This is a genomic window from Acidiphilium sp. AL (assembly GCF_025499445.1).
GTDB classification, from domain to species: Bacteria; Pseudomonadota; Alphaproteobacteria; order Acetobacterales; family Acetobacteraceae; genus Acidiphilium; species Acidiphilium iwatense.
Genome location: NZ_JAIMBZ010000005.1, coordinates 54,873 through 110,805 on the forward strand (window position 1 = coordinate 54,873; position 55,933 = coordinate 110,805).

Below are 55,933 nucleotides of genomic sequence, written 5' to 3' on the forward strand. Positions count from 1 at the left end.
GCGCCCATGTAAAACCTGGACCATAATGCCTCCTTCCACTCCCGTGAGAAGATCGCACCATCAAAATCCGGGATCAAACACCTACCTTGCTCTAGCGATTCCGCGCGCGACGCGGCAGCCGGCTCAGCCGGTCATCGTCGTCCAGTCCACGCCGCTCTCGAAGGCGCCCGCCGCCCGGTAGATCGTTTCCTCATCGTGCGATCGGCCGATCAGCATCATGCCGACCGGCAACCCGTCCACCTTGCCGCAGGGAATGCTCATCGCCGGATGATGGGTGCAGTCGAACGGCGCCGTGTTCGGTATCATCTCGAAGCCGCGCTGAAGAATCTCCGAGACCGGCGCATCCGGCGCCGGCAGCTTGGTCGCGACCATCGGTAGGGTGGGCATCAGCAGCAGGTCGTACCGCGCGAGCGCGGCATCGTAGGCCGCGCGCAGGCGCCGCACCAGATTCTGGGCCTTGGCGTAGTAATGTCCGCGATGCCGGGTCACCATGTAATGCCCGAGCAGCATGGTATTCTTGAGCGTGTCCGACAGTTCGTCCGCCCGGTCGCGCCAGGAGGCGTGCCGGTCGAGCAGCGAGGTGACGTAAAGCCCCTGCCAGTTGAAGCCGAACCCGTTGCCCAGCATCATCTGCATCGTCGCCCCCTCGGCCGCGACCGGCAGCCAGATCGCCGGGCCGAGACTGTGCATCGGGATGGAAACGGCCTCGACGGCCGCGCCGAATCCCTTGAACCGCTCCGCCGCCGCGCGCACCACGGCATCGCTCGCCGCCTGCGATTGCGGATGGCCGAAGCCTTCCTGCACCATGCCGATCCGCAATCCCTGAACGCCGCGCCCGATCGCCTCGTGCCAGGGCTTGGACTGCCCGCCATACTGGCGCGGATCGAGCCCGTCCGGCCCGGCAAGCACCTCGAGCAGAAGCGCATTGTCCTCGACCGTCGCGGTGATCGGACCGACATGGTCCAGCGTCGTCTCGATCGGCATGATCCCCGTATACGGCACGAGCCCATAGGTCGGCTTCATCCCGTATGTGCCGCAGAAAGCCGACGGAATCCTGATCGATCCGCCCTGATCGCCGCCGAGCGCCATCGGCACCTCGCCGGCCGCGACCAGCGCGGCGCTGCCCGACGACGATCCGCCCGCCGAATAGCCGTGCCGGTGCGGATTATGCACCGGCCCGCTCGCGCTGGTATGGCTGCCGCCCGAGAAGCAGAAATACTCGCAGACCGACTTGCCGACGATCGTTCCCCCCGCGTCGAGAATCCTTGTCGCAACCGTCGCGTCGACATCCGGCACATAGCCGTCGAGGGTCGAGGCGCCGTTGGCCATCGGCACGCCGGCGAGACAGATATTGTCTTTCAGCACGATGGTCTTGCCCTTGAGCGGGCCGGATGCCGCTCCCTCGATGGTTGTCTGGACCGCCCAGGCGCCGTAGGGGTTCGCCTCCGCCGCCGGCCGCGTGCCGGGCGTGCGCGGATAGCGGACTTCCGGCAATTCGTCGGGCATCCGGTCGATCAGGTCGTAGGCGGCGACGCTCGCGGCGAGTGCCGCGTGATGATCGGCGAGGTCGGTATCGCCGATCGTCATGCCCAGTTCGGCCGCGACCTCGCGCAGCGCGTCCATCGATGGCGGCTTTACGGTTCCGAGAGACATCGGCTTCCTCCTGCTGAATGCCGGGCAGCATAGGCATCGCGGCCCATCGGAGGAAGATCGGCGTCCAGACCGAGGAACTCTGCGGTGCCGCCTATGGCGAACGGGCCGCCGAGTGGCGCAAGAAATTGATTCGGCTGGATAAAATGCCTTGGCCTGCGCGAAGGAGCGAGCTGGGCATTGCGACTTTCAAAACTCCGCCGTCATAATGGATTTCGCGCCATGGTTCCGGCGCAAGGATGGCACCGCACTGTGACGAGCAAACCTGGTCCGATAGCGACGCCCGATCGGTGGAGTATCGCTTCGTTGACGGGACGGACGAGCGAGGACGGTGAACGCCGGCTCGGGAAACGGCATGGGCCGCATGCTGTGCCGGTCCTGTTCGCGCGCCCTGTTCGGGCCAAACGTCCGGTCTTTGCATCCGGCATCCCGATCGATACCGCGCTGCGCGACATCGGCCGCAGCGGGCTCGCGCATTTCATCGGAAACATGCAAGCGGTTTCAGCCGAAACGCCCGAGGCCGTGCATCAGATGCGGGTTGCGCTGAGACGATTGCGTTCGATCCTGGCGGCGTTCAAGCCGAATATCGCGACCGCGCAATACCGGCTGGCCAACAATCAGTTGAAACTGCTTTCCGGCACGCTTGAAACTCCGCGCAACTGGGACGTCATCGCCGAGGAAATCCTGCTTCCCGTCTGCAATGCCGTGCCGGGTGACGAAAACCTGCGGCGTCTCGTCGCCATGGTCGAATCCGAGCGTCAGGCGGCCTATCGCAAGCTCGGGGAAGATATCGGTACATCCGCGTGCCGCGCGACGGTCCTGAGCCTCGGGCACTGGTTCGAAACCCATGCCTGGCGTGAATCCGGATCGGCGGAGCAGGCGGCATGGTTCGCCCGTCCGGTCGGGGAGGTGGCACGAATTCTCGTCGCGCGGAGCCATCGGAAGGCGAAGCAGCGAAGCCGCAATTTTGGAACCCTCTCGCCGCCCGAGCGGCACGAATTGCGCATCGCATTGAAAAGACTGCGCTATACGATCGAATGTCTGGCCAGCCAGTTCGATGTGGGAGCAGCCGATTTCTATCTGAAGAGACTCAGGTTGCTGCTGAACGATCTCGGTTATGCCAACGACGTTCGTACGGCCCGGATTGTTCTGAGAGAACTCGCCGATTCCACGGATGACGGCGCGATTCGCCGGGCGGTCACGCTTGTGCTCGACTGGCATAAGCACAATCGCGCCAGCCGAGAGACGGGATCGTACAAGCATATGCGCCGCTTTCGCCAGGCAAAAATCTTCTGGTGACGGCAATGACGATCGAGATGGAGCGCGAATAGGGGCTGAGATTGGTCTTGACCGCGATGCGCTCGGTCCTGTCCGGGCGACTCGCCGATCTTCCATGAGTTTACGCGCGTTGCCTGGATTATTTCAAGAGACCCATTCCCGAGCGGTGGCAATAAGCCTCGACCGATGCGCATCAGGACATTGTTTCGGTATGGAAGATATTCGTCAGGACATGGCCGGGTCGGAACTGGCGCGATAATCCGCATCCCACAGCCGGGAATGGTGGAGCGCTCTGGGGCAGTGGATGAAAGCGGACCGTATCGTCACCACGATCGCCAGCTTGCCGGAATCATGCACATGGTCCCCGGTCGAATCCTGCGGATCGCGTTCGAGACGCGTCACCCCCTTGATTCTGAGTATTGTTGCGACGCCTGGGATAAGAAACAGCACTCCAACCCGGCGATCGGCAAGGAGATTGCTCATCGTGTCGAGCCGGTTGTTGCCGGCCCGGTCGGGTATGATCAACGTCTGGGCGTCAGGCACGCGCACAAACCCAGGCGGACCGCCCCGCGGACTCAGATCGATGCCCCGATCGGGCCGCGCCGATCCGATGATCAACAGCGGCGACCGTGCGATGAACTGCCGGCCCTTCGGGTCGAGCCGGTCCCATATCTGAAGGTATCGGGATGGCGGATAGAGCGCGCGAAGGGTCGTTTCGTTCTCGATGACGGTATCCGCCGCGCAGCCACCCATCGGAAATCTCCTTGCGTTATCCGTTGCAGGATTTCGTGACCTTGCATCAGAGACGTCCGGCGGGACGTCTCTATTCCGGGCCAAAGGCGAATGCTGCCGCAGCAATGCGAGTTCGCTGGAGTGGCGGTTCCGAAATTCCTAGAGCAATATGGCTTTAAGTGGAATCGCGCAGCGATCCGCAAAGCCATGAAATTGCTCGCCCCAACAAAGAGTAGAGCGTGATCGGCTGAAAGTCATCACGCTCTAAGTGCCCGTGGCGATGATTTTAAAAACTTCCGATCAGGGCACTAATGCCGGCCGCCGCCATGACCGCCGACGTGTCCACCGGAATGACCGCCGGCAGGGCCACCGACATGGCCGCCGGCAGGGCCACCGATATGACCGCCGGCAGGGCCACCGACATGACCGCCGGCAGGGCCAATAGCGTGAGCGGCAGCAAAACCTGCGATATGGCCGACGACATTTCCAGAGCCATGACTAACAAAATGATCGTTGTCATGATCGTTGGCGTGATCGAAATCATGGTCGCCGTCGCGGTCGAAATCGTGATCGCCGTCATGATCGAAGTCGCGATGGTGGATATCGTCGAAATCGCCGAACTCGTCGTCGCCGAAAAACCCCCCGCCAAACAGGTAGCCGGGCGAGCCGTAGGCGGGATATTCATATCCCGAATTATATCCGGCATAGTATCCGGGATAGGTCGCGCAGCCGGAAAGGCTGAGACCGGCAACGCCGAGCCCGAGCGGTATGAGCAGTTTCCAGAGATGGCGTGTGGGTGTGCGAATGTTCGTCATGGTCATCGCTCCTCCGGCGCGTTTTCTGCGTAAAAACCGCCGGAAAGCTGGGTATCAGTAGCAGGCGTTACCGCGCATGGTATAGGACTGCACCATTTTGTCCTTCAGCGTGAACGTCACGACGCAGGTGTCGGTATAGGCTCGTGCCGGGAAGCCGCCGCCGAAGGCGGGACCAAAGAAGGCATCATCGTCATCGTCGGCATCGAAGATCGGGCCCATGCCGAAGCCGTATGAGCCGGATGTATAGTGGAAATGCTGGTGGACATAGGCGAAATAGGTGACGCCCGCGACTCTGATGCGCCGGTTCGGCACGCCGAGTTGCTTCACCAGAATTGATTCAGGCCGTCCGACATAGGCCGACATCCGTTCCGACAGGCTTGGTCCCGTAGCGCAGCCGGCCAGCACCAGGGCCGCCAGGGGCATTGTTCTCAATATCGTGCGCATGATCTGTTCCCCAAAACAGGGTTCGTTTTCCCTCATGAGGATCGACGCCCCGCCGCGCGGCATATTCCGCGCGCTCCGGCATTCTTCGCGTAACGAAAAGTCACGCGCAGAATGATCGTTGCGGCGGAATGAATCCCGCCCTGGCGCGTCTTTCGACTAGCGGTTCGGATGCTTCCTGCTCGCCTGTGGCATGTCGAGAGGCCCAGTCGCAGCGATTCTTGGTCGAAACGTCGGGGACGAAAATGAAGCGGCACTATACCAATGCGGCTGTTGTTCTGGCTTTGCTGGCCGGCGTGCTATTGCCCTGCCCGAGTAGGGCCGCATCTCCTACGATCTATCCTCTCGACCAGCGATTCGCGACGATCGAGTTTCGCACCGGCGGAATTGGGACGGTCGGCACCCATGGCTATTTTACCCGGTTCAGTGGCCATCTGGGCCTGGATCCTGGCTCACTGGAAAAGAGCACCATTACGGTTGCGGTGGACGACAGCGCCATCGACATGGGCTGGGCGGAAGGCGCGACGCTGCTGCGCTCCAAGGCTTTTTTCGATGCGGTGCAATTCCCGATCATTGTCTTTCGGAGCACGTCCGTCGTGCCCCGATCCGCGGGCCGCTTCGCGATCCACGGCATTCTGACGATCCGCGGCATCGACCACGCGGAGACGTTCGACGCCGTGCTGACCAGGCACGCTCATCAATCGCCGGCGGGAGGCATCGTCGAGGATTTCGTCGCAACCGGTCAGGTAAGCCGGTCCGACTTTGGCATGACCGCCGACCGGACGCTGATTCCCGACGTCATATCGCTGATCATCCATGTCAGACTCCGCCTGGCAGCGCCGCCCGCTTCCTGAGCAGGCGCCGTGCCATGCGAAGCGTCAGGTCATCGCGGCCTTGACCCGATTGGGCCGGAACGGTGTCTGGCGCAGCCTCACCCCGGTTGCGTCGTAAACCGCGTTGCTGATCACCGCGGCGGTCGGGCAGGTCGAGGGTTCGCCCGCGCCGTAGGACGGGTATTCTGGACTGTTGTTGACCAGCACGATATCGATCCTGTCCGGCACCTCCTCGAACCGCAGGATCGGATAGCCGATCCAGTCGAGGCTGGTGACACGGGAATGATCGAATGTGACTTCTTCGTGCAGGGTGCGGCTGATCGACTGGATCACATTGCCCTCGATCTGGTTTTTCAGCCCGTCCGGGTTGACCACCAGGCCGCAATCGTGCGCGACCACCGCCCGCGTCACCCTGATCGCACCGCTCGCCGGGTCGACCGTGACATCGACGATGGTGGCCACCCGCACGTCGTCGCGGTTAGCCCAGGCGATGCCGCGCCCGTGCAGCGGCGCATTGCCGTCGCCGGATGCGGGCTTGCCGCGCGGCGGACGGGCCTGCCAGCCATAGGCTTTGGCGGCGGCTTGCAGCACATCGACCGCTCGCTTGTCGGTCAGGTGCTTGAGCCGGAGCGCCAGCGGGTCCTGGCCCGAGGCGGCGGCCAGCTCGTCGATGAAGGCTTCCATCGCGAAGGTGGTCTCGAACTGGGCCGGCGAGCGCAGCCAGGCGGTCAGCAGCCCGACCCGCCCCTCGCCATGCGAGGTCACGTCGGCATTGGGGAAATGATAGGCATAGGTGATGGCGGGAGAGCCGCGCCCGACGCTGCCGACGATGCGCGGCTTGCCGATCAGCTCGGCCGCGATCAGCTCGGTATCGGACGTGGTCGGAATCCACATGTGATGCCGCCAGGCGGTGACGTTGCCGTGGGCGTCGACCGCACCGGCCAGATCCTGCACGATCGGCGGCCCTTTCGGCTCCCAGCCGTTTTCGTCCCAGCGCATCCATTGCACGCGCACCGGCTTGCCCACCGCCTGCGACATCAGGGCGGCATCCGCATTGACGTGGTCGAACCCGTTGCGGCCATAGGCCCCGGAGCCTTCGAACCAGTTCAGCTCGATCCGGTCGGCGGGAATTCCGAGCAGCTTGGCCATGTCGTGCCGCGCTTCGTGCGGCATCTGGGTGGAGGACCAGAACGTGGCGCGATCCTTGCCGACCTCGGCGATCGCGCAGGACGGGCCGATCGAGGCGTGCATCTGAAACGGCGTGCGGTAGGTTGCTTTCAGCACCTTGGCGGCGCCGTGCAGCGCGGTGTCGACCGAGCCGGTTTTGGCGACCGTGGTGTCGGTGCCGGCGGTCTCGCGCACGGTGTGCCAGATCGCGTCCATCGCCGGCAGACCTTGCCAGTCCGACCATTTGACCGGCCCTGCCGCCGGGCCTTTTGCGTGCAGAACCGAGCCCAGTTTCTCCGCCGCTTGAATGGCACCCCATTCGGTTTCGGCGACCACGCCCAGGAAATTGTCGCGCCGCACCAGTCGGACGAAGCCGGGAATGTCCTTGAGCCCGCCGTCATCGACGCTGATCAGCGTCGATCGCACGCCATAGGGCCGCACCACCCGCCCGTGCAGCATGCCCGGTACCTTGACGTCCTGGATATAGGTGTAGGCCCCGGTGATCTTGGCCGGGATATCCTTGCGCATCACCGATTTGCCGACCACCGTGTAGGTCGCGGGGTTCTTGACGCGGGCATTCGGCGCGACCTTCATGCCGAAACCCTTGCCGGCCGCGCCGATCGTCATGTCCAGCCGCTTGCCGTCGACCAGCCTGCCGTAGCTGATCGCGCGATGGGCGTCCCCTTGCACCGAAATCCTGCCATCCTTCGCGACCAGCCGGTCCGCCTTGACCTTGAAATGCGCGGCGGCGAGGTCGAGCAGCGCCTGCCGCCCGGCGGCGGCGGCGTGGCGGATCTGCGGCCCGGCGTAGCGGATCGTCATGCTGCCATAGGTCGGGCCCTGGTTCACCGTCAGCGACGTGGTGCCCATGACCACGCCCATCCGGTCGATCGGAAAATCGAGTTCCTCCGCGGCGATCTGGGCGAGGGCGGTTTCGGCCCCGGTGCCGACCTCGACCTTGCCGGTGAACAGCGTCGCGGTGTCGTCGGGGTGCACCGCGAGCCAGGCGTAGAGCTTGGCGGCATCCGGCGGCACACCGTCCGGGGTCGGCGGCAGCGCCGCTGCCGCTTCGCCCGGCGCGAACAGGCTGAAGGCGATGACGAGGCCACTCGACGCCTTGAGCACCGAGCGGCGGCTCAGCGTGGGGGAGATGCTGTTCATCACTGTGCCTCCTGTGTCGCGCCATGGCCGGCTACGCGCTCGACCGCGCGGATGATGCGCATATGGGTGCCGCAGCGGCACAGATTCCCGTTCAGCGCCTGCTTGATCAGGTCGCGGTCCGGCTTCGGATGCTGGTCGAGAAACGCCTGCGCGGTCATGATCATGCCGTTGATGCAATAGCCGCATTGCGCCGCCTGCTCGTCGATGAAAGCCTGCTGCAGAGCGTTCGGCTTGCCGTCCTTGGCCAGCCCCTCCAGCGTGGTGATCTTCTGCCCCTTCGCGGCCGCCAGCGGCGTCACGCAGGAATGGATCGCGGCACCGTCCAGAATCACCGTGCAGGCGCCGCATTCCGACAGGCCGCAGCCGAATTTTGGGCCGTGCAGGCCGAGATTGTCGCGCAGCGCGTAGAGCAGCATGCTATCCGGCTCGGCCTCGACCGTGCGATCCTTGCCGTTGATATTGAGAATGATCTTCTGAGGCATTCCGAGCTCCTGTTTCAAGCCGGTCAGAACGTACCGATAGCCGAGCTTACGAGCGACCATCGGCCTCGTGAAGGGCGCCATCGTGCATACCACCCGGTTGGCGCTTCGAACCCGTGACGCTATATCGATCGAGCATGGCCAGTAAGTTCATTTCGTCATGATCCCGGCCGTACGCCTGCCGGACGGCACGATGGTTCCCGCATTGGGCCAGGGCACCTGGTATATGGGCGAGGCCCGCGCGAGCGAGGCGGACGAAGCGGCGGCATTGCGCGAGGGGATCGAGCGCGGCCTGACCCTGATCGACACCGCCGAAATGTACGGCGAGGGCGGCGCCGAGCGCGTGGTCGCACGGGCGATCGCCGGGCAGCGCGGGCGCGTGTTCGTGGTCAGCAAGGTCTACCCGCACAACGCCTCGGCTTCCGGCGTGGCGAAGGCCTGCGCGGCCAGCCTGAAACGCCTCGGTACCGACCGGATCGACCTCTATTTGCTGCATTGGCGCGGGCGCTACCCTCTGACCGAAACGGCGACGGCGTTCGAGCGGCTGCGCGAGGCCGGGCATATCCGCTTCTGGGGCGTCTCCAATTTCGATACGGATGACATGGCCGAGCTGGCCGCCCTGCCGGCCGGCGGTATCTGCGCGACCGATCAGGTGCTGTATCATCCCGATGCGCGCGGCATCGAATTCGACCTGCTGCCCTGGTGCCGCGCCCGCGGAATGCCGATCATGGCCTATTCGCCGCTCGGCCAGGGCGGCAAGCTGCTGCGCTCGCCCGCGCTCGCCGCGGTCGCACGCCGGCACGATGCGACGCCGGCGCAAATCGCCATCGCCTGGAGCCTGCGCGACGGCGCCACGGTCTCGATTCCCAAGGCGGCTTCCCCCGAGCATGTGCGGCAGAACGCGGCGGCGGCATCCATCCGACTCAGCGCCGAGGATCTCGCGGAAATCGACGCGGTCCACAAACCGCCCCGGCGCAAGCAGCCCTTTGCGATGATCTAGGGTGTGTACCCAATAGCGGCGGCCACACCGCTATTGGGTACACACCCTAACAATCCATATCAAGTTCGGCTTCGGTGACGATGACCATTACCCGGCTGTCGGGGGCGAGGTCCAGCGCGCGCGCGGCGACACCCGCCAGGCCCGCCGCGCCCGAAGGCGTGGTCGCCGGGCCGCCATGGTCGCGCAGCAGGCGCGGCGCTTCGGCCAGGGCGTCTTCCGAAACGGTCACGACGCGGGCGCCGTGCTTGCGCAGAACTTCCAGGGCAGGGGCGCTGGCCGTGCCGCAGGAGAGCATTTCGGCACTGGTCTCCAGCCTGCCCGGCACCTGCACGATATGGCCGGCGGCGAGCGCCGCGGCGACGCACGGCGCCTGTTCCGGCTCGACGACGATGACGCCGGCCGGCGCCGCCAGCCAATCCCTGAGCCCGTCCGCCAATGCGGCGGCGAGACCGCCCACGCCCGCCTGCACGAACAGATGGGTCGGACGCCGATGGCCGGCAGCCCCGACCTGACGGCGGAGTTCGGCGGCGATCACGCCATAGCCGGCCATCACGTCGTTCACCACCGGATCGGTCAGATCGCCCGCGACATCGGCCACCAGAATGTTGTCCCCACGCCGCGCCGCCTCGGCCGCCGCGTCCACCGCGTCGTCATAGGTGCCGGCAATCCACACGATTTCGGCACCCTGCGCTTCGATCCGGCGCGCCCGGAGCGCAGGAACGCCGCCATGCAGGAAAATCCGCGCCTTCGCGCCCGCGAATCGCGCGGCCGAGGCGACCGCGAGGCCGTGATTGCCGTCGCTGGCGCAGACCAGGGCCGGCAGACCGGCCGGGCGATTGCCCGGATCGAGAAGCCCCGCGACATCCCGCCCCGCCGCGCGGGCAAGCGCCCGCAGCCCGGCATAGGTGCCGCCGAGCGATTTGAAGCTGCCCAGCCGGCGCCGCCCTTCATCCTTGGCGAGTAGCTGCGCGACGCCGAGCCGCGCGGCGAGCGCGGGCAGGTCGTGCAGCGGCGTTGCCGCGTAATCCGGCGAAAGGCGGAGCAGTTCCGCCGCGATGTCGTCCGCATTCTGCGGAGAAAGAAAATCTATGTTCATGGCGGATAGTGTGCCCGATGCGCCGGATGGATGGCGCCGAATTCATGCTATTCTGCGCCGGTTTTCCGCTCATATCCGGTTTGCAATGCCTAAATCCGTCACTCTCGATCGCTTCGACCGCGCCCTGCTGGAGCAGGTGCAGAAAGACAACCAGCCCCCAGCCCGCATCCTCGCTGAGCGGGTCGGATTGTCGGAAAGTGCCGTGCTGCGCCGCCTGCGCCGGCTCCGGCGCGAGGGCGTGATCGCCGCCGATATTTCGGTCGTGCATCCCGCGGTGCTCGGCCTGCCGCTCACCATCCATGTGCTCGTCTCGCTGGAACGGGAGGGATCGGCGGAACTCGACGCCTTCGTCCGCAAGCTGCGCATCCGGCCCGAAATCCGGCAGGCCTGGTACGTCACCGGCGAGACCGATTTCATTCTCCTGCTCCGGCTGACGGACATGGCGGCATATGAAGCCTTCGCTCGCGAGGTGTTCCACGACGATCCGAATGTCCGGGCGTTCCGCACTCTCATCGCGATGCGCGAAATCATCGGCCCGGCCGACGCGAAACCGTACCCGCTCGCCGATCGCTGATCTGGGTTCGGCTACAGCGTCGCGAAACCGGCGCGCTCGACCTCGCTGCCTTTGTGGCGGAGATGGGTTTTCAGGATCATCGCGAGCATCGGGCCGTCGCGCCGTTCGAGTGCGTTCAGCATCGCCGCGTGTTCCTGAAGCGCCGATCGCCAATGCGGCTCGGTCATCGGCGCGACATACCGGGCGCGCCGGATGCGGGCGCTGACGCTCTCATAGATGCCGATCAGCACGGCATTGCCCGAGGCGCGCATGATCGCCTCGTGAATCGCGCGGTTGCAGGCGTAATAAGCCCGCATGTCGCGCGCCGTGTAATGCGCTTCCATCTCGGCGTGCCGGGCGGCGATGAACGCCAATTCGGCGTCGGTGATGCGCTGGCAGGCAAGCTCGCCGCCGGCTGATTCGAGCGCGGCGGAGACCTCGAACAGGTCGCGGACATCGGCGAGGGTGAGTTTCGCCGCGCGGGCGCCGCGATTGGGCAGAAGCACGACATGGCCTTCGGCGGCCAGAACCTTCAGCGCTTCGCGCAGCGGGGTGCGGGAGATATCCAGCGTCTGGCACAGCTCGCGCTCCGGGATGCGCGCGCCGGGCGCGATCCGCCCCTCGATCAATTGGTCACGGATTCGGGCGACGACCTCGTCATGCAGCATCCTCGCTGTTTACCCGCTTGCCGTTCGGCGCGGAATAGCAAAATTGCATTCAAAATTGGTTATCTGCGGTAGTTTCGCTTGACATGTCCGCTCATTCAGGCAGTTTTGCATTCATAATTGAGGAAAGCCGCATATGAAAAAAGCCGGATCGCGGCCAATGCCATCAAACTCCGGGCCGCTCGCCGGGCTGAAAGTGGTCGATCTTTCGCACGTCATGGCCGGGCCGGTCTGCGGCATGATGCTGGCGGATATGGGTGCCGAGGTCGTCAAGGTCGAAAAACTGCCGGGCGGCGACGATACGCGGCGCTCGGTGCCGCCTTCGGTCGCGGGCGAATCGGCCGCTTTCATGATGATGAACCGGAACAAGCGCGGCATCGCGCTGAATCTGAAATCGCCCCAGGGCCGCGATGCGCTGCTCAGGCTGCTCGACCGCAGCGACGTGCTGATCGAAAACTACCGCAAGGGCGCGCTCGACCGCATGGGGTTCGGGTTCGACGCACTGCACGCGCGCAATCGCGGACTGATCTATTGCAGCATTTCCGGTTTCGGCCGCACCGGCCCCTATGCGGATCGCGGCGGGTTCGACCTGATCGCCCAGGGCATGAGCGGGGTGATGAGCGTAACCGGCGAAACGCCGGGCCGCGCGCCGGTGAAGGTCGGGCCGCCGATCACCGATATCAGCGCCGGAATCATCGCGGCGATGGGGATTCTCGCGGCGCTCAATCACCGGCATGTCAGCGGCCGGGGCCAGATGGTCGATACCTCGCTGTTCGAAGCCGGTATCACCTATATGTACTGGCATGCGGCGATCAGCTTCGCGACCGGCACGGCACCAGGTCCGCTCGGTTCGGGACATCCGCTGATGGCGCCGTATCAGGCGTTTCGCACTCAGGACGACCCGATCACCGTCGGCGCCGCGAACGAGGGCAACTGGAAGCGGCTGCTGGCGGTCCTGCACGCCGACGATCTCGCAACCGACCCGCGCTTTGCCGACAATGCCGGCCGCATGGCGCATCTGCCGGAGCTGGCGGCACGGTTGGAGACGTTATTCGGGCAAAAACCCGCCGCGGCCTGGCTCGCGGAGCTCGATGCCGCCGGCGTGCCGGCCGGCCCGGTGCTGACGGTGCAGCAGGTGGCGCAGGATGCGCAGGCCAAGGCGCGCGATATGATCGTCGAGACCGATCATGCGGTTGCCGGGCGCACCCGCGCGCTCGGCCTGCCGGTGAAGTTTTCGGCAACGCCGGGCAGCGTGCGGCACCCCGCGCCGGTCTATGGCGAACATACCGGCGAGGTTCTGAACGAACTCGGTTTTTCGGATGCCGAGATCGCGGCGATGATCGCGGCGGGTGCCGCGCATCAGGCGGGACCGAAGGACCGGCGGGAGGCCGCCGAATGAGCGCGGCGACGGAGCAGGACGATGATCTGCTTTACGAGGTGCGCGGGCGGATCGGCTATGTCACCTTCAACCGCCCGGCCGCGCGCAACGCGCTGACCTTCGCAATGTACGAGCGGCTCGCCGCGATCTGTACCCACCTGAATGAAAGCGACGATATCCGGGCGCTGGTCCTGGCCGGCGCCGGCGACAAGGCGTTTGCCGCGGGCACCGACATCAACCAGTTCCGCGCCTTCAAAACCCCCGAGGACGCGATCGCCTACGAGCAGCGCATCGATGACGTGCTGAAAGCGCTCGAAGCGTGCCGGGTGCCGACGATCGCGGCGATCAGCGGCGCCTGCACCGGGGGAGGTGCGGCGATCGCTTCAGTGTGCGATCTGCGCATCGCGAGCGCGGATGCGCGGTTCGGCTTTCCGATCGCGCGCACGCTCGGCAATTGCCTGTCGATCGCGAATTACGCGCGGCTCGCGGCGCTGATCGGCCCGGCGCGCGTGAAGGATCTGATTTTCACCGCGCGCCTGATCGGCGCCGAGGAAGCTGGCCGGATCGGGCTCGTATCCGAAGTCCTGGAAAACCGGGAAAAGCTGCTCGAACGCGCAGCGGCCTTGGCCGAAACCGTCGCCGGCCACGCACCGCTGACATTGCGCGTCACCAAGGAAGCACTGGACAGGATCGGCCGTCTGTCGCGCATCGCGGCGGAGGATCTCATTCTGACCTGCTACATGAGCGAGGATTTTCGCGAAGGGATGGACGCGTTCCTGACCAAGCGACAGCCGGACTGGCGAGGCAGGTAACATCGTCGCAGCCCGTCCGGTCGACTGAACAAAAGAATAAAAGAACAATGGGAGTGAAACATGAATATCGCCCGTTTCCTGTTCAACAAGATGATGCCGGTCTGGCTCGTCGTCTGCGGCATTCTCGGCTATCTTGCACCGCATCTCTTCATCAGGCTGGCACCCTACACGATCTACGATCTGGCGGGCGTCATTCTGCTGATGAGCCTGACGCTGAGCGTGGAGTCGATCAAGCCGGTCTTCACCAGGCCGAAAACCCTGATCGCCGGTTTTCTGATCAAATGGATCACCGTGCCGCTGGCGGCGATCGTCGCTGCACACCTGGTCTATAGCAGCCAGCCGCAGCTCGCCGCCGGCACCATCCTGGACGGGGCGACGCCGGCGGGCGTCACCTCCAACCTGTTCACCTTTCTCTCGCATGGCGCGGTGCCTTTGGCGATCAGCCTGACCTTCATCCACACGCTGCTGTCGCCTTTGCTGACGCCCGCCTTCACCGCGGCCTTCGCGCATAAATACGTCCATGTCAGCTTTTTCGCATTGTTCCACCAGATGCTGGTAATCGTGCTGCTGCCGCTGATCGTGGGAATCGGCGCACGCGCCACGCTGGGGGCGCGGCGAATCCAGGCCGTGCAGCCGGTGCTGCCGATGCTTTCGGCGATCTTGCTCTATATCCTGGCGCTCGGCCTGGTCGCGGCAGCGGCTCCGGCGATCGCGAAGAATCTGTCCTGGATTCCGATCATCGCCGTCACGACCTCGATCATCTGCATGGTCAATCTCGCGGTGGCCTATGCGCTGGCGAAATTTCTGCGCATCGACGAAGCGCATTCCCGCGCGATCATGTTCGATGTCGGAATCTACAATTCCGGCCTCGGCGCGGTGCTGGCCAACATCAATTTCGGACCCTTCGCGGCATTGCCCTGTCTGATGAACGCGCTGCTGAACATGATCATCGGTTCGATTCTCGCGAGCTATCTCGGCGGCAAGCCGGTCGATGACGAATTCGCCAATGATGGACTTTCGATGAAACCGGCATCGCCGCAATTCGGCGCGGAGTAGATCACGAATGAACGAAGCCCCCGCAACCCTGCATACCGGACGGCATTTCCTGCAAATCCCCGGTCCCACCAACGTCCCGGACCGGGTTTTGCGGGCGATCGACATGCCGACGATCGACCATCGCGGCCCGGAATTCGCGCGGCTCGGCCTTGCGGTGATCGACGGGTGCAAGCGGGTGTTTCAGACCGCTCAACCGGTGGTGATCTATCCATCATCGGGAACCGGCGCATGGGAAGCGGCGATCCTCAACACGCTGTCGCCGGGCGACAGAGTGCTGATGGCGGAAACCGGCCATTTCGCCACGCTATGGCGCAAGATGGCGGAAAAACTGAAACTCGGTGTCGAGTTTCTGCCGGGAGATTGGCGCCACGGCGCCGACCCCGCCACGATCGGCGCAAGACTTGCCGACGATCGGGGGCACGCGATCAAGGCGGTCATGGTCGTTCATAACGAAACGTCAACTGGAGTAACCAGCCGGATTCCCGAAATCAGGCGTGCGATCGATCAGGCGAACCACCCGGCGCTGTTTCTGGTCGATACGATTTCCTCGCTGGGCTCGATCGACTACCGGCACGACGAATGGGGCGTCGATGTCACGGTCGCCGGCTCGCAGAAGGGGTTGATGCTGCCGCCGGGGCTCGGATTCAACGCGGTGTCCGACAAGGCGCTGGCGGCATCGCGCGCCAATGCCAGTCCGCGATCTTATTGGGACTGGCAGGAAATCATCGCGGCGAACCGAACCGGCTACTGGCCCTATACGCCGGCCACGAATCTGCTGTACGGCCTGCGCGAGGCGCTCGCCATGCTGGAAGAGGAAGGGCTGGCTAACGTATTTGCCCGGCACGACCGTCACGCGGCGGCGACGCGGGCGGCGGTGCGCGCCTGGGGCATGGACATTCTCTGCGCGGATCCTCGGGAATATTCGAGCGCGCTGACCGCCGTGATGATGCCGCAAGGATACGACGCCGACCATTACCGCGGCGTCGTGCTCGACCGATTCGACATGTCGCTGGGAACCGGCCTTGCCAAACTCAAAGGAACGGTCTTTCGGATCGGCCATCTCGGCCACTTCAACGATCTGACATTGATGGGCACGCTGGCCGGGGTCGAAATGGGGTTCGATGCCGCCGGTGTGCCGTACACGCCGGGCGGAGTGATCGCCGCGATGAATAGCCTCACCGGCCGGGCGGAAAATCTGTAGCCACAAACACCGAAGATGGGAGGAAACGCAATGTCCGGTTCACTAACGACCACGCAGGCGACCACGGCGACCCCCAGGATAAAATCGATCCAGCGCACCGCCCTGACCATGCTGGTGATTTCCGGTTGCGTGAACTACATCGACCGGGCGACGCTGGCGGTCGCCAATCCGCTGATCCGCAAGGATCTCGGCTTGTCGATCGCCGATATGGGCTATCTGCTTTCGGCGTTTCTGTGGTCCTACGCCTTCGCGCAATTGCCGATGGGCGCGATGGTGGACAAGTTCCGCCCGCGCCGGCTGCTCGCGATCGGCCTCGCTCTATGGTCGCTTGCCCAGGTGGTCAGCGGGCTCGTCCTGAATTTCGGCGAGTTCTATGTGGCGCGCATCGCGCTCGGCATCGGCGAGGCGCCGCAATTTCCCTCGGCAAGCCGGGTCACCCGCGACTGGTTCAATCCGCGCGATCGCGGCTTGTCCTCAGGGATTTGGAACACGGCGGGACCGTTGGGCACCGCGATCGGGGTGCCGATTTTGACCGCACTGATGCTGAGTTTCGGCTGGCGCTGGATGTTCATCCTGATGGGAATCGTCGGCCTGCTTCTCGCGGCGATCTGGTTCACGATCTACCGCAACCCGCGCGACATTCAACTAACGCCCGAAGAGATTGCCTACCGCACCGAGGGCGACCCGCCCAACCAGCGCACCCACATGACCTTCCGCGAATGGCGGATGCTGTTCCGCTTCCGCACCACCTGGGGCATGATTCTGGGCTTCTTCGGCTGCATCTACATGACCTGGATCTATTTCGCCTGGCTGCCGGGATATTTCGAAATCCAGCGGCACATGAGCGTGGAATATACCGGCATCGCCGCGGCGATTCCGTTCCTCTGGGGCGTTATCGGGTCGCTGTGCGGCGGTTACCTCGCCGATGTCCTGGTCCGTCGCGGCCTCACCGCGGTCAACAGCCGGAAATATCCCGCGGGCCTCGCCTTGATCGGCACGGCGGGGTTCACCGTGGCGGCCGCCTACGTCACCAGCAACAATCTCGCGATCGCTTTCATCTCGGCGGCGATCTTCCTGCTCTATATCACGAGCACCTGCTCATGGGCGCTGAGTTCGGTGGCGGTTCCGCAGAATCTCACCGCCTCGGTCGGTGCGATGCAGAATTTCGGCGGCTATCTCGGCGGCGCGCTGGCGCCGACGGTGACAGGGCTGATCGTCCAGGGCACCAAATCCTTCGTGCTCGCTTTGGTGGTCGGCGCCGTGGTCTGCATCGTCTCCGCCGCGTCCTATATTTTCATCGTCAAGGACACGATCACCACCGCCGATATCGACCGCCTCGGCCAGCCACCCGCTCATGGATAGGCTCGATGTTCGAACGGCGCGGACCCTGGCGACCGCCGCGATCGAGACGGCTCATGCCGAATACCGGCAGCGGCCGATCTGCGTTGCGGTCTGCGACGCCGATGGATTTCTCATCGCTTTCCTGCGTGCCGACGGCGCGCCGCTGCGCAGCATCGATATCGCCCAGGGCAAAGCCTATAGCGCCGCGCGCATGGGTGTGAGCACGGCGGCGTTTCTGGAGCGCATCCATCGCGAACACATCCAGCCCGGATATTTCTGCGATGCGCGCCTCACCGCTCTCCCCGGCGGCAATGTCATCAGGAATGCCAACGGAAACATCATCGGCGCCATCGGCATCAGCGGGCTCACGTCCAGGGAAGATCAGGCGATCGCCGATAGGCTCGCAGAAGCCATGACCACCGGATCTATTCGGGCGGACTGACGAAATCGAGCCCGTGCTCGGGCCGCCAGCCCAGCGCCTTCCGTGCGGCCGAGGCATCGCCGACCGCGCGGGGAATATCCACCGGGCGCAGCCGCGCGGGATCGACCTCGACGCGGATCGGCACCGAGGCGCGGGCGATCATCCCGGCCAGAATGTCACCGATCCGGCGCGGCGTCCCGGAAGCGAGATTGAACACCGAGCCGTTCGGCAAGTCGTCGAACCGCGCGAGGCCGAGCGCATAGGCGCGCACCACATCGGCCACGTGAAGGAAGTCGCGCTCCGGCTCCAGATTGCCGACCCGCACCACCGGTTCCTGCTCGCCCTGCTCGATGCGCCGGATCTGTGCTGCGAAAGCCGGGATCACGAAGGCTTCCGACTGCCCCGGCCCGGTATGGTTGAACGGCCGGAACCGGATCACCCGCAATCCCTGCTCCGCCGCCATCGCGCCGAGCGCGAGATCGGCCGCCGCCTTGCTCGCCGCATAGATGTTCTGCGGCGCGAGCGGCGCCGTCTCGTCGAGCGCCGCGCCCGCGCGGAAACTCGCGCCATAGCATTCGGCGCTGCTCACATAGATCAGCCGGCATTCCGGCACATCATCGAGAATCGCCCGCGCGAGGTTGAGCGTGCCGCCGAGATTGACCGCGAAGGTGCGGTCGGGGTCGCGCCGCGCGTCCGGCACGGCGGCGACTCCCGCCAGATGCACGCAGCCATCCGGCCTGAACGATGCAACCGCCTGCGCCACCGCCGCGCGATCGGCGACGTCGAATCGGTCGGCGCATAACGCGGCCTCGGGAAACCGCGCTTCCAGCTCCGCCGTGAGATATTGCCCGACGAAGCCGTCCGCCCCGGTGACCAGAATGCGCGCGGGCGACGCCATTAACGGCGCGCCTTCAGCCGCGCGATATCCGCCTCTACCATCTCGGCGGCAAGCTGTTCGAGCGTCACTTCCGCCTGCCAGCCCAGCGCCTCGCGCGCCTTGGATGGATCGCCCAGCAGCATCTCGACCTCGGCCGGGCGAAGCAGTGCCGCATCGGTGCGCACATGGTCCGCCGCACGCAGCCCGGCGGCCCCGAACGCCAGGTCGCAGAATTCGCGCACGCTCGCGGTCCGCCCGGTCGCGATCACGTAGTCGTCCGGCTGGTCCTGTTGCAACATCAGCCACATCGCGCGCACATAGTCGCGCGCATGGCCCCAGTCGCGCTTCGCGTCCAGATTGCCGAGGGTCAGATGATCGGTCAGCCCCAGCACGATCCGCGCGACGCCGTGGGTGATCCTGCGGGTGACGAATTCGATGCCGCGCAGCGGGCTTTCATGGTTGAACAATATGCCGGAGGAGGCGTGCATCCCGAAGCTCTCGCGGTAATTCACCGTCATCCAATGGGCGTAGAGCTTCGCCGCGGCATAGGGGCTGCGCGGATAGAACGGCGTCGTCTCCGATTGCGGGGTTGCCTGCACCTTGCCGTACATCTCGGACGACGACGCCTGATAGAACCGCGCGTCCGGCCGCGCGATCCGCACCGCCTCCAGCATGGTCACCGCCCCAAGGCCGGTCACCAGCCCGGTCAGCGCCGGCTGCTGCCACGATGTCGCGACGAAACTCTGCGCCGCGAGATGATACACCTCATCCGGCTCATGGGTCTGCACGATGCGGATCAGGCTGCCCAGATCGGTCAGGTTGCCTTCGACCAGGGTGATCCTGTCGAGCACGCCGAGCCAGCGCAGCCGCTCGCCGATCACGTCCGACGAGGCCGAGCGGCGCATCACGCCCACCACCCGATACCCCTGGTTCAGCAAGAATTCGCTGAGATACGCGCCGTCCTGCCCGGTCACGCCGGTAATCAACGCCGTCCGCATGAACCTTTTGCCCCCTGTTGCCGATACCGCGCCCATGCTTCCGACATCTCGTGCGGTTTCACAAGGTTTCTGGCCGCGCGCGACGCCCCGGCGACGACGGTTTCGCTGCCGAGCAGCAGGCTGCCGGTTGCGTGCCATCGAGAGAGATCTGGCGCGAGACACAAAAAACCCCGGCCGATCCGGCCGGGGTTTTGCCTTGAAACGGAATATCCGGCCCGAAAAACGGTTAGTCGGCGGCGAGCGCCATATGCTTGCGGGCGATCTCGCCGCTGACATAGGATTCGACCGCCGCGCCGATCGCGTCCGCGTGATGCGCGAACACGTGGTCGGCGCCCGCAAAAATCCGGTAATCGACCGAAACGCCCTTCTGGGTGTTGAGCTTGTCGACCAGCTTGCGCACCGAGGCTTCGGGCACCAGCTCGTCGGCGTCGCCATGGATCATCAGCCCGCCGCACGGGCAGGGGGCGAGAAAGCCGAAATCGTAATGCGCCGCCGGCGGCGCCACGCTGATCCAGCCGGAAACCTCGGGTCTGCGCATCAGCAATTGCATACCGACGAAGGCGCCGAAGGAATAGCCGGAAATCCACAGCCCGCCATGGCCGGGGTTGAGCGCCTGCATCCAGTCCAGCGCGGCGGCGGCGTCGTTGATCTCGCCCATGCCGCCGTCGTATTTGCCTTGGCTGCGCCCGACGCCGCGGAAATTGAACCGCATCACCGAAAAGCCGAGCCGCTGGAACACCTGATACATCGTATAGGTGACGCGGTTGTTCATCGTCCCGCCATGCAGCGGATGCGGGTGCAGCACCAGCGCAAGCGGCGCGCCGCGCTCCTTGGCATGGTGGTAGCGTCCTTCAAGTCGGCCATCCGGCCCGGCAAACATCACTTCAGGCATCGTCTTATTGAACTCTTTCTCACTCGCGACTGACGAAAATCGGCCAGGGCAACCACCCTGTCCCATGCTCCCGACATATCAGGATAGACAACGGCGGAAACGCCGGCCCGCGCCATCGACTCTCGTGGCGCATCCCCACCGGCCCGGCTTGCCGCCGATCATGTCCTCGATCACGGTTTCCTAGATCCCGTGCATCTCCGTGGCCGGTCTTTCGATTCGACATATAATCATCATCGACCCATTATTGACCGGCCTGGCCTGCATACCTACTCTCCTGTGATCCTATGCGTCTGGACCCGTATCGTTCGAACCAGTATCGTCAATCCGTCCAAAAAGGGCGCTGCCGAACCGCCATCGGGCGATCGATACGCCCGCCGCGCCCTCGGCGCGCAACTTTGTTCCGCTTCGCCGCCCTTGCCGGCCAACCAACGATAAGGTCACAAACTATACTGCATCGTCCTGAGTTTTCCTACGGAAATGTCGCATGACCCGCATGTTTTTGCGTGAGACCATCCAGACCTACCGCCAGCGCGACCCTGCCGCGCGTTCGGATATCGAGGTTCTGCTCTGCTATCCGGGGCTGCACGCGGTCATGTGGCACCGCCTGGCCCACGCGCTCTGGACCAGGCGGCTGCGCCTGCTCGGCCGCATGGTGTCGCATTTCAGCCGGATGGTGACGGGGATCGAGATCCATCCGGGGGCGGTGATCGGCCGGCGCTGCGTCATCGACCACGGCATGGGCGTGGTGATCGGCGAGACCGCCGAACTGGGCGACGATGTCTATCTGTACCATCAGGTCACCCTGGGCGGCACGTCGAGCGAAACCGGCAAGCGCCACCCCACGGTGGGCGACAACGTCATCATCGGCGCCGGCGCGAAGGTGCTGGGCGCGATCCGCATCGGCGACAACGCCCGGATCGGCGCCAATGCGGTGGTGGTGGCCGAGGTGCCGGCGAACACCACGGTGGTCGGCATCCCGGCGCGGCCGGTCGATCGCCCGATCGAGCGTGCGCCGGCCGGCCAGCGGCCGAAGGTGCGGTTCGACCCCTACGGCACGCCGTGCGACCCCTGCCTCGATCCGCTGCTGCACGAAATCGACACGCTGCGCTCTGAACTGACCGATCTGGAGGCACGGGTTGCCCGCGCGGAATCGCGCAAATCAGATAGAAGCGCGGAATCGCGCGAATCGAGCGCCGATGACGCCGTTCGCCGGGGCTGAGCCGCTCTATCTCGACGCCAACGCTACCGAGACGTTGCGCCCGGCGGCGCGCGCGGCGCTGATCGCCGCCCTCGTTCTCGTCGGCAACCCGGCCTCGGTCCACGCCGAAGGCCGCGCGGCGCGGAGTCTGCTGGAAAAGTCGCGCGCGGCGATCGCTCGGCATTTCGGCGCAAGGCCCCAGGATGTGGTGTTCTGCTCCGGGGCGACCGAGGCCGATGCCATGGCGATCCATGGATTAGGCTCAAATCGCCCGATCCTGATCGGCGCCACCGAGCACGACGCGGTGCGCGCCGCCGCGCCCAATGCAACGACAATCCCGGTCAACGCCGACGGCACGATCGACCTCGCCACGCTCGACCGCCTGCTTGCTCGGCAAAACGGCGCCCTGGTCTGCCTGATGGCGGCGAACAACGAGACCGGAGTGATCCACCCGATCGCCGAGGCCGCGTCACTCTGCGCCGCCCATGGCGCGATCCTGCATGTCGATGCGGTGCAGGCGGCTTGCCGGCTCGATTACGACTACCTCGCGTTGGGCGCCGCAAGTGTGGCGATCTCGGCGCATAAGCTCGGCGGCCCGAAAGGCGCGGGTGCCCTGCTGGTCGCCCCCGCCCATGCCGATGCGCTGGCGCCGCTGATCCGGGGCGGCGGGCAGGAGCGGGGCCGGCGCGGCGGTACCCAGAATCTGCCGGCGATCGCCGGTTTCGCCGCCGCCCTGGACACGGCCCAGCTCGGCAATGTCGCCCGGCTCGCCGCCTTGCGCGACGCGATCGAGGCGGGCGCGCGGGAGGCGGGCGCCATCGCGGTCGGCGCCGACGCGCCGCGCCTGCCCAACACGACCTGTCTTGCCCTGCCGGGGCTTTCCGCCGAAACCCAGGTGATCGCGCTCGACCTCGACGGAATCTGCGTCTCCGCCGGCTCGGCCTGTTCCTCGGGCAAGGTCGCGCGCAGCCATGTCCTGGACGCGATGGGGCTCGGCGCGCTGGCCGGCTGCGCGATCCGGGTTTCCCTGCCATGGAACGCGAGCGATACCGCCCCGGCGCGCTTCCTCGCCGCATATCGGCGCCTCGCCGCGCGCGCCTTGCGCAAGCGGGACGGTTTCTCTACGTCGCCCGAAGAACGGGCGGTCGCAGAGCCCGCCATCATTTAAGGATTGTCGATGCCGAGCATGAGTTTCATCGAGCGCGATGGCACGCGCCGCACCGTGGATGCGCCGATCGGGCTGTCGGTGCTGGAGATCGCGCATAAGCACGGCATCGACATCGAAGGCGCCTGCGAAGGCTCGCTCGCCTGCTCGACCTGCCACGTCATCGTCGATCCCGACTGGTACGCGAGGCTCGCGCAAGCGTCCGAGGACGAGGAGGACATGCTCGACCTCGCTTTCGGCCTGGAAAAGACCTCGCGCCTCGGCTGTCAGATCGTGATGTCCCCGGCGCTCGACGGGCTGGTCGTGCGGCTGCCCGCCGGCGTGCGCAACGCCCAGTTCGGCTGAACCATGCGTATCGTCGTCGCCATGTCGGGCGGGGTGGACAGCTCGGTGGTCGCCGGGCTGATGCACGAGGCCGGGCACGAGGTGATCGGCGTCACGCTCCAGCTCTACGACCACGGCGCCGCGTCGGGCCGCAAGGGCGCGTGCTGCGCCGGCCAGGACATCCACGACGCCCGCAACGTCGCCGACCGGCTCGGCATCGCCCATTACGTGATCGACGCCGAGGCCGCGTTCCGCGAACGGGTGATCGGCGATTTCGCCGAGTCCTACGCCGGCGGCAGAACCCCGGTGCCCTGCGTGCGCTGCAACCAGCACCTCAAATTCGGCGATCTTCTCGGCCTCGCGCGCGATCTCGGCGCCGAGGCGCTGGCGACCGGCCATTACGTCCGCCGCGAGGATGGCCGAAACGGCCCCGAACTGCACCGCGCCGCCGACGAAGCGCGCGATCAGTCCTGGTTTTTGTTTGCCACGACGCAAGCGCAGCTTGCGTTTGCCCGTTTCCCCCTGGGATCGATGCCGGACAAGGCGCGGGTCCGCGCCGAGGCCGCGCGGATGGGACTGCCAGTCGCCGAAAAGCCTGACAGCCAGGATATCTGCTTCGTCCCCTCCGGCTCCTATGCGGATATCGTCGGAAAATTGCGCCCCGAAGCAACGTTTCCCGGCGATATCGTCGACGGCCAGGGCACCGTCCTCGCCCGGCACGACGGCATCGCCCGCTACACGGTGGGGCAGGCGAAGCGCCTGGGCGCCGCATCCGGCCAGGTGGTCACGCATATCGACGCGGAGCGCCGGCGCATCGTGGTCGGTCCGCGCGATGCCGGGTCGCGCGCCGTCCGCTTCGCCGAGGCGAACTGGCTGATCGACCCGCCCGAGGCACCGATCCGCGCCGCGGTGAAGCTGCGCGCGCGCGAAACCCCGCGGCCGGCGACGATCGACGCGCTGAGCGGCGTGGCGACTCTCGACACTTCCGCGCTCGCCGCCCCCGGTCAGGCCTGCGTGGTCTATGACGGCACGCGTGTATTGGGCGGTGGATTTATCGTTTAGGTTGTTACAGCCTTGATTTTTTCTATTTCGTCTCTTTATAATCATTGACGGATCGTCGCGAGATCGTGATAATAACCGGCATAATCCGAGGAGACGGGCGATGTCGGGATCCACGATTACGCCGGGCGGTACCGTTACGCTGACCACGTCGCTGAGCGGGAATATCACCTTCACCAATCAGGGCACCGATAGCGGGGTTCTGCTGATCGAGCCGGGCGCCCTGCACTACGGCCCGTCGACCACGAATGTCGTCGCCACCTATCTCGGCGGCAATATCGACAATTTCGCGCCGGGCGACACGATCATCCTGGCCAATCTGGAACAGGATTACGTCAATTTCGACAAGGCGCCGAGTTCGGCGCAGAACAATGCGAGTTTCGATAGCGGTATTTCCTTCGCTGCTGCAGCCGGGGTGCAGCTTCTCGTCCTGCCAGGGAATACGCTCGAGGAAGTTGCATTCGGCATCACGTCGGCGCTTCCGGCATCGCTGGCGAGCGTCGCCGGCCCCTATCTTGAATCGATCGACGAGGCTTTGTTCGGCGTCAAATCGCTGAACGCCACCCTCACCATCACCCCCACCTTCGAAGCGGGCAGCACCACCGTTGTCGATGCCGTCATCACCGCCAGCGGCACGATCAACCCGCCCTGTTTCGCGGAAGGCACAAACATCGCGACCCCGCATGGCGAGATTCCGGTGGAGCACCTCGCCGCCGGCGATATCGTCCGCACCGCCTCTGGTGCTGAGAAAAAAATCGTCTGGATCGGCCATCGCAGCCTCGATTTCCGCAGGCATCCGAACCCCGAGCGCGCCCGGCCGATCCGCATCGCGGCCGGCGCCCTGGCGGACGGCGTGCCCGCGCGCGATCTCCTGGTCTCGCCCGACCACGCCTTGTTCCTCGACGGCGCCCTGGTCCAGGCGAAGGACATCGCCGATGGCGTGCTGATCGCCCAGGAGCACGACTGCGCGCGCGTCACCTATTACCATGTCGAACTCGACCGCCACGACATCCTGCTCGCCGAGGGTGCGGCCGCCGAAAGCTTTCTCGATACCGGCCATCGCGGCCTGTTCGAGAATTCCGCCGAACCCGTCACCCTGCACCCCGACCTGATGCAGATCGTCCGCGAAATTCAAGGTTGCGCTCCGCTGATCACCGGCGGCACGGCTCTCGCGCCGATCCGCGCGCGCCTCGCCGCGCGCAAGGCGGAACTCGGCTACGCCCTCGTCGAAACCACCCCCTGGCTGCGCGCCGATTCGATCATTCTCGCCCCGGCGGAGCGCAGAACCGGCACGCTGCGCTTCACCCTGCCGCGTCCGGTGCGCCGGGTCGAGCTGGTCACCGGCAGTTTCGTCCCGGCCGAGACCGATCCCGCCTCATCCGACCATCGCCGGCTCGGCATCGCGCTCACCGCCATCGTGCTGGACGGCAAATCCATCCCGATCGAACGGGCGATCGCCCCGGCGCAGCGCCATCCGCGCGCCGCGCACGACGCAGCGGTCTGGACGCGCGGCGATGCATGGATCACCCTGCCGCGCGCCGGGCGCGAACTGGTCCTGACCTATGCCGCGATCGCCAGCCACTGGCGCCGCGACGAGAGGGTCGCCGGGCGACAGCGCCGGCAACGCTGACGCAACTGTCGTCGTTCCGCCACGCCGCCAGGCTTTGTGCGCCACCCCGTGCCGCCGAGGCTGGTTTCGCCCGATCATCAGGCTATAATGGCGAAGCGCAGCCGCTTTCGTGCCACGCAAGCGGTTGCGCGAAACTCCCGGTGCCGAGGTTTCCGGCCTTGGCGCTGTCCAACGCAACCATCGTCCCCCGGCTTGCTCGGGCGACGACAAGAACATAAGGATTCCGACGTGGCCACCGAAAAATCTCAGAACGTGCAGGACGTTTTCCTCAACCACGTTCGCAAGAGCAAAACCCCCGTGACGGTGTTCCTGGTGAACGGCGTCAAGCTTCAGGGCGTCATCACCTGGTTCGACAATTTCTCCGTGCTGCTCCGGCGCGACGGGCATACCCAGCTCGTCTACAAGCACGCGATCTCCACCGTGATGCCGGGCGCACCGATCCAGTTGTTCGACGCGACCAAGGCCGAGACCGGAGCCGCCCCGGCGCAGAACCCCGCCACGCTCAGCCTGGCGCGCGGCGGCGACGCGGAGCGAGACGATGAGTAATCAGGCTTGACCGCGCCGACCGAGGCGGCGCCCCAGCGCGCCGCCATCCTGCTCCCCTGGGAGCATGGTTCGCGGCGCGACCGCCTGCGCGAGGCCGAGGCACGGCTCGCCGAAGCCATCGGCCTCGCCGCCTCGATCGGGCTGGTCATCGCCCACCGGGACATTCTGCAAATCCGCTCCCAACGGCCGGCCACCTTGTTCGGCGAGGGTCAGGTCGCGCGCATCGGCGCCGCCATCGCCGAGGCCGAGGTCGGCGTCGCCGTGGTCGATTCCGCGCTCAGCCCGGTGCAGCAGCGCAACCTGGAACGCGCCTGGAACTGCAAGGTGATCGACCGCACCGGTCTGATCCTGGATATTTTCGGCGAACGCGCCCGCACCGCCGAGGGCGTGCTGCAGGTCGAACTGGCGCATCTGGCCTATCAGCGCTCGCGCCTGGTCCGTTCCTGGACTCACCTTGAGCGCCAGCGCGGCGGCTTCGGCTTCCTCGGCGGCCCCGGCGAAACCCAGATCGAGGCGGACCGGCGGCTGATCACCGATCGCATCGCCCGGCTCAAGCGCGACCTCGACGATGTTCGCCGCACCCGCGCCCTGCATCGCGCCGCACGCAACCGCGTGCCCTATCCGGTGGTCGCCCTGGTCGGCTACACCAATGCCGGAAAATCCACTTTGTTCAACGCGCTCACCGGTGCCGCCGTGCAGGCCGAGGACCAGTTGTTCGCCACCCTCGATCCCACCATGCGGCTGATCGTCCTGCCGTCCGGCCGGCAGGCGATCCTGTCGGACACGGTGGGCTTCGTCTCCGATCTGCCGACCGAACTGGTCGCCGCCTTCCGCGCCACGCTGGAGGAAGTCGCCGCCGCCGACATCATTCTCCATGTCCGCGACGCCGCCCACCCGGACAGTGCCGCCCAGCGCGCCGATGTCATCGCCGTGCTCGACAACATGGCCGCGTCGGGGATGCTGGACGCCGGCTGGCAGAACCGCAGCTTCGAGGTTCTCAACAAGATCGACCTTCTGCCGCCGGACCATCGCGACCTGCCTGAAACCGACGCCATCGCCGTCTCTGCTTTGTCCGGCGAGAATCTGCCATCCCTGCGCGCGGCGATCGACGCGCGGCTCGCCCGCTCGATGCATCTGATGACCTATGCGCTGCCTTCGTCCAATGGCGCGATCCTCGCCTGGCTGTATCGCCACGGCGAAGTCACCGCGCGCGAAGACGATGGGGATCGCATCACCGTCTCGGTCCGGCTGCGGCCCGAGGACCGCGCCCGCTTCGAGAACGATTTCGCGCCCGCCATTCTGGCCCCCGCTTCGTGAGTCTCGGCGATGCCGACATCCGCGCCATCGCGGCGCTGATGCGCGACGTTGCATGTGCCGAAATCATGCCGCGCTTCGGCCGCATCGGTCCGGCCGATCTGCGGACCAAAGCCGGCCCGCTCGACCCGGTGACGATCGCCGACGAAGCCGCCGAACGCACGCTGATCGCGGGGCTCGAACGCCTGTTCCCCGGCGCCGCCATCATCGGCGAGGAAGCCGTTTCCGCCGATCCCGCCCTGATCGATCGCGTGCGGGAGCCAAAACCCGTCTTCGCGATCGACCCGATCGACGGCACCCAGAACTACGCCGCCGGTCTGCCTTTGTTCGGCGTGATGATCGCGCTGATCGAAAACGGCACGACCACCGCCGGACTGATCCACGACCCGCTGCGCGATGACACCGTGGTTGCCCGCGCCGGAGGCGGCGCGTTTCTGCTGCTCCGGGACGGCGCGACAACGCGCTTGCACGTCGCTGACCCTGTGCCGCTCGACCGGACGATCGCCTCGGTCTCCTGGCAATACATGTCAGAACCCGAGCGCTCGCGCGTGCTGCGCAACCTGGCCAGACTGGGCCAGATTCCCAATCTGCGCTGCGCCGCCGCCACCTACCGCGCCATCGCGATGGGCCATATCCATGCCACGCTGTCGCGCCGCACCCTGCCATGGGACCACGCCGCCGGCGCCCTGATCGTCGCCGAAGCCGGCGGCCATGTCCGCAAACCTGACGGCGAACCCTGGCGTCCCGCCGAGCTTGACGGCGGCATCCTCGCCGCCCAAGACGAGGAAAGCTGGCACCTGCTCCGCGAGGCGCTGTTCGACAGCGAAGCGGCTTAATCTTTTCGATTTTGCAACATCGGCTTGACGTTCTTGTATCTCAACGTTCTGAACTCTACCGTTGAACTTGAGTTAGGCCGCATGGACAAACCGAATCCAGAGTTTGATGGATGAGAGCAAGGCGAAGCCGAGGAAACTACTTGATGTTTGATCGTAGCGGGTTGCGATGCGGCGATTATTTTTCAATTTGTTGAAGCATCGCTCGATCCGGTCGCGATCCTGCGCAACTGGGAGCAGAACCGGGTGCAGATGGACCGCGCGGCGATCACGCTGATACGCATCCTCGCCCGCGAACCGAAAGCCGCTCTTCGCGCCCTGCGCCGCGACGACGCCTGACCCACAAACCCCATCACCGCCCGTCCGCGAATTTTTATTGACGGGAATCGCTCCTCTTGGCACAATTATTTCGCGAGTTGCGGCAATTTCTGCTTTCCAGGTGCCAGATGATCGGATGCAGGCTGCATGAACGACCGATCGCGCCCCCGGTGCATGACCGGAGGGGCGAATTGCTGATCCTCTGCGCCCGGATCGGCTACAGCCCGCACCAATCCTGACCGACCGTCAAACGACCCGCACGGGTCGATGGAATCTTCAGTCAGGAGGCACATCGTCATGAGTGAGCAGGCAACATCCGCGCCGGCGCAATCCCTGAAAAAGGGCTCCCTCAACCTCGTCGAACTCACCGGCCTGTCGCTCGCCAACATGGCGCCGGCTTACAGCGCCTTCACCACGATCGGCCTCATCGTCGCGACCGTCGGCCTCGGCGCGCCGCTGCTGTTCGTGATCGCCGGCGTCGCGACGATCTTTCACGTCAACAGCACCGCCGAATATTCGCGCAAATGCCCCAGCGCCGGCTCCTACACCTGCTTCGTGTCGCGCACCTTCGGCGATTACGTCGGCGCCTCGATCGGTGTCTTCTTCGCGTTTTCCTGGATCGTCTCGCTCGCCTCGGTCTATGTCGTCATCGGCAACTGGACCATGATCATGCTCGACAAGTTCATGGGCATCAAAGTGAATTTCGTCGTACTGACCCTGATCTTCGCCGCGCTGACCATCCTGTTCTGCATAAGGGGCGTGGTGATTTCATCTAAAATGGCGATCTCGCTGTTCATCTTCGAACTCGTGATCCTGTTCGGTTCCGGCGCCGCGCTGGTGATCCTCAATCCGCATTTCGTGAATTTCCGTCCGTTCTCGTTCTCCTCCTTCAGTTCGGGACTCAAGGGCATCGGCCTCGCCTTTCCGCTCGCCGTCTATCCGTTCATCGGCGCGAGCAATGCGGCGGCAATGGCCGAGGAAGCTCAGCGCCCGCATGCGACCATCCGAAAGGCCGTGTTCGCCGCGGCGATTTTCGCAACCTTCGCCTATGTCTTCTGCGCCTGGTCAACCGTCGTCGGATTCCGGTTCGACACGAAAGCCCTCGCCCATACCGACTTCCCGATGATCTCGGCGGTCGGGCTGAATTTCGGCGGCTTCGTGTTCGTCATGTATCTCGCCGGTCTGACCAGCACGCTCGCCCTTCTGCTCGCCTCGACCAATGCCGGCGCACGGATTTTCTTCAATCTCGGCCGCGAGGGCCTGTTCCCGGACTGGATGGCCCGGATTCACCCCCGTCATCGGACACCCTCGGCCGCGATCCTGTTCGTCGGCATCGGCTGTACCATCGTCGCCGTCGTTCTCGGCGGCGTCTACGGCCCGATCAACGCCTTCAACTGGCTCGGCACCATCGGCACCATCCCGCTCATCCTGGTCTATATCCTGGTGAATATCGGCCTGCCGATCTACTTCAAGCGGGAATATCCCGCCGAATTCTCGGTCTTTACCCACGTGGTTCTGCCGGTTCTCGGCATCCTGGCCTATATCATCCCGCTCTGGTCGATCGTCGAGCCGGGCCAGCCCGCCCCCTATAACAGCTTCGGCTGGCTCACCCTGCTTGGCCTGATCCTCGCGATATTTTACGGAATCTACGTCAACAAAACCCAGTCCCACCGGCTCAATCTCGGCATTTACGTCAAGGAGTAGCGCTTCGGCGAAAGCACCCCGCCGCGTGGTCGTCAACGATCCCCACCGCCTGCATCCACGCATAGACGATCACCGGCCCGCAAAACTTGAAGCCGCGCGCCTTCAGCGCCGCCGAAATCGCGTGCGATAACGGCGTGTTTGTCGGCGCCGTGACCCCGTCGCCCCTTATCGGCGCGCCGCCCGCCATGCCCCAGACGAATTCCGCGAAATCCTCGCCGGAATCCCGCATCGCCAGATAGGCTTTTGCCCCGCCGATCGTCGCCTCGATCTTCGCCCGCGCGCGGATGATCCGCGCATCGCCCATCAACCGCTCCACATCGTCCGGTCCGAACCGAGCGACGATCTCCGGCTCGAACCCCGCGAACGCCGCGCGAAACCCCTCCCGCCGGTGCAAAATCGTCCGCCACGACAGCCCGGCCTGAAACCCTTCCAGCATGAGCATTTCCCACAGCGCGCGGCCGTCGCGCACCGGAATACCCCATTCGCGGTCGTGATAGGCTTCCATCACCGCATCGCCCTCGGCCCAGCCGCAGCGCGCCAGCTTGCCCATCATTCCGCCGCCTTCACCGTCCGCCACAACCCCTCCATCTCATCGAGACCGGCCTGATCCGGCGTTCGCCCTTGCGCCGCCAAGGCCGCTTCGACCCCGCGAAACCGCCGCTCGAATTTCGCGTTGGCCCGCGCCAGCGCCGCCTCGCCATCCACCCCGAGCTTGCGCGCCAGATTGACCATCACGAAGAACAGATCGCCCAGTTCGTCCTCGATCCGGTCCGCATCGCCGCCCGGCAGTTCGACGCGCAGTTCCGCGATCTCCTCGTCGAGCTTGTCGAGCACCGCCTCGGCATCCGGCCAGTCGAACCCGACCCGTGCCGCCCGCGCCGTCAGTTTCTTCGCCCGCAGCAGCGCGGGAATCGTGGTCGCGATGCCGTCCAGAACGCCGGGCAAGGCGCGCAGAGAGCGTTCCCGCGCCTTGTCCGCCTCCCACGCGCTGGTCTGCGCCGCCGCGTCCCGCGCATCGGCATCGCCGAACACATGCGGATGCCGGCGGATCATTTTCCCGACAATCCCTGCCGCCACACGCTCGAAATCGAACCAGCCGCGCTCCTCGGCGAGCCGCGCGTGATACACCACCTGGAACAGCAGGTCGCCCAACTCGTCGCGCAGCGCGGATGGATCGTTTTTCACGATCGCATCTGCAACCTCATAGGCCTCCTCGACCGTATAGGGGGCGATGGATGCGAAATCCTGCTCCCGATCCCACGGACAGCCAGCGACAGGGTCGCGCAGCATCGCCATGACATCGATAAGCCTTGCGATTGAAGGAGCGGTCATGCGGCCTCGTTCAGGATCAATTGACATCGGCGCGAGAACACGCCGGCGTGATGCGCGGGCATCGCGGAATAGACTAAAGTAACCGCCAAGGAGAACAACCATGCACCTGATCCGCAAACGCGACTGGGATCTGCCCGAAGCGGCGGCAACCCCGGAAGCCTTCGCCCTGAACCGCCGCGCGGCGATCGCGGTCATGGGTGGTGCCGCGCTCGGTTTCGGCGGCATCGGCGATGCGCTCGCCGCCGATGTACCACCGCCCCAGGGCTATTCGCCCTCAGCGCTGCGCTTCGACCCCGGCCGCGCGCTCACGCCGAAAAAAAACGTCGAAACCTACAATAATTTCTACGAATTCGGCCTCTCGAAAGACATCTGGCGCGCCGCGCAGAAACTGCCCACCGAACCCTGGACCGTCAAAATCGACGGCCTGGTGGAAAAACCCTTCACAATCTCGTTCGACGACCTGATGAAAAAGGTCAAAACCGAAACCCGCATCTACCGCCATCGCTGCGTCGAAGCCTGGTCGATCACCGTGCCCTGGCAGGGCTTCGCGATGAGCGATCTGGTCAAAATCGCCAAGCCCTTATCGTCCGCGAAATTCCTCCGCTTCACCACGCTCGCCGATCAAAAGGTGATGCCCGGCCTCGCCATTCCGTTTTTCCCCTGGCCCTATCACGAGGGGCTGACCATGGCGGAAGCGACGAACGAACTCGCCTTCGTCGGCACCGGGCTCTATCACCAGCCCATGCCCAAGCAGGACGGCGCGCCGATCCGCGCGGTGCTGCCGTGGAAATATGGCTTCAAATCGGCGAAATCGATCGTGCGGATCGAATTCGTCAAGGACCAGCCGAAAACCTTCTGGCAGCAGACCAGCCCGGACATGTATGGGTTCTGGGCCAACGTGAACCCGAAATACCCGACCTTGCGCTGGAGCCAGGCGCGCGAACGCATCATCGGCACCGGCCAGGTCGCGCCGACGCAAATCTACAACGGCTACGGCAAATGGGTCGCCGCGCTCTATGCCGGCATGAAGCAGGACAAGAAATTGTTCATGTGATACCGGAAGGCCGCAGGGTTGAACGGTATCGCGCGCAGGGTTGGCGTGGCGGCTGCGCGCCAAATCAATGACTTCCAGTTTTCAAGAATTTAGGTCCGGTCTGGTGCCTTTGTTTCACGTGAAACAAACGTCATCTATTCTGACCTAATGTTAGTCGCGCGGCGGCGATGATCCGCCGCGCCTCGGACCATAAATCATAAGCGTCGAACTCCGGCTCCGAAACCCAGGCGATATCGGTCACATCGCCGCCCGCGCGTGCGGCGCCGCCCTCATAACGCGCCGCGAAATCGAGAATGGTGTAATGAAACTGCACCCTTCCGCCGGCGTCGCGATGGATCGAATCCACATTTCCGGCCAGCACCAGCGGCCCGACCGTGAGTCCGGTTTCCTCCAGCAATTCCCGCCGCGCGGTGGCTTCCGCCGTCTCGCCCAGCTCCTGCCCGCCGCCCGGCAGGCTCCACGCCCCCAGAGCCGGCTTCTGCCCGCGCCGCACCAGCAGCACGGATTCGCCGCGCAGCACCACCACGCCTACCCCGACCCTCGGCGCATCAGGATACTCGCGGCTCATGGTGATTGACCCCCGCTGATGTCGCAAGGGGGCGTTGCCCCCTTGCATCCCTCATCAAAGGCGGAGCCTTTGAAATCCATAAATGCGGGCTTTGGCGGGCGGGGCCAGAATGGGCTCGTCGCGCTTGCCAGCCCCGCCCACCAAAGCCCGAAACTAACGGGTTCTAAGGGCTCAGCCCTTAGCGGGGTGCAGGGGCGGAGCCCCTGCGAAACCGGCGAGACCATCGTCAGCCAGCCGCCAGGGCGCGGATGGCGCGGGCCTGATCGAACAGGCGGAGCAGGGTTCGGGCGGCCTGACCGCGCGGCGTTGTCAGGGTCGGGTCGGAGTCGAGCAGCATGGCGGCGTCCTTATGGGCCATGGAGATGAGATCGGAATCGCGTTCGGCGTCGGCGAGGCGGTAGCCGGGCAGGCCGGATTGTCTGGCGCCCAGAACGTCACCGCCGCCGCGGAGGCGGAAATCTTCGTCGGCGATGCGGAAACCGTCTTCGGTTTCGCGCAAGATGGCAAGGCGCTTGCGGGCGGTTCTGGTGAGATCCGCATCGTGCAGCAGCAGGCAGTAGCTTGCCGCCGCACCGCGTCCGACCCGCCCGCGCAACTGGTGAAGCTGAGCGAGGCCGAAGCGTTCGGCGTGTTCGATCACCATGACATTGGCTTCTGGCACATCGACTCCGACTTCGATGACCGTGGTGGAGACCAGGATGTCGGTCTTGCCCGAAGCGAAGCCGGCCAGGGCGGCGGCGCGGATGTCTATGGGTTGACGGCCGTGGGCCAAGGCGACGCGGGTGGAAAAACGCTCGGCGAGTGCTGCGAATCGCAATTCGGCGGCGGCGATGTCGAGCATTTCGCTTTCCGACACCAGCGGGCAGACCCAGTAGACCCGCCCGCCGCGCGCGATCATCCGCGCGATCGCGTCGGTGATATCGGCCATCTTGTCGAGCGGGTGCAGGGTGGTGCGGATCGGTGTGCGGCCGGCGGGTTTTTCGGCGATCCGGCTGACGGTCATTTCGCCCCAGTGCGAGAGGAGGAGGGTGCGGGGGATCGGCGTCGCGGTCATCACCAGCATGTCGGTGGCCTCGCCCTTGGCGCCGAGGGCGAAGCGCTGTTCGACGCCGAAGCGGTGCTGTTCGTCGATGACGGCGAGGCCGAGATCGTGGAATTCGACCGATTTCTGAAAGATCGAATGGGTGCCGATGATGATGGGAATCGCGCCGTCGGCGAGCCCGGCGAGGATTTTGCGCCGTTCGGCGGTCTTCAATGAGCCGGTGAGCAGGGCGACCGGAACCGGGCAGAGTTTCGAAAGCGTGGCGTGGTGCTGGCGTGCCAGCAATTCGGTGGGGGCGAGCAGGGCGGCCTGTGCGCCGGCTTCCACCACCCGAAGCATCGCGAGGGCCGCAACGAGTGTTTTGCCGGAGCCGACATCGCCCTGCAGCAGGCGCAGCATCCGGTGCGGCGCGGCGAGATCGGCGTCGATTTCCGCCAGGGCCGCCGCTTGGGCGTTGGTGGGCGGAAATCCGAAGCGGGCAAGGGCGGCCGCCCGTAAATGTCCCTTGCCGGTGAAGGCGCGGCCGGGACGCTTGCGGCTGCGGCTGCGGATCAGGGCGAACGCGATCTGGCGCGCCAGCAATTCGTCATAAGCGAGGCGTCGCGCCGGTTTGTCGTCAGGAATGGCGGCGGGGGCGTGCAGCGCGCGCAACGCGTCGCCAAAGCCGGGCCAATGGCGCTGGCGCAGGACGGACGGGTTTTGCCATTCCGGCAGATCGGGCAGGCGGGCGAGCGCGGCTGCCATCGCGCGGGCGACCACGCGCGGATAGAGCCCGGCGGTGAGGCGCCAGACCGGCTCGATCATCGGCAGCGCGGCTTCCTGCATGACGGGAACCACGTAATCGGGGTGCGGCAGGGTAATCCGGTCGGCGTAGCGTTCGACCTTGCCGGAGATGAGCAGTTTCGCGCCGACCGGGAATTGCACGAGGCGGCCGGGATGGAACAGCACGACCTCGCCGAAGCCGCTGGAATCGCGGATGACGACCCGGTGCGGCTGGGATTTGCGTGACGGCGCCTCGTGGCCGACCACTTCGACGGTGAAGGTGCCGATGCTGCCCGGTTTGGCGTCGCGGAGCAGAAACCGCTCGCGCCGGTCGATAAAGTGTTCCGGGAGATGAAACAGCAGGTCGCGGAGCGTATCGCCGCCCACCGCGCGGGCGAGCAGGGCGGCGAGCCGTGGCCCGATGCCGGGCAGGCTGGTCAGAGGCGCGCGCAGCGAATCGATGGATTCGGGGGTCACGGGCTGACAGTGGCGCGGCCTCGCTCTATATCGCAACCCATCATGAATGCTGACTCGAACGACGCGCTTCCGCTCCGCCACCGCCGGCTGCTGTATCGGGCCACCCATCGGGGGACATACGAGAACGATCTGATGATCGGCGGGTTCGCGCATAAGCATATCGCGACGATGGACGATGCCATGCTCGACGCGTTCGAGGCGGTGATGGAACACCCGGATACCGAGCTGGCCGACTGGCTGACCGGACGGTTGCCGATCCCCGATCATGCAGACAGTCCGATGCTGCGCGAGATCAAGGAACAGGCCGCCGAGGTCGCGCAGGGCAAGCAGGGACGATGAGTCTGCTGAGTGTCTACGGCGCGCCTGAAGGGTTCGACGCCGCCCTGATCGCCCGCCGCGCCGCCGAGGCGGGGTCGGTCCTGCATATCGCGCGCGACGATGCAAGGCTGGCGCGATTGGCCGATGCGCTGGGGTTTTTCGCGCCGGACGCCGAGATCGTGACATTCCCGGCCTGGGATTGCCTGCCCTATGACCGGGTGTCGCCGAACCCGGCGATCATGGCGGAGCGGGTCGCGTCCCTGGCCCGGCTGCTGGAACCCGCGCTATGCCAGCGCATCATTCTGACCACGGTGAACGCGGCGGTGCAGCGCACCCCGCCGCGCGGGCAGTTCAAAAACGCGAGCCTCGCCATCGCGCCGGGCGGGACGATCGCGCCGGACGCGCTGGCGCGATTTCTCGAAGCCCATGGCTATCACCGGGTCGGCACGGTGATGGAGCCGGGCGATTTCGCGATCAGGGGCGGGATCGTCGATGTCTGGCCGGCGGGCGAGGCCGCGCCGACTCGGATGGATCTGTTCGGCGACCAGGTGGAGAGCCTGCGCCGGTTCGATCCGGGCACCCAGCGCAGCGGGGCTTCGGTGGCGGCGCTGATCTTCCGCCCGGCGTCGGAAATTCCGCTCGATGCCGACTCGGTCAGCCGGTTTCGCGGCGCGTTCCGCGAGATGTTCGGCGCCGATTCGGTACGCGACCCGCTCTACGAGGCGATTTCCGACCATCGGCGCCAGCCGGGCATGGAGCATTACGCACCGTTGTTCTGCGGCGAAATGGAGACGATTTTCGACTACGCGCCGGCCGCCGCCGTGAGCCTCGATCATCAGGCGGAGGACGCGGCTTCGGCGCGGTTCGAGATGATCGCCGACCATTACCAGGCGCGCCGCGCGCCGCCGCGCGCGGGAGATTTGCCGTATCGGCCGATCGCGCCCGAACTGCTTTATCTCGACCGCAACAGCTTCGCCGCGATCCTTGTCCAGCGGCAGGCGACCGGGTTTTCGCCGTTCGCCAAGCCGGATGGTGCTGCCGGCGTCGAGGCCGGCGGCCGGCCCGGCGCGATCCTGGCGCAGGGACCGGCGGGCGCTTCGGTGTTCGACGAATTCCGCCTGCTCGCCGCGCGCTGGCGCGAGGCGGGGCGCCGCGTGGTGCTCGCCGCCTGGAGTGCGGGCTCGCGCGACCGGCTGGCGGCGCTGCTGCGCGACCACGGGATGCGCTCGATCCCGATCGACAACGCGCGGGAGGCTCGGATTGCCAAGGGCGATGCCGTGTTGCTGGCGGTGCTCGGGCTGGAACGGGGTTTCGTCGCGGACGATCTCGCGATTGTGGCCGAGCAGGATCTGCTGGGCGCGCGGATCGCCAGGCCGCCGCGCAAACGCCAGCGAGCCGATCAGTTCATCGCCGATGCCACCGAGATCGCCGAGGGCGATCTGGTGGTGCATCAGGATCACGGCATCGGCCGGTATGACGGGCTGGTGACGCTGAGTGTCGATAGTGCGCCGCATGATTGCCTGCGGCTTCTGTATGATGGCGGCGACAAATTGTTCCTCCCGGTCGAGAATATCGACCTTCTATCCCGCTTCGGCACCGAGACCGCCGGGGTGGGGCTGGACAAGCTCGGCGGCGCATCGTGGCAGGCGCGGAAAGCCCGCGCGAAAAACCGTATCCGCGACATGGCGGCGGGGCTGATTCGCATCGCCGCCGAGCGCAAGCTGCACGATGCGCCCCTGCTCGCCGCCGAGGAGGGCAGTTTCGCCGAGTTCTGCGCCCGTTTCCCCTATACCGAGACCGAGGATCAGGCGCGCGCGATCGGCGACGTGCTGGAGGATCTGGCCGTCGGCAAGCCGATGGACCGGCTGGTGTGCGGCGATGTCGGCTTCGGCAAGACCGAGGTGGCGCTGCGCGCCGCCTTCGTCGCCGCGATGGCGGGAACCCAGGTTGCCGTGGTGGTGCCGACCACGCTGCTCGCGCGCCAGCATTTCCGGCTGTTTTCCGAGCGGTTTGCCGGGCTGCCGATCAAGGTGGCACAATTGTCGAGGCTCGTTACCGCCAAGGATGCGACCAGGGTGAAGGCCGGGCTGGCCGATGGCAGCGTCAATATCGTGGTCGGCACCCATGCGCTGCTCGCCAAATCCATCGCCTTCGCCGATCTCGCGCTGCTGATCGTCGATGAGGAGCAGCATTTCGGCGTGGCGCACAAGGAGCGGCTGAAGCAGCTCAAGGCCGATGTCCATGTGCTGACCCTCACCGCGACGCCGATTCCGCGCACCTTGCAACTCGCTTTGACCGGCGTGCGGGATTTGTCGCTGATCACCACCCCGCCGGTCGACCGGCTGGCGGTGCGCACATTCATCATGCCATGGGATGCGCTGGTGATCCGCGAGGCGATCGCGCGCGAGCGGTTCCGCGGCGGCCAGTTGTTCTGCGTCGTGCCGCATATCGACGATATCGACCGGATGCGCGAGCGGCTTGCCGAAATCGCACCCGATCTGCGCTGCGCGGTCGCGCATGGGCGGCTGGCGCCGACCGAGATCGAGCGGGTGATGACCGAGTTCAGCGAGGGGCGCCATGACGTTCTGCTGGCGACCAACATCGTCGAATCCGGGCTCGACATGCCCTCGGTGAACACGATCCTGATCTGGCGGGCGGATCTGTTCGGACTCGGGCAGTTGTATCAGTTGCGCGGGAGGGTCGGGCGCGGCAAGCAGCGCGGCTACGCCTATCTGACCTGGCCGCCCGCGCATCGGCTTGCCGCTTCGGCCGAGAAGCGGCTGGAGGTGATGCAGACGCTGGATACGCTGGGCGCCGGATTTACCCTGGCCTCGCACGATCTCGATCTGCGCGGCGCGGGAAACCTGTTGGGCGACGAGCAATCGGGCCATATCCGCGAGGTCGGCATCGAGCTGTATCAGCAGATGCTGGAGGATGCGGTCGCCGATCTGCGTGCGGCGGCGGGCAAGGAAGCGCGCGAAGCGGCGCGCGACTGGACGCCGAATATCAGCCTCGGTCTGCCGGTGCTGATCCCCGAGACCTATGTGGCGGACCTGCCGGTGCGGCTGGGGCTGTACCGGCGGATCGGCGCGCTCGGCACCGATGCCGAAAGCGAGGCCCTGGCGGCCGAACTGGTCGATCGGTTCGGCCCGATGCCGGAAGAGGTGGAAAATCTGCTCGCCACGGTGTCGCTCAAGCGCGCCTGCCGCGATACCGGGGTGGAAAAACTGGAGGCCGGGCCGAAGGGCATGGTGATCGGCTTCCGGGGCAACAGTTTCGCCAATCCGGGCGGGCTGATCGCCTGGCTCGCGACCAGGGCCGGCGTGCTGCGGCTGCGCCCGGACCACAGACTGGTTCTGGCGCGCGAGATGGACGTGAATGCGCGGCTTGCGGCGGCGCGCGATATCATATCTAATTTACAACGAATAATCGGGCAGGCGAAAGCAGCATAATTTCGGTTTCGTCATTGCGCTGCGATGACCGAATTGACATTTGCATCGTGCGGCACGGTCCTCATCTGTCCGTGATGAAGGCGTCCCGCACCGGGTCGTCCCATCAAGCGAGGTTTCATGATGGCACACCGCACGAGAACCCTTCCGTTTGCAGCGCTCGCTGCCGGATTGATCGCAACCCCGATGCTGGCCGGCACCGCCCTGGCGCAGATGACGGCGCCGGCGGCACCGCAGCCCCGGCAATCGACCGGGATGATGCCGGCGCACCCGCTGTCCCACGCGACGATCGCCAAGGCCGGCCATGCGCTGCGCAAGGTCGTTGCGATCAACAAGATGTATGGCGACAAGCTGGCCAAGACGACCGATCCGGCGGCGAAGCAGCAACTGGTCGCGACCGCGAAGCAGAAGGCGATGGGCGCGATCACCCGCCAGGGCCTGACCGTCGGACAGTATGATCAGGTGCTCGCCTCGGCCGAGCAGAATCCGGCGATGCGTCAGCAATTGCTCAGCGCGGCCGGGATTTCCGCGAAGAACTGATTGCTTCGCTTCGCTCGCAATGACGTTGCGATAGCGTTATAGGCGTTATTGGATCGGCTGCAGGATGACCGCCGTGCCATAGGCGGTCACCTCGTTCATCGCCTGACCCTGGCCGGCGTCGAACTCGCCGGAATCGAAGCGCATTCCGACCACCGCGTTGGCGCCGAGCGAGGCGGCATGGGCTTTCAGCGTCTCGATCGCCTCGTCGCGGGTCCGGTTGACCATGGCGACATAACCGCCTTGCGAGCCTCCGAAAATGGCGCGGATACCACCCAGCATGTTGCCGACGATGGTTCGGCTGCGGATCGAGGTGCCGTAGACCGGCCCGATCACACGGGTGACGCGCGCGCCCGCGACTTCGTTGACGGTGACGACGAGGATATCGGCCATGCGGGCGGGGTCCGTTTTTCTGGAAAGAGAGCAGAGACGCCCGACATAGCATCGGCCGCGCGCGATTGCATCGGGTTTGATCGGTTGGTTGTGCCGCGGTTTGAATTTCCGCGACGGGTAGGAAACGGTTCGACTGGTTTTGGTGGAAAGTTTTGAAAAGCCAGCCTTCTCATCATGGCCCGGTCGGGCCGAAATCTGAACGGGTGTTATGGAAAATCAGGAAGCAGGCCTCCCTGAGTCGGGCGATACAGGGACGAGAAAGCAGACAGGCGTTCCCATCTCGTCTGGATAGGAGATCCGCGACCAGCCTTCATGGAATGGATGCGATAGTATCGCTAACGAAGTGGTTTATTTTGCGATACTATCGCTCATGAAGATGATCATTCTGACGCTGAGCGCCGCGAAGGATCTGGACCTCCTCCCGCGCGACGCCCGCGAGCAGGTGGAAGCCGGACTTCATCGCTACGCCATGACCGGTCAGGGAGACGTGAAAGCGCTGCAAGGCCGCGACGGCTACCGGCTGCGCATCGGCAGATGCCGGGTGATCTTCGACGAAGACGCGACCACCATCCTGGCGATCTATATCGGCCGCCGTGCACCACGACCTGTAAGAGGAACTGAAACGATGAGCACTCCGCAAATCATCCGCACCCCCCTCCGGCGAGGAGCTGGTGGTGCTGCCTCGCGCCGAATACGAAGAGTTGCTTGCACGCGCCGACGAGTCCGCCGAGGACGAGGAAGACATCGCGATCTACGACACCCGCAAGGCCGAGTTCGCGGAGGCCGGTGTCGCTACACTGCCGAAGGAGGTGAGTGCCGCGATCTTGCGCGGCGATAGCCGGCTGAAAGCCATCCGGCAGTGGAAGGATATCACGCAACTGCACCTGAGCTTTAAGACCGGAATCAGTCAGGGCTATCTGTCCGATCTCGAAAGCGGCCGCCGAGCCGGCACACCGGAGACGATCGCGAAGCTCGCGGACGCTCTAAGCGTCCCGATCAATTGGCTGTCGTAACCGCCTGGCCACTCCACCGTCACGATCGCCACACGGACGGAAGGGAGGCCCTCGCCGAAAAATCGCCAACGGAACACGGCTCGGCCAGCGACCGAAACAGCGCGTCTTTCAAAACGGCTGGCGATCCGGTCACAGCAAAGCCTCTGGCGCTGCGGGCCTCCGCCGAGGTGTCGGCCCGGCTCGTCATCGTCCACGCCATCTCCCCGGCGGCCGAAGCTTTTTCTATCTTCACCACGGTTTCACCCGACTGCCGGTCGAGACACCCACATTCGCGTTCGACCTCGTCAAATATCAGAAAGTCGCAACATCGACCTGATTTTCCGAAAGTTTTTGATTTTCGGCGCGCGGGGTCAGCGGTTGTCAGTTCGCATTCTGTTCTTTACCGCACCGCTAAAGAGGTGCAGGCTAGGCATGAGTTAAAGGAGGCCATCGATGTCTGAGGAGTCTATCTTGCGCGACCTGTTCGACCGATGGGAGCGCGTTTGGCATGAGGGTAAATACGACCTCGTCCCGAAATGCGTCGGGTCGCACTACATCCGGCACGACGAAGCCGGTGACCGGACGGTGACACGCGAGGCCTATGCGGCGGAAATCGCCAAAATTCGAGAGGAGCGGCCCGATATCCGGGTCGTCGTCTATGACCACTCGTTCAAGAGCGACCGGGCATGGTTTCGCTTTGCCTTCAAGTGGACTGACACCAAAACCGGCGAGGCGCGGAGCCGTGCCGGTATGCAGTCCTATCGGATCGAGGGGGGCAAGCTGGTTGAGACCTGGTTGTCGTTGCAGCCGCTAGGCTCGGCATGGACAGATACGGCGCAGGTGCATTGGACGAGTCCGCCGCATAAGTCTTGAGATATGCACGATGCCCCAGCTAGGGGGGATCGGCGGACCGCAAAGGTCGTGTCGCCCTGAACAAAAAAGCCTCAATCGCTAAAAACCCCACGACTGGGACAGCCGCCCCGACAAAGCCGCCAACTTCATAACCGATCCGGCTGGCCACATAGAGCAGGACAATCATGCTGAGCGCCATCCCCGGCGCACCCAAGCCCCGCATTGCGGCGCTCCGATGATAGCCGATCCAAAAGGCGGCACGCGCCAGTATCCAAACAACGGTGGTCGCTAGCACGCCGCGCATCGCGGAGCCGTCCGGGGAATAGGCTGCGAGACCAAAAAGCGCGGCCATAAACACAAGGATTTGCTCCAATGTGTTTTGCAGATAGCGTTGATTGACTCGCAGTCTCCACGTCTCAAATCCGGAAAGCGGATCAAACGCGGGCGAAGACAGCCGCTCATGAGCCACGGCCTCTACGCCCGTCACGAGGCAAAACAGAACCGCAAGGCAGCAGCATTTGAGCGTAAAAAGCATCCTGCTGCCCAAGCTATCCATGCCCGGCAACGGCGACACGAGATAAGCAATTGCCAGCCAAAGCAGGAGCGCGACTGGCATAGCCACCGCGATGGCAATCATGCCAGCGCGGCGCTGGCGTATAAATGCGCCTTTCTCTGATTCTGCATCATTCATACCCGCAACCTATAGCATACCGAGGCGGCTGGTAACACTTGCAGAATTCTTGAAAACCGGAAATTCAAATCGAGACACTGCCGACCGGTTTTAAGCCGGCGCTTTACAATTCCTCGATCGTACGGGCCGCCTGGTCCAGCGCGTCGGCGATCCGGCGCGCCGTCTCCGGCGAAATCCCCGCCGCCAGCTTCAGCCCCAGCGCGGTCCGCAGATTCTTCATCGCCCGGATCACCGGCAGCGCCGGTTCCCGCACCTGCGCGGCGGCGATCCGCGCCAGAATCGCCTCGACCGTGCTCCGGTTCGCCGCCAGTTCCTCGGAACCCGCCTCGGTGATGCTGAAACTCTTGCGGCTGCCCTCGACCTCGCTGGTCACCAGCCCAAGCTCTTCGAGCAGCGTGAGCGTCGGGTAGATCACGCCGGGGCTGGGCGCATAGGCGCCGCCCGCCAGCTCCTCGATCGCCTTGATGATCTCGTAGCCGTGGCGCGGCTTTTCCGCGATCAGATGCAGCACCAGCATCCTGAGATCGCCATGGTCCAGCCAGCGCCGCAGCCGCCCGCCCAGTCCGAACCGTCCATACCGCTCCGCGCCGTGCAAGGGGTGGTTATGGCGGCCGAAGGCGAAGCGCCGGCCGCCGCAGCCGTTCGAATAGGCGCCGCGATAATAGTCGTCATGGATCGCGCGCAGCCGTTCAAAGAGGTCCATTTGTGTCTGTCTCCGTCATTCAGATATTATTTAGATATATCTAAACTCAGTCGAAATCAAACGAAATCGACGCGCTCCCGTCCCGGTCATCCGGCGGCGCGGCGCCGCGCATCATTGACCGCGCGCGGTTGCATCGGTTTTATGGTAGTCACCAATGACCATGGATGTGAGCGCGTCAGGTTTGCCGGAAATCGCCGCCGCACGGGACGCGCCCGATGTCGCGCCCTGTGCGTTCACCCTGCTGCGCCCGCTGCGCCAGAGCGCGCCGGTCGTCGTCGCCTCGCCGCATTCCGGCCGGGACTACGATGCCGGATTTCTCGCCGCTTCCCGGCTCGATGCGCTGGCGCTGCGCAAGAGCGAGGACAGTTTCGTCGATGATTTATGCGCCGCCGCCCCCGAGCACGGCGTGCCGCTGCTCGCGGCCAGGTTTCCGCGCGCCTTCTGCGATGTCAATCGCGAGGCGTGGGAACTCGATCCCGCCATGTTCGAGGATTCGCTGCCCGATCATGTCAACAGCGCGAGCGCGCGGGTGGTGGCCGGGCTCGGCACCATCGCCCGCGTGGTCGCCTCCGGCGAGCCGATCTATCGCCGCAAGCTGCGCTTCGCCGAGGCGCGGGCGCGGATCGAAACCTGCTGGCTGCCGTATCACGCGGCACTCGCGGCGTTGATCGCCGAGACCCGCGCGGCATTCGGCGCCTGCCTGCTGCTCGATGTCCATTCGATGCCAAGTCAATCGGGGCCAAGTCAATCGGGGCCAAGTCAATCGGGGCCGGGGCCAGGTCCGTCTCGCGGCGGCAGAGGCCCGGATATCGTGCTGGGCGACGCCCATGGCGCGGCCTGCGCGCGGCCGGTCGTGCACTTCGTCGAGGCGGCGCTGCGCGGCGAGGGTTTCGTGGTCCGGCGCAACGACCCCTATGCCGGCGGCTATGTCACCCGCCATTACGGCAGGCCGCGCGAGCGGGTGCATGTGCTGCAGATCGAGATCGCCAAGCAACTCTACATGGATGAACGGACGGTGGCGCCGAATGGCGGGTTTGCCGAGGTGCGGGCGTGTCTCGGCCGGATGATCGGGCTGGTCGCCGACACGGCGGCGCGGCTGGTTTAGAGCGTGATGACTTTCAGTCGATCACGCTCTACTCTTTGTTTGGGCGAGCAATTTCATGACTTTGCGGATCGCTGCGCGATTCCACTTAAAGCCATATTGCTCTGGGGGGTCAGCGCCTCGCGGGCCTTGGTCGCCAGAATATCGGCCCGTTCGTTCATGACGTCGCCGGCATGGCCGCGCACCCAGAGCCATTCGATCTCGTGCGGTTTCGCGGCGGCGAGGACGCGCTGCCAGAGGTCGTAATTGGCGACTGGATCGCCCTTCGCGTTGCGCCAGTTGCGCCGCACCCAGCCGGAATGCCAGCGCGTGATGCCGTTGCGGAGATATTCGCTGTCGGTGTGCAGGCGCACGCGGCAGGGGCGTTTCAGCGCTTCGAGCGCTTCGGCCGCGGCGGTGAGCTCCATGCGATTGTTGGTGGTATTTTGTGCAGCACCGGACAGCTCGCGCTCGCGATCGCCGAAGCGCAGCAGCGCGGCCCAGCCGCCGGGGCCGGGATTCGGCCGGCAGCCGCCATCGGTCCAGATGTCGACGATGGCGCGGTCTTCAGAGTCCATAGTCACCCTCCGAGCGGGCCTGGGCGTGAAAGCGCAGCCGGCGCCAATAGGCGAGCGGGTCCTTACGCGTCACCAGCGCGCCGTCCGGCGTATTGATCCAGTCATAGAGGCGGGTGAGCAGGAAGCGGATCGCGGCACCCTGGCAGAGAACCGGCAGGGTGGCGCGTTCGGCTTCGGCGAGCGGGCGGACCGATTGGTAGCCGCGCAGCAGGGCGCGGGATTTGGTGATGTTGAAGCTGAAGTCGTTTTCGAAACACCAGGCGTTGAGGCAGACCGCGATGTCGTAGGCGTAGAGATCGGTCGCGGCGAAATAGAAATCGATCAGGCCGGAGATCTTGCCGTCGAGAAAGAACACGTTGTCGGGGAACAGATCGGCGTGGATATGACCGCGCGGCAGATTGTCCGGCCAGGCGGCGAGAATCGCGTCGAGCGACGCATCGAGCGCCGCGCCGAGCCCGGCCTGCACCGTGTCGGCGCTGCCGGCGCAGCGGGCGAACAAGGGCCGCCAGCCCTCGGGGCCGAGCGCATTGGCGCGGGTCGGGGCGTAATCGGCGCCGGCAAGGTGCAGGCGGGCCAGGGCTTCGCCGAGCGGCGCGCAATGCGCGACCGCCGGGCGGCGCGGCCAGATTCCGGGCAGGAAGGTGGTGATCGCGGCGATTTTCCCGGCGAGCTTGTTGAGATTGGCGCCGTCGCGCGCGCGCACCGGCAGCGGGCAGGGCAGGGATTTCGCCGCCAGATGCTCCATCAGCCCGAGAAACCAGGGCAGATCGGCGGGATCGACGCGTTTTTCGTAGAGGGTGAGGATGAAATCGCCATCCGTGGTGCGGAGCGAGAAATTGCTGTTCTCCACCCCCTCGGCGATGCCGCGAAACGCGACCAGCCGGCCGATCTCGTAGAGCTCCAGGAATTCCGCCAGCGCGTCGTCGGTAACCTCGGTATAAACTGCCATGGAGGCCGGAGATGACCGATCGCGGTTTTGATGGCAAGGGAGGGTTTCGATGCCCGACTTCGATAATCGACAAGGAGACGCCTGTGACCCGATCCGCCCGAATCGCAATTCTGCTGGCTCCGATCGGGCTCGCCGCCTGCGCCGGAAGCAAGGCGCCGACCCTGTATTGCCCGCAGGTCGCGGTATTGCAGCAGGCGAGCCACCTGGTGCGCGCGAAAGGGGATGCCGATGATGTCGCGGCGCGGGTCATCGATGCGCGGATCACCGGGGTCGCCGGTGCCTGCGCCAAGACCGGAAAGGCGACGGAGCGCGTGACGTTCCGCATCGGCTTCGCCGCGACCAACGGCCCGGCCTCGACCTTGACCGAGCAGACCCTGCCCTATTTCGTCGCGATCACCGAGGGCGACCGGATCATCGCGAAGAAAGTCTATCCGGTGAATTTCGATTTCAGGAACGGCGCGGATCAGGCGGTGGCGACGACCAGGCCGATCCGGCTGAGCTTCCCGCGCGCGCCGCGCAGCGCACATCAGCAGGTGCTGGTCGGATTCCAGATGAGCGAGGCCGAGCTGAACAGCGTGCTGGGCGCGGCGGCGCGCTGACCATGAGCGAGGCGGCACCGCGGGTCGAGGTGATGCCGTTTCATGCGGGTGCCGAGTATGTCGACTGCCTGTCCAAGCTGCATGCGGCACTCGAACCGGCGCGGTATCTCGAGATCGGGGTGTGGAAGGGCGAATCGCTGGCGCGGGCGCGGGCGGCGTCGATCGCCGTCGATCCGAATTTCCAGCAGCCGGAATTCGACGTGCTTTCCGGCAAGCCCGAATGCCATTTCTTCCAGTGCGAGAGCGATGGGTTTTTCGCCAGGCACGATCCGGTCGCGATTCTCGGCGGTCCGGTCGATCTCGCGTTTCTCGACGGGATGCACCGGTTCGAGTTCCTGCTGCGCGACTTCGCCAATACCGAGCGGGTATGCCATCCGCGCAGCGTGATCGTGCTGCATGACTGCCTGCCGGTCGACCCGCGCATCACCAATCGCGATCAGGCGGAGCAGTTCCGCGCCGAGGCGGTGGTGCCGGGCTGGTGGGCCGGGGATGTGTGGAAATTGCCGGTGCTGCTCAAGCGCCACCGCCCCGATCTGACGATGATCGCGTTCGACGCGCCGCCCACCGGGCTGATCCTGATTGCCCGGCTCGACCCGGCCAGCCGCAGCCTGAACGAGCGCTACGCGGCGATGGTGGAGAGCATGATGACGGCCGATCTCGCCGATTTCGGCACTGCCCGGCTGTTCGATGAGCTGGCGCCGCGCTCCACCGCGCTGCTCGACGATCCGGCGGCGTTGCGCGCGGCATTGTTCGGATGAGCGGGGCGATGGAGGGTGCGGCGCTCATCACCGGCGGGGCGAAACGCATCGGGGCGGCGATCGTGCGCGCGGTCGCGGCGACCGGCAGGGTTGTGGTGATCCATTATCGCACCGCTTCGGTCGAGGCCGGGGCGCTCGCCGCCGAGATCGCGGCGGGAGGGGGTGTCGCGCACATCATCGATGCCGATCTCGCCGATCCGCACGCGGCGGCGGGGTTGATCGCGCGGGCCGAGGCGCTGGCCGGGCCGGTCGCGGTGCTGGTGAACAATGCGTCGCATTTCGTGTTCGATTCGGCGGCGAGCGTGACGGCGGACGGCATCGCGGCGCATATGGCGCCGAACCTGACCGCGCCGGTGCTGCTGGCGCGGGAATTCGCGGCGCGGTGCCGCGAACGGGACGGCGTGATCGTGAATATTCTCGATCAGAAACTCGCCAATCTGAACCCGGATTTTTTCGCCTATACGCTGTCCAAGGCGGCGCTCGCGGCGGCGACCGAAATGCTCGCGATGGCACTGGCGCCGCGCATCCGCGTGTGCGGCGTCGCGCCGGGCCTGACCATGATCGGTCCGAAGCAGAGCGCGGCGCGGTTCGCCCAGGGCCGCGCGACGACGCCGCTGCGGCGCGGCAGCGAGCCCGAGGATATCGCGCGGGCCGTGCGGTTCATCCTGGAGACGCCGTCGGTCACCGGCACCACGCTTCTGGTCGATGCCGGCGAGCATCTGATGCGCCGGCAGCGCGACGTGTCGTTCAGCGGCGCATGAGACGGCGGAGCAGCCTTGCCGCGGGCAGCACGGCCCGCAGGGCGCGCGGGCCGTCGCGCCATTCGAGCGCCAGCGCGAGGCGGGTCAGCCGCTCGGCCTGCGGGCGCAGCGCCGCGATGTCGCGCTCCAGGGCGGCAATGGCGTGGTCGCGCATACTGATCGCGTCGTCTCTGGCGGCGATGTCCTGGTCGCGCGTGGCGATGTCGCGCTCCAGGGCGGCGATGGTGTGGTCGCGCGCGGCCAGTTCGGCGTCCCTGGCGGCGACGAGCGCTTCCCGGTCGGCGATCATCCGGCGCAGCACCGCGTCGATGCCGCGCGGCGATGCACCTTCGATTTTGCCGGATAGGGTTGTGGGGTAATCCATGTGAAATTGCTATCATAAGGTGCAAAACATCATAAAGATACCACTTTTGGTTGATTCGCGCTGCCTGCAGCATCCCGATTTCGCCCATCGGGGTATCGGTCAGCACGTTGCTGCCATGCTTGCGGCCCCGCAGGCGGAAGATTTCGCCGTCACGTTCCTGCTCGATCCGGCATTGCCACCGCTGGCGCCGGATTTCGCGGCGCTATGCGAGGCGGTCACCATGGCGCCGTATGAATTCGCCCGGCATGGCGGCATATTTTTGCAGCCGGCGCCGATGTCGTTCCCGCCGGCGCGGATCGCCGGTCTGCTTGGTGCGGCTTCGGTGCGCGGCGTGGCCGTGGTGCTGGATTTCATCCCATTCGATTGGCCCGATCTGTATTTGCGGGAATCACGGGCGCGGCGCGACTATGCGGCCGGGCTCGCCGCACTGCGGCGCTATGACCGATTTCTGCCGATTTCGGCCGCGACCGAAAAGCGGCTGCACGCGTTGGTCCCGGCGAGCGTGGGGCGGAGCGACGTCACCGGCGTCGCGATGCGCCCTGGGTTGATTCGCGAGAGATCGCTACAGGGCTTCGCCGATCGCGCGGGCATCGTCGTGGTGGCCGGCGACGATCCGCGCAAGAACCCGGAACTCGTGGTGTGCGCGGGGATCGGCGCACCGCTCTTCTTCATCGGGATTCACGATGCGGCGACGCGCGCGCGACTTGCGGCACTGCACGAAGCGGCGGGTGGTTCTGCCGATGCGTTGCGCTTTGCGCCGAGGTTGACCGATGCCGAACTCGCCGGAGTCTATGTGCAAGCGCGGCTGGTGATCGCACCGTCGCGCGCCGAGGGGTTCTCGCTGCCGATCGTCGAGGCGATGGCGCAGGGCACGCCGGTTCTCGCCGCCGCCGAGCCGGCCCAGGCCGAGTTGATCGCCGAGGCGGAGGATCGTTTCGCGCCCGACGACGCCACAGCGCTCGGCCGCCTGGCACGCGCGTTGCTCGCCGACGAGGGCGAATGGCGGAAGGTTCAGGCGCGGCAGGACAAGGTCTGGCGCCGCTTCACCATCGATGAAGTGGCGGCGCGGTTCTGGGAGCCGATCGCAGCCCTTGCCGAGATGCGGCCGCCATTCGTTGCGCGCGGCGCGCGGCCGCGCATCGCGTTCCTGTCGCCACTGCCGCCGACGCCATCCGGCTGCGCCGATCACAGCGCGGCGCTGCTCGCCGAGCTTGCGCGGCGCGCCGAGATCACCGCGTTTTCCGATACGCGCGATCCGATTCTGCCGGGCGGCGTGGGGTTCGGCGGCAGGGCCGATCCGCCGGTCATGCGGTCGCCGAAATTCGACGCGATCATCGCCGTGCTCGGCAATTCTCCGTTTCATGTGACGGAAACGCGGCTGTTGCTGGAATACGGCGCGGCGGCAATCCTGCACGATGCCAGGCTGATCGATCTGTACCGGTCGTGCTTCGGCGAGGGGCGCGCACGCGGGGTCGCCGCGGCGGAGCTTGGCCGGGATGTGACTCAAGCGGAGCTCGAAGCCTGGACCCGCGATCAGGCCGCCATGCCGGTGCGCCTGCTGGGCGAGGTCGCGGATGCCGCATCGCCGCTGATCGTCCATGCGCGGGAGACGCAGCAGTTCATTGCGGCACACCACGGGATTGCTGCGCGCTTCCTGCCTTTCGCGCCGTATCGGCTGCCCGACCCCGCGAGCCTGACGCCGGCGGGGCGCGCGGCGGCGCGGGCACGGCTCGGCACCGGGCCGGAGCCGAGGCTGATCGCAAGCTTTGGGCACATTCATGGCGACAAGGAGCCACAACAGCTTATCGAAGCATTTGCCGCCCTTGGATCGGCGCACGCCAGCCGGTTCGCCATGGTCGGATCGGGGAATCCCACTCTGATCGCGGGGCTGCGCGAGCAGGCCGTATCGCTCGGCATCGATCTCGCGATCGACGCGGATCAGGTGCCGGAGCCGGTCTATCAGGATTATCTCGTGGGCGCCGATGTCGCGGTGCAGCTCCGCCGCGCGCCGCCGGGCAGCATTTCCGGGGCGCTGATGGACGCGATCGCGGCGGGGATTCCCTCGGTCGCGGCCGCGACGCTCGCCGAGGCGATCGAGCCGCCGGGTTATGTGCGGGTGGTGCCCGACGATGCCGATGCCGGAACGATCGCCACGGCGATCGGCCGGGCGCTGGAGCAGGACCGTGCCGGAATTGCGGAGGCGCGGGCGGATTTCCTGGATCGGCGCGGGATGGGCCGCTATGCGTCGTTGCTGATCGAGGCGGTGCTTAGTTGAGACTTGTGCCCGGCGCGAGCCTATCCTAATTCCCCGCCATGACCGACGATACGCTGAAAACCGAACCCGAGATCGCCACCGGAGCCGAAGCCGACGAAGCGGCGCCGGAATCCGAGACCGATCTGCTCGCCGCGGCACAGGAGCGGATCGCGAAACTCGAAGCCGAGACCGCCGAACTGCGCGACAAATGGATTCGCGCGCAGGCGGAGATGGAGAATCTGCGCGCGCGCACCCGCCGCGAGGTAGAGGAGGCGCGGCTCTATGCCGTGCAGAAATTCGCCGGCGACGTGGCCGAGACGGCGGAAAATCTGCGCCGGGGCCTCGAAGCGCTGCCGGCACCCGAGGCCGGCGAGCCGAAGCTGATCGGCAAGCTGCGGGAAGGGTTCGAAGGGGTGGAGCGCAGCTTCCTCGCGATGCTGGAACGCCACGGCATCAAGGCCGAGGAGCCGGCGGGCGCCGCGTTCGACGCCAACAAGCATCAGGCGATGGCCGAGCAGGAAAGTGCGGATGCGCCGCCCGGCACCGTGCTGCAGGCCTGGAGCCGCACCTGGACGCTGAACGGCAGGCTGCTCAAGCCGGCAATGGTGGTGGTCGCCAAGGCGCCGGCGGATAAGCCTCTGGACATCGAAGCATGAAATTAGGGTGTGTACCCAATGGCGGCTCACGCCGCCATTGGGTACACACCCTGAACCCTGCCGCGCTAATTTCGCGAGGCGAAAATCGGACCGGCCCTTGTGCCCAGGGGGTCGGTTCAATACATCTATCACCGTGAAACAAGGGGCCTGCCCGATGCTTCGGGTCCGGCATGCCCGCTGAAAGGAGAGTTTCAATGAGCAAGGTCATCGGTATCGACCTCGGAACCACCAATTCATGCGTCGCGATCATGGAGGGCAAGGATGTCCGCGTGATCGAAAACAGCGAGGGCGCGCGCACCACGCCGTCGATGGTCGCCTTCGCCGATAACGGCGAACGGCTGATCGGCCAGTCGGCCAAGCGGCAGGCGGTCACCAACCCGACCAACACGCTGTATGCGGTCAAGCGCCTGATCGGCCGGCGCTACGACGACCCGACGGTCGAGAAGGACAAGGGGCTGGTGCCCTATGCGATCGTGCGCGGCGACAATGGCGATGCCTGGGTCGAGGCGCGCGGCCAGCGCTATGCGCCATCGCAGGTCAGTTCGTACATCCTGACCAAGATGAAGGAGACCGCCGAGGCGTATCTGGGCGAGACCGTCACCCAGGCTGTGATCACGGTTCCCGCCTACTTCAACGACGCCCAGCGGCAGGCGACGAAGGATGCCGGCAAGATCGCCGGACTCGACGTGCTGCGTATCATCAACGAGCCGACCGCCGCTGCCCTTGCCTATGGCATGGACAAGAAACAGGCCGGCACCGTCGCGGTCTATGACCTTGGTGGCGGCACCTTCGACATTTCGGTGCTCGAACTGGGCGACGGCGTGTTCGAGGTGAAATCGACCAATGGCGATACCTTCCTCGGCGGCGAGGATTTCGACCAGCGGGTGATCGATTATCTGGCGGCGGAATTCCAGCGCGAGCAGGGCATCGACCTGCGCAAGGACAAATTGGCGCTCCAGCGGCTCAAGGAAGCCGCCGAGAAGGCGAAGATCGAACTGTCCTCGTCGAAGGAGACCGAGATCAACCTGCCGTTCATCACCGCCGACGCCTCCGGGCCGAAGCACATGGTGATGAAGCTGACGCGGGCGAAGCTGGAATCCCTGGTCGATGATTTGATCGAGCGCACCCTCGGGCCGTGCCGCGCGGCGCTGAAGGATGCCGGGGTGACGGCGGGCGAGATCGACGAGGTGATCCTGGTCGGCGGTATGACCCGGATGCCCAAGGTGATCGAGGCGGTGAAGCAGTTCTTCGGCCGCGAGCCGGCGCGCAACGTCAACCCGGACGAGGTGGTGGCGATCGGTGCCGCGATCCAGGGCGCGGTGCTCAAGGGCGACGTCAAGGACGTGCTGCTGCTCGACGTGACGCCGCTGTCGCTCGGGATCGAGACGCTGGGCGGCGTGTTCACCCGGCTGATCGACCGCAACACCACGATCCCGACCAAGAAGAGCCAGACCTTCTCGACCGCCGACGACAACCAGACGGCGGTGACCATCAAGGTGTTCCAGGGCGAGCGCGAGATGGCCGCCGACAACAAGATGCTGGGCCAGTTCGACCTGATGGGCCTGCCGGCGGCGCCGCGCGGGGTGCCGCAGATCGAGGTGACGTTCGATATCGACGCGAACGGCATCGTCTCGGTGTCCGCCAAGGATAAGGCGACCGGCAAGGAGCAGCAGATCCGCATCCAGGCCTCGGGGGGCCTGTCGGACACCGATATCGAGCGGATGGTCAAGGACGCCGAGGCGAATGCGGCGGCCGACAAGGCCAAGCGCGAGCTGGTCGATGCCCGCAATCAGGCGGACAGCCTGGTCCATCAGACCGAGAAGACGCTGAAGGAAAGCGAAGGCAAGGTCTCGGCTCAGGACAAGGGCGAGGCCGAAGCCGCGATCGCGGCGGCGCGCTCGGCGCTTGAAGCGGGCGAGATCGAGGCGATCAAGTCGGCGACCGAGCGGCTCACCCAGGTCGCCATGCGGATCGGCGAGGCGATGTACAAGGCACAGGCCGATGCGGGAGCGCAGGCTGGCGGTCCATCGGCCGGCGGTGAGCCGGGCGGCGAGCAGGCCAAACCCGGTGAAAAAGTGGTCGATGCCGAGTTCGAGGAAGTCGACGAGAAGAAGAAATCGGCGTGATCGCGGCGCGTCCGTGATGAATGCCCGGTGTCCTGCCCCTGAAGTTCCCTGCATGAACTTCGGGGATAAGCAGATCACTCGCCGACCTGTATCCCGGACCGTATGCGGTCCGGGATATTCTTGTTTCGACACTTCCCGAGACTGAGCCAGGATGATGGCCAAGACCGATTATTACGACCTGCTCGGCGTGAAGCGCGGCGCCGCGGCGGACGAGTTGAAGAAAGCCTATCGCAAGCTGGCGATGCAATATCACCCGGACCGCAATCCGGGCGACAAGGCCGCCGAGCAGAAATTCAAGGACGTCAACGAAGCTTATGACGTCCTGAAGGACGAGCAGAAGCGCGCTGCCTATGACCGTTTCGGCCACGCCGCGTTCGAAAACGGCGGGCCGGGCTCCGGCGGCGGGTTCGGCGGCTTCGGCTTCGAAGGTGGCATCGGCGATATTTTCGAGCAGATGTTCGGCGAGGCGATGGGCGGGCGGCGTGGCGGCCGATCCGAACGCGGGGGTGCGGATATCCGCGCCGGGGTCGAGATCGAGCTGACCCAGGCCTTCGCCGGAACCAAGGCGGATGTGCGAGTGCCGACGCGGGTTGCGTGCGATGCCTGCAGCGGCACCGGCTCGGCCGACAAGCAGGCGGCGGCGGATACCTGCCCGACCTGTAACGGCGCGGGGCGGGTGCGCGCGCAGCAGGGATTTTTCGTGGTCGAGCGGACCTGTCCCACCTGTGGCGGCGCGGGGCGGAGCATCCGCAATCCGTGCCGGGTGTGCGGCGGCGCCGGCACCGTGCCGCGCGAGCGGACGCTTTCGGTCACGATTCCCGCCGGGGTGGAGGATGGTACGCGCATCCGCCTGTCTGGCGAGGGCGAAGCCGGCGGGCGCGGGGCGCCGCCCGGCGACCTTTACGTGCATGTCGCGATCCGGCCGCATCCGATCTTCCAGCGCGACGGAGCGAATATTTTCTGCCGGGTGCCGCTGCGCATGGCCCAGGCGGCACTGGGCGGCGAAATCGAGGTTCCGGCGATCGACGGCTCGCGGGCGCGGGTGAAAATCCCCGCCGGGACGCAGACCGGCGATCAGTTCAGGCTGCGCAACAAGGGGTTTTCGGTGCTGCGCAGCGCGCAGCGCGGCGACATGTATATCCAGGTCGCGGTGGAGACGCCGCAGAGCCTGACCCGCCGGCAGCGCGAACTGCTCGAGGAGTTCGAGCGCGAGGGCGGCGGCAGCGCCTCCGCCAGCCCGGAGCATGACGGGTTTTTCACCAAGGTGCGGGAGTTTTTCGAGGGGTTGTGACGGGACGATGGCTCGAAACCGTCATGGCGAGCGCAGCGAAGCCATCCAGGGCGGCGGATGGGCTTTTAGATGGATCGCTTCGACGCTTCGCGTCTCGCGATGACAGGTGCGAGCTGCGCGTCTCGCGATGACGGTGTGGGGGTCTGATTTTTACGAAGTATGACAAGGCGTTGCGTTTTGCGGATTTTGCGCCAAACTGCGGTTCATGTTTTCCAGCTCCGGGACTCTCACGATGAAGCCAGTTCTGTCTGTTGCCGCTGCCGGCGCGGTGATCCTCGGCCTTGCCGGGTGCACGGTGGCGCCGCCGACCTCACCCACGGTCGTCGCCATGCCGGGGCAGGGCATACCCTTCAGCCAGTTTCGGCAGGACGACAATTACTGCCGGTATTATGCGTCGCAGCGCACCGGC

56 protein-coding genes (1 of these 56 running past the window's edge) are annotated in these 55,933 nt (G+C 65.7%); 36 read left to right on the forward strand and 20 right to left on the reverse strand.

The features are described 5' to 3' along the window. Positions 1–123: 123 nt before the first annotated feature. Positions 124–1,653, reverse strand: coding sequence for an amidase (locus tag AiwAL_RS05550; RefSeq protein ID WP_235702873.1), 1,530 nt, complete (start codon positions 1,651–1,653; stop codon positions 124–126). Positions 1,654–1,956: 303 nt separating this feature from the next. Here AiwAL_RS05550 and AiwAL_RS05555 point away from each other — a divergent pair, with 303 nt between their 5' ends. Beyond that, positions 1,957–2,949 carry a CHAD domain-containing protein gene (locus AiwAL_RS05555; RefSeq protein WP_262312267.1) on the forward strand — a complete coding sequence of 331 codons (993 nt, stop codon included), beginning with the start codon at positions 1,957–1,959 and terminating at the stop codon, positions 2,947–2,949. Between the two features lie 204 nt (positions 2,950–3,153). Here the strand turns inward: AiwAL_RS05555 and AiwAL_RS05560 are convergent, their stop codons facing one another. Next, positions 3,154–3,681 (reverse strand): pyridoxamine 5'-phosphate oxidase family protein, encoded by a 528-nt coding sequence (locus AiwAL_RS05560; RefSeq protein ID WP_262312268.1) that lies wholly within the window; start codon positions 3,679–3,681, stop codon positions 3,154–3,156. A gap of 305 nt (positions 3,682–3,986) precedes the next feature. On the opposite strand from AiwAL_RS05560, the gene AiwAL_RS05565 reads away from it, so the two are divergent. Then, positions 3,987–4,508 (forward strand): hypothetical protein, encoded by a 522-nt coding sequence (locus AiwAL_RS05565; RefSeq protein WP_262312269.1) that lies wholly within the window; start codon positions 3,987–3,989, stop codon positions 4,506–4,508. 21 nt (positions 4,509–4,529) lie between these two features. Here the strand turns inward: AiwAL_RS05565 and AiwAL_RS05570 are convergent, their stop codons facing one another. Further along, positions 4,530–4,982: a hypothetical protein gene (locus AiwAL_RS05570; protein ID WP_262312270.1), complete on the reverse strand. Its 453-nt coding sequence runs from the start codon at positions 4,980–4,982 to the stop codon at positions 4,530–4,532. A gap of 179 nt (positions 4,983–5,161) precedes the next feature. Between AiwAL_RS05570 and AiwAL_RS05575 the strand changes: the two genes are divergently transcribed. Further along, positions 5,162–5,770, forward strand: a complete 609-nt coding sequence (locus tag AiwAL_RS05575; RefSeq protein ID WP_235702868.1) for a YceI family protein — start codon at positions 5,162–5,164, stop codon at positions 5,768–5,770. A gap of 24 nt (positions 5,771–5,794) precedes the next feature. Here the strand turns inward: AiwAL_RS05575 and AiwAL_RS05580 are convergent, their stop codons facing one another. Continuing rightward, entirely contained in the window at positions 5,795–8,077 is a 2,283-nt protein-coding gene (locus AiwAL_RS05580) for a molybdopterin cofactor-binding domain-containing protein (protein WP_262312271.1), read from the reverse strand. Beyond that, a complete protein-coding gene (locus AiwAL_RS05585) occupies positions 8,077–8,559 on the reverse strand; it encodes a (2Fe-2S)-binding protein (protein ID WP_262312272.1) in 483 nt (160 codons plus the stop codon). The genes AiwAL_RS05580 and AiwAL_RS05585 overlap by 1 nt, the downstream gene beginning before the upstream one ends. A 157-nt stretch (positions 8,560–8,716) precedes the next feature. Here AiwAL_RS05585 and AiwAL_RS05590 point away from each other — a divergent pair, with 157 nt between their 5' ends. After that, a complete protein-coding gene (locus AiwAL_RS05590; protein WP_235702865.1) occupies positions 8,717–9,556 on the forward strand; it encodes an aldo/keto reductase in 840 nt (279 codons plus the stop codon). A 46-nt stretch (positions 9,557–9,602) separates the two neighbouring features. Here AiwAL_RS05590 and AiwAL_RS05595 read toward each other — a convergent pair whose 3' ends face one another. Next, the gene (locus tag AiwAL_RS05595) at positions 9,603–10,652 is read right to left on the reverse strand and encodes a pyridoxal-phosphate dependent enzyme (protein WP_262312273.1); all 1,050 of its coding nucleotides are present in this window, start codon (positions 10,650–10,652) and stop codon (positions 9,603–9,605) included. Between the two features lie 85 nt (positions 10,653–10,737). On the opposite strand from AiwAL_RS05595, the gene AiwAL_RS05600 reads away from it, so the two are divergent. After that, entirely contained in the window at positions 10,738–11,226 is a 489-nt protein-coding gene (locus tag AiwAL_RS05600; RefSeq protein ID WP_235702862.1) for an Lrp/AsnC family transcriptional regulator, read from the forward strand. Between the two features lie 11 nt (positions 11,227–11,237). Here the strand turns inward: AiwAL_RS05600 and AiwAL_RS05605 are convergent, their stop codons facing one another. Beyond that, on the reverse strand, positions 11,238–11,873 hold the full coding sequence (locus AiwAL_RS05605) for a GntR family transcriptional regulator (protein ID WP_235702861.1): 636 nt from the start codon (positions 11,871–11,873) through the stop codon (positions 11,238–11,240). A 157-nt stretch (positions 11,874–12,030) separates the two neighbouring features. Here AiwAL_RS05605 and AiwAL_RS05610 point away from each other — a divergent pair, with 157 nt between their 5' ends. The 6 genes from AiwAL_RS05610 to AiwAL_RS05635 are packed head-to-tail and all read left to right on the forward strand — an operon-like array spanning position 12,031 to position 18,100. Beyond that, positions 12,031–13,269, forward strand: a complete 1,239-nt coding sequence (locus tag AiwAL_RS05610; protein WP_262312274.1) for a CaiB/BaiF CoA-transferase family protein — start codon at positions 12,031–12,033, stop codon at positions 13,267–13,269. Then, entirely contained in the window at positions 13,266–14,060 is a 795-nt protein-coding gene (locus AiwAL_RS05615; protein ID WP_235702859.1) for an enoyl-CoA hydratase/isomerase family protein, read from the forward strand. The genes AiwAL_RS05610 and AiwAL_RS05615 overlap by 4 nt, the downstream gene beginning before the upstream one ends. Before the next feature lie 60 nt (positions 14,061–14,120). Then, a complete protein-coding gene (locus AiwAL_RS05620; protein ID WP_262312275.1) occupies positions 14,121–15,116 on the forward strand; it encodes a bile acid:sodium symporter family protein in 996 nt (331 codons plus the stop codon). 7 nt (positions 15,117–15,123) lie between these two features. Continuing rightward, positions 15,124–16,317: an alanine--glyoxylate aminotransferase family protein gene (locus AiwAL_RS05625; RefSeq protein ID WP_262312276.1), complete on the forward strand. Its 1,194-nt coding sequence runs from the start codon at positions 15,124–15,126 to the stop codon at positions 16,315–16,317. 30 nt (positions 16,318–16,347) lie between these two features. Further along, complete coding sequence (locus tag AiwAL_RS05630; RefSeq protein ID WP_235702856.1) at positions 16,348–17,679, forward strand: MFS transporter; 1,332 nt, start codon at positions 16,348–16,350, stop codon at positions 17,677–17,679. After that, on the forward strand, positions 17,672–18,100 hold the full coding sequence (locus tag AiwAL_RS05635) for a heme-binding protein (protein WP_262312277.1): 429 nt from the start codon (positions 17,672–17,674) through the stop codon (positions 18,098–18,100). The genes AiwAL_RS05630 and AiwAL_RS05635 overlap by 8 nt, the downstream gene beginning before the upstream one ends. On the opposite strand, the gene AiwAL_RS05640 is transcribed toward AiwAL_RS05635, so the two are convergent. The 3 genes from AiwAL_RS05640 to AiwAL_RS05650 form a co-directional block, all read right to left on the reverse strand. Continuing rightward, positions 18,084–18,977, reverse strand: coding sequence for a GDP-mannose 4,6-dehydratase (locus tag AiwAL_RS05640; RefSeq protein ID WP_235702854.1), 894 nt, complete (start codon positions 18,975–18,977; stop codon positions 18,084–18,086). The genes AiwAL_RS05635 and AiwAL_RS05640 overlap by 17 nt on opposite strands. Then, positions 18,977–19,954, reverse strand: coding sequence for a GDP-mannose 4,6-dehydratase (gene gmd, locus AiwAL_RS05645; protein ID WP_235702853.1), 978 nt, complete (start codon positions 19,952–19,954; stop codon positions 18,977–18,979). Before gmd ends, AiwAL_RS05640 begins: the two co-directional genes overlap by 1 nt. 226 nt (positions 19,955–20,180) lie before the next feature. Further along, positions 20,181–20,846, reverse strand: a complete 666-nt coding sequence (locus AiwAL_RS05650; RefSeq protein WP_235702852.1) for an alpha/beta hydrolase — start codon at positions 20,844–20,846, stop codon at positions 20,181–20,183. 484 nt (positions 20,847–21,330) lie between these two features. On the opposite strand from AiwAL_RS05650, the gene cysE reads away from it, so the two are divergent. From cysE to AiwAL_RS05700, 10 genes are all read left to right on the forward strand, one after another. Next, positions 21,331–22,065, forward strand: a complete 735-nt coding sequence (gene cysE / locus AiwAL_RS05655) for a serine O-acetyltransferase (RefSeq protein ID WP_235702851.1) — start codon at positions 21,331–21,333, stop codon at positions 22,063–22,065. Continuing rightward, on the forward strand, positions 22,043–23,212 hold the full coding sequence (locus AiwAL_RS05660; protein WP_262312278.1) for a cysteine desulfurase family protein: 1,170 nt from the start codon (positions 22,043–22,045) through the stop codon (positions 23,210–23,212). Before cysE ends, AiwAL_RS05660 begins: the two co-directional genes overlap by 23 nt. A gap of 9 nt (positions 23,213–23,221) precedes the next feature. Further along, positions 23,222–23,554, forward strand: a complete 333-nt coding sequence (locus tag AiwAL_RS05665) for a ferredoxin family 2Fe-2S iron-sulfur cluster binding protein (protein WP_262312279.1) — start codon at positions 23,222–23,224, stop codon at positions 23,552–23,554. Positions 23,555–23,557: 3 nt separating this feature from the next. Next, a complete protein-coding gene (gene mnmA, locus AiwAL_RS05670) occupies positions 23,558–24,595 on the forward strand; it encodes a tRNA 2-thiouridine(34) synthase MnmA (protein WP_262312280.1) in 1,038 nt (345 codons plus the stop codon). A 100-nt stretch (positions 24,596–24,695) separates the two neighbouring features. Beyond that, positions 24,696–26,222 carry a Hint domain-containing protein gene (locus tag AiwAL_RS05675; protein ID WP_262312281.1) on the forward strand — a complete coding sequence of 509 codons (1,527 nt, stop codon included), beginning with the start codon at positions 24,696–24,698 and terminating at the stop codon, positions 26,220–26,222. 228 nt (positions 26,223–26,450) lie between these two features. Continuing rightward, on the forward strand, positions 26,451–26,768 hold the full coding sequence (gene hfq, locus AiwAL_RS05680; RefSeq protein WP_235702846.1) for an RNA chaperone Hfq: 318 nt from the start codon (positions 26,451–26,453) through the stop codon (positions 26,766–26,768). Positions 26,769–26,774: 6 nt separating this feature from the next. Next, positions 26,775–28,085 carry a GTPase HflX gene (gene hflX / locus AiwAL_RS05685; protein ID WP_262312282.1) on the forward strand — a complete coding sequence of 437 codons (1,311 nt, stop codon included), beginning with the start codon at positions 26,775–26,777 and terminating at the stop codon, positions 28,083–28,085. Then, the gene (locus AiwAL_RS05690) at positions 28,082–28,918 is read left to right on the forward strand and encodes an inositol monophosphatase family protein (RefSeq protein ID WP_262312283.1); all 837 of its coding nucleotides are present in this window, start codon (positions 28,082–28,084) and stop codon (positions 28,916–28,918) included. The genes hflX and AiwAL_RS05690 overlap by 4 nt, the downstream gene beginning before the upstream one ends. A gap of 147 nt (positions 28,919–29,065) precedes the next feature. After that, positions 29,066–29,254 carry a hypothetical protein gene (locus tag AiwAL_RS05695; RefSeq protein WP_235702938.1) on the forward strand — a complete coding sequence of 63 codons (189 nt, stop codon included), beginning with the start codon at positions 29,066–29,068 and terminating at the stop codon, positions 29,252–29,254. A 276-nt stretch (positions 29,255–29,530) separates the two neighbouring features. Beyond that, positions 29,531–30,937, forward strand: coding sequence for an APC family permease (locus tag AiwAL_RS05700; RefSeq protein ID WP_235702843.1), 1,407 nt, complete (start codon positions 29,531–29,533; stop codon positions 30,935–30,937). Here AiwAL_RS05700 and AiwAL_RS05705 read toward each other — a convergent pair. After that, on the reverse strand, positions 30,927–31,490 hold the full coding sequence (locus AiwAL_RS05705; protein WP_262312316.1) for a DNA-3-methyladenine glycosylase I: 564 nt from the start codon (positions 31,488–31,490) through the stop codon (positions 30,927–30,929). The two genes, AiwAL_RS05700 and AiwAL_RS05705, sit on opposite strands and share 11 nt — an antisense overlap. Next, positions 31,487–32,269 (reverse strand): nucleoside triphosphate pyrophosphohydrolase, encoded by a 783-nt coding sequence (mazG, locus tag AiwAL_RS05710; protein ID WP_235702841.1) that lies wholly within the window; start codon positions 32,267–32,269, stop codon positions 31,487–31,489. Before mazG ends, AiwAL_RS05705 begins: the two co-directional genes overlap by 4 nt. Before the next feature lie 100 nt (positions 32,270–32,369). Between mazG and msrP the strand changes: the two genes are divergently transcribed. After that, the gene (gene msrP, locus AiwAL_RS05715) at positions 32,370–33,323 is read left to right on the forward strand and encodes a protein-methionine-sulfoxide reductase catalytic subunit MsrP (RefSeq protein ID WP_262312284.1); all 954 of its coding nucleotides are present in this window, start codon (positions 32,370–32,372) and stop codon (positions 33,321–33,323) included. Between the two features lie 130 nt (positions 33,324–33,453). Here the strand turns inward: msrP and AiwAL_RS05720 are convergent, their stop codons facing one another. Beyond that, positions 33,454–33,891: an NUDIX hydrolase gene (locus tag AiwAL_RS05720; protein WP_235702839.1), complete on the reverse strand. Its 438-nt coding sequence runs from the start codon at positions 33,889–33,891 to the stop codon at positions 33,454–33,456. Positions 33,892–34,117: 226 nt separating this feature from the next. Continuing rightward, entirely contained in the window at positions 34,118–36,280 is a 2,163-nt protein-coding gene (gene recG, locus AiwAL_RS05725) for an ATP-dependent DNA helicase RecG (protein WP_262312285.1), read from the reverse strand. Between recG and AiwAL_RS05730 the strand changes: the two genes are divergently transcribed. The 3 genes from AiwAL_RS05730 to AiwAL_RS05740 all read left to right on the forward strand — a co-directional run bounded on the left by AiwAL_RS05730 (position 36,215) and on the right by AiwAL_RS05740 (position 40,479). Beyond that, positions 36,215–36,511 carry a succinate dehydrogenase assembly factor 2 gene (locus tag AiwAL_RS05730; protein ID WP_235702837.1) on the forward strand — a complete coding sequence of 99 codons (297 nt, stop codon included), beginning with the start codon at positions 36,215–36,217 and terminating at the stop codon, positions 36,509–36,511. The two genes, recG and AiwAL_RS05730, sit on opposite strands and share 66 nt — an antisense overlap. Then, complete coding sequence (mfd, locus tag AiwAL_RS05735) at positions 36,508–39,942, forward strand: transcription-repair coupling factor (protein WP_262312286.1); 3,435 nt, start codon at positions 36,508–36,510, stop codon at positions 39,940–39,942. Before AiwAL_RS05730 ends, mfd begins: the two co-directional genes overlap by 4 nt. A 117-nt stretch (positions 39,943–40,059) precedes the next feature. Continuing rightward, complete coding sequence (locus tag AiwAL_RS05740) at positions 40,060–40,479, forward strand: DUF4168 domain-containing protein (protein WP_262312287.1); 420 nt, start codon at positions 40,060–40,062, stop codon at positions 40,477–40,479. Positions 40,480–40,524: 45 nt separating this feature from the next. Here AiwAL_RS05740 and AiwAL_RS05745 read toward each other — a convergent pair whose 3' ends face one another. Then, positions 40,525–40,869, reverse strand: coding sequence for a YbjQ family protein (locus tag AiwAL_RS05745; RefSeq protein WP_235702834.1), 345 nt, complete (start codon positions 40,867–40,869; stop codon positions 40,525–40,527). Positions 40,870–41,543: 674 nt separating this feature from the next. Between AiwAL_RS05745 and AiwAL_RS05750 the strand changes: the two genes are divergently transcribed. Together AiwAL_RS05750 and AiwAL_RS05755 are read left to right on the forward strand one after the other, a co-directional pair. After that, the gene (locus tag AiwAL_RS05750; protein ID WP_262312288.1) at positions 41,544–41,882 is read left to right on the forward strand and encodes a helix-turn-helix domain-containing protein; all 339 of its coding nucleotides are present in this window, start codon (positions 41,544–41,546) and stop codon (positions 41,880–41,882) included. 450 nt (positions 41,883–42,332) lie between these two features. Then, a complete protein-coding gene (locus tag AiwAL_RS05755) occupies positions 42,333–42,734 on the forward strand; it encodes an ester cyclase (RefSeq protein ID WP_235702831.1) in 402 nt (133 codons plus the stop codon). Between the two features lie 19 nt (positions 42,735–42,753). On the opposite strand, the gene AiwAL_RS05760 is transcribed toward AiwAL_RS05755, so the two are convergent. Together AiwAL_RS05760 and AiwAL_RS05765 are read right to left on the reverse strand one after the other, a co-directional pair. Continuing rightward, positions 42,754–43,404 carry an MAPEG family protein gene (locus AiwAL_RS05760; protein WP_262312289.1) on the reverse strand — a complete coding sequence of 217 codons (651 nt, stop codon included), beginning with the start codon at positions 43,402–43,404 and terminating at the stop codon, positions 42,754–42,756. Positions 43,405–43,507: 103 nt separating this feature from the next. After that, on the reverse strand, positions 43,508–44,107 hold the full coding sequence (locus AiwAL_RS05765) for a PadR family transcriptional regulator (RefSeq protein WP_235702829.1): 600 nt from the start codon (positions 44,105–44,107) through the stop codon (positions 43,508–43,510). A 160-nt stretch (positions 44,108–44,267) separates the two neighbouring features. Between AiwAL_RS05765 and AiwAL_RS05770 the strand changes: the two genes are divergently transcribed. Beyond that, positions 44,268–45,212, forward strand: coding sequence for an N-formylglutamate amidohydrolase (locus tag AiwAL_RS05770; protein ID WP_262312317.1), 945 nt, complete (start codon positions 44,268–44,270; stop codon positions 45,210–45,212). Between the two features lie 53 nt (positions 45,213–45,265). Here the strand turns inward: AiwAL_RS05770 and rnhA are convergent, their stop codons facing one another. Both rnhA and AiwAL_RS05780 read right to left on the reverse strand, forming a co-directional pair. Beyond that, a complete protein-coding gene (gene rnhA / locus AiwAL_RS05775) occupies positions 45,266–45,766 on the reverse strand; it encodes a ribonuclease HI (RefSeq protein WP_262312290.1) in 501 nt (166 codons plus the stop codon). Then, a complete protein-coding gene (locus AiwAL_RS05780; RefSeq protein ID WP_235702827.1) occupies positions 45,756–46,715 on the reverse strand; it encodes a homoserine kinase in 960 nt (319 codons plus the stop codon). The genes rnhA and AiwAL_RS05780 overlap by 11 nt, the downstream gene beginning before the upstream one ends. 83 nt (positions 46,716–46,798) lie before the next feature. On the opposite strand from AiwAL_RS05780, the gene AiwAL_RS05785 reads away from it, so the two are divergent. The 3 genes from AiwAL_RS05785 to AiwAL_RS05795 are packed head-to-tail and all read left to right on the forward strand — an operon-like array spanning position 46,799 to position 48,833. Further along, the gene (locus AiwAL_RS05785) at positions 46,799–47,314 is read left to right on the forward strand and encodes a hypothetical protein (protein WP_235702826.1); all 516 of its coding nucleotides are present in this window, start codon (positions 46,799–46,801) and stop codon (positions 47,312–47,314) included. Positions 47,315–47,316: 2 nt separating this feature from the next. Beyond that, positions 47,317–48,072, forward strand: a complete 756-nt coding sequence (locus AiwAL_RS05790; RefSeq protein WP_262312291.1) for a class I SAM-dependent methyltransferase — start codon at positions 47,317–47,319, stop codon at positions 48,070–48,072. Then, positions 48,069–48,833 (forward strand): SDR family oxidoreductase, encoded by a 765-nt coding sequence (locus tag AiwAL_RS05795; RefSeq protein ID WP_235702824.1) that lies wholly within the window; start codon positions 48,069–48,071, stop codon positions 48,831–48,833. The genes AiwAL_RS05790 and AiwAL_RS05795 overlap by 4 nt, the downstream gene beginning before the upstream one ends. On the opposite strand, the gene AiwAL_RS05800 is transcribed toward AiwAL_RS05795, so the two are convergent. Further along, entirely contained in the window at positions 48,820–49,197 is a 378-nt protein-coding gene (locus AiwAL_RS05800; protein WP_262312292.1) for a hypothetical protein, read from the reverse strand. The genes AiwAL_RS05795 and AiwAL_RS05800 overlap by 14 nt on opposite strands. Positions 49,198–49,243: 46 nt before the next feature. On the opposite strand from AiwAL_RS05800, the gene AiwAL_RS05805 reads away from it, so the two are divergent. From AiwAL_RS05805 to AiwAL_RS05825, 5 genes are all read left to right on the forward strand, one after another. Next, a complete protein-coding gene (locus AiwAL_RS05805) occupies positions 49,244–51,472 on the forward strand; it encodes a glycosyltransferase (protein WP_262312293.1) in 2,229 nt (742 codons plus the stop codon). Positions 51,473–51,510: 38 nt separating this feature from the next. Beyond that, complete coding sequence (locus AiwAL_RS05810; protein ID WP_235702821.1) at positions 51,511–52,107, forward strand: nucleotide exchange factor GrpE; 597 nt, start codon at positions 51,511–51,513, stop codon at positions 52,105–52,107. Between the two features lie 194 nt (positions 52,108–52,301). Further along, a complete protein-coding gene (gene dnaK / locus AiwAL_RS05815; RefSeq protein WP_235702820.1) occupies positions 52,302–54,233 on the forward strand; it encodes a molecular chaperone DnaK in 1,932 nt (643 codons plus the stop codon). A 151-nt stretch (positions 54,234–54,384) separates the two neighbouring features. Further along, complete coding sequence (gene dnaJ / locus AiwAL_RS05820) at positions 54,385–55,524, forward strand: molecular chaperone DnaJ (protein ID WP_235702819.1); 1,140 nt, start codon at positions 54,385–54,387, stop codon at positions 55,522–55,524. A gap of 232 nt (positions 55,525–55,756) precedes the next feature. After that, positions 55,757–55,933, forward strand: partial view of a glycine zipper family protein gene (locus AiwAL_RS05825; RefSeq protein WP_235702818.1) — the start only. It continues 348 nt past the right edge of the window; the window shows 177 of its 525 coding nt (coding positions 1–177); the start codon lies at positions 55,757–55,759; the stop codon falls past the right edge of the window.

Bases quoted from the DNA above. Each gene is read 5' to 3' on its own strand.
- AiwAL_RS05550 (WP_235702873.1), bottom strand. From the start codon at position 1,653: ATGTCTCTCGGAACCGTAAAGCCGCCATCGATGGACGCGCTGCGCGAG.
- AiwAL_RS05560 (WP_262312268.1), bottom strand. From the start codon at position 3,681: ATGGGTGGCTGCGCGGCGGATACCGTCATCGAGAACGAAACGACCCTT.
- AiwAL_RS05565 (WP_262312269.1), top strand. From the start codon at position 3,987: ATGACCGCCGACGTGTCCACCGGAATGACCGCCGGCAGGGCCACCGAC.
- AiwAL_RS05570 (WP_262312270.1), bottom strand. From the start codon at position 4,982: ATGCCGCGCGGCGGGGCGTCGATCCTCATGAGGGAAAACGAACCCTGT.
- AiwAL_RS05575 (WP_235702868.1), top strand. From the start codon at position 5,162: ATGAAGCGGCACTATACCAATGCGGCTGTTGTTCTGGCTTTGCTGGCC.
- AiwAL_RS05580 (WP_262312271.1), bottom strand. From the start codon at position 8,077: ATGAACAGCATCTCCCCCACGCTGAGCCGCCGCTCGGTGCTCAAGGCG.
- AiwAL_RS05585 (WP_262312272.1), bottom strand. From the start codon at position 8,559: ATGCCTCAGAAGATCATTCTCAATATCAACGGCAAGGATCGCACGGTC.
- AiwAL_RS05590 (WP_235702865.1), top strand. From the start codon at position 8,717: ATGATCCCGGCCGTACGCCTGCCGGACGGCACGATGGTTCCCGCATTG.
- AiwAL_RS05595 (WP_262312273.1), bottom strand. From the start codon at position 10,652: ATGAACATAGATTTTCTTTCTCCGCAGAATGCGGACGACATCGCGGCG.
- AiwAL_RS05600 (WP_235702862.1), top strand. From the start codon at position 10,738: ATGCCTAAATCCGTCACTCTCGATCGCTTCGACCGCGCCCTGCTGGAG.
- AiwAL_RS05605 (WP_235702861.1), bottom strand. From the start codon at position 11,873: ATGCTGCATGACGAGGTCGTCGCCCGAATCCGTGACCAATTGATCGAG.
- AiwAL_RS05610 (WP_262312274.1), top strand. From the start codon at position 12,031: ATGCCATCAAACTCCGGGCCGCTCGCCGGGCTGAAAGTGGTCGATCTT.
- AiwAL_RS05615 (WP_235702859.1), top strand. From the start codon at position 13,266: ATGAGCGCGGCGACGGAGCAGGACGATGATCTGCTTTACGAGGTGCGC.
- AiwAL_RS05620 (WP_262312275.1), top strand. From the start codon at position 14,121: ATGAATATCGCCCGTTTCCTGTTCAACAAGATGATGCCGGTCTGGCTC.
- AiwAL_RS05625 (WP_262312276.1), top strand. From the start codon at position 15,124: ATGAACGAAGCCCCCGCAACCCTGCATACCGGACGGCATTTCCTGCAA.
- AiwAL_RS05630 (WP_235702856.1), top strand. From the start codon at position 16,348: ATGTCCGGTTCACTAACGACCACGCAGGCGACCACGGCGACCCCCAGG.
- AiwAL_RS05635 (WP_262312277.1), top strand. From the start codon at position 17,672: ATGGATAGGCTCGATGTTCGAACGGCGCGGACCCTGGCGACCGCCGCG.
- AiwAL_RS05640 (WP_235702854.1), bottom strand. From the start codon at position 18,977: ATGGCGTCGCCCGCGCGCATTCTGGTCACCGGGGCGGACGGCTTCGTC.
- gmd (WP_235702853.1), bottom strand. From the start codon at position 19,954: ATGCGGACGGCGTTGATTACCGGCGTGACCGGGCAGGACGGCGCGTAT.
- AiwAL_RS05650 (WP_235702852.1), bottom strand. From the start codon at position 20,846: ATGCCTGAAGTGATGTTTGCCGGGCCGGATGGCCGACTTGAAGGACGC.
- cysE (WP_235702851.1), top strand. From the start codon at position 21,331: ATGACCCGCATGTTTTTGCGTGAGACCATCCAGACCTACCGCCAGCGC.
- AiwAL_RS05660 (WP_262312278.1), top strand. From the start codon at position 22,043: ATGACGCCGTTCGCCGGGGCTGAGCCGCTCTATCTCGACGCCAACGCT.
- AiwAL_RS05665 (WP_262312279.1), top strand. From the start codon at position 23,222: ATGCCGAGCATGAGTTTCATCGAGCGCGATGGCACGCGCCGCACCGTG.
- mnmA (WP_262312280.1), top strand. From the start codon at position 23,558: ATGCGTATCGTCGTCGCCATGTCGGGCGGGGTGGACAGCTCGGTGGTC.
- AiwAL_RS05675 (WP_262312281.1), top strand. From the start codon at position 24,696: ATGTCGGGATCCACGATTACGCCGGGCGGTACCGTTACGCTGACCACG.
- AiwAL_RS05700 (WP_235702843.1), top strand. From the start codon at position 29,531: ATGAGTGAGCAGGCAACATCCGCGCCGGCGCAATCCCTGAAAAAGGGC.
- AiwAL_RS05705 (WP_262312316.1), bottom strand. From the start codon at position 31,490: ATGATGGGCAAGCTGGCGCGCTGCGGCTGGGCCGAGGGCGATGCGGTG.
- mazG (WP_235702841.1), bottom strand. From the start codon at position 32,269: ATGACCGCTCCTTCAATCGCAAGGCTTATCGATGTCATGGCGATGCTG.
- msrP (WP_262312284.1), top strand. From the start codon at position 32,370: ATGCACCTGATCCGCAAACGCGACTGGGATCTGCCCGAAGCGGCGGCA.
- AiwAL_RS05720 (WP_235702839.1), bottom strand. From the start codon at position 33,891: ATGAGCCGCGAGTATCCTGATGCGCCGAGGGTCGGGGTAGGCGTGGTG.
- AiwAL_RS05730 (WP_235702837.1), top strand. From the start codon at position 36,215: ATGAATGCTGACTCGAACGACGCGCTTCCGCTCCGCCACCGCCGGCTG.
- recG (WP_262312285.1), bottom strand. From the start codon at position 36,280: ATGGGTGGCCCGATACAGCAGCCGGCGGTGGCGGAGCGGAAGCGCGTC.
- mfd (WP_262312286.1), top strand. From the start codon at position 36,508: ATGAGTCTGCTGAGTGTCTACGGCGCGCCTGAAGGGTTCGACGCCGCC.
- AiwAL_RS05740 (WP_262312287.1), top strand. From the start codon at position 40,060: ATGATGGCACACCGCACGAGAACCCTTCCGTTTGCAGCGCTCGCTGCC.
- AiwAL_RS05745 (WP_235702834.1), bottom strand. From the start codon at position 40,869: ATGGCCGATATCCTCGTCGTCACCGTCAACGAAGTCGCGGGCGCGCGC.
- AiwAL_RS05760 (WP_262312289.1), bottom strand. From the start codon at position 43,404: ATGAATGATGCAGAATCAGAGAAAGGCGCATTTATACGCCAGCGCCGC.
- AiwAL_RS05765 (WP_235702829.1), bottom strand. From the start codon at position 44,107: ATGGACCTCTTTGAACGGCTGCGCGCGATCCATGACGACTATTATCGC.
- AiwAL_RS05770 (WP_262312317.1), top strand. From the start codon at position 44,268: ATGGATGTGAGCGCGTCAGGTTTGCCGGAAATCGCCGCCGCACGGGAC.
- rnhA (WP_262312290.1), bottom strand. From the start codon at position 45,766: ATGGACTCTGAAGACCGCGCCATCGTCGACATCTGGACCGATGGCGGC.
- AiwAL_RS05780 (WP_235702827.1), bottom strand. From the start codon at position 46,715: ATGGCAGTTTATACCGAGGTTACCGACGACGCGCTGGCGGAATTCCTG.
- AiwAL_RS05790 (WP_262312291.1), top strand. From the start codon at position 47,317: ATGAGCGAGGCGGCACCGCGGGTCGAGGTGATGCCGTTTCATGCGGGT.
- AiwAL_RS05795 (WP_235702824.1), top strand. From the start codon at position 48,069: ATGAGCGGGGCGATGGAGGGTGCGGCGCTCATCACCGGCGGGGCGAAA.
- AiwAL_RS05800 (WP_262312292.1), bottom strand. From the start codon at position 49,197: ATGGATTACCCCACAACCCTATCCGGCAAAATCGAAGGTGCATCGCCG.
- AiwAL_RS05810 (WP_235702821.1), top strand. From the start codon at position 51,511: ATGACCGACGATACGCTGAAAACCGAACCCGAGATCGCCACCGGAGCC.
- dnaK (WP_235702820.1), top strand. From the start codon at position 52,302: ATGAGCAAGGTCATCGGTATCGACCTCGGAACCACCAATTCATGCGTC.
- dnaJ (WP_235702819.1), top strand. From the start codon at position 54,385: ATGATGGCCAAGACCGATTATTACGACCTGCTCGGCGTGAAGCGCGGC.